This is a genomic window from Actinomadura rayongensis (assembly GCF_009831215.1).
GTDB lineage: Bacteria > Actinomycetota > Actinomycetes > Streptosporangiales > Streptosporangiaceae > Spirillospora > Spirillospora rayongensis.
The window spans coordinates 458,406-514,632 of sequence record NZ_WUTW01000002.1 but is presented as its reverse complement, the minus strand read 5'-3'; the positions used below and the strand labels follow the sequence as shown (position 1 = coordinate 514,632).

Sequence of the window (56,227 nt, the reverse complement as noted above, 5' to 3'; positions counted from 1 at the left end):
CGGCAGGAACTCGGCGATCCCGTCGGCGCCGATGGACCGGACGAGCCCGCGCAGCATGGTCGTGAACGGGGCGAAGGGCAGGCCGTCGGAGCCCAGCTCCAGGCAGCCGCCGACGAGCACGCGGCCGGCGAGCCCGGCGCGGAACTCGCGGATCAGCCGGGTCTTGCCGAGCCCGGCCTCGCCGCCGACGAGGACGGCCCCGGGCGCGTCGGCGAGGGCGCGGCGCAGCTCGGCCAGTTCGGCGCCGCGGCCGACCAGGACGGGGCTCGCCAGTGGGGTGGTCACTCCACCAGAATGCCAGCCGAATACGACAAAACGCCTCCCAATTTACCGGTGGCCTTGTGAACCGGCTGCTCAGCGGGCCAGCCGGGGGAACAGTCCGGCCGCGCCGTCCGGGCCGGGGGACCGGAATCCGGCCGCGAGGATCACCTCGTCGGTCATGAACGGGAAGTCGGTGCCGGTGAGGATGTGGGAGTCGTCCGTCACTTCGCGTAAGCATTCGAGGACGCCGGGCGACTCGGACTGGGCGGTGTCGTAGTACAGGCCGTGCAACGCCGCGTCGACCGCCTCGGGCGTGGCGTGGACGTCGCCCGCGAGCACCCACGTCCCGGCGAGCGCGAACCGCCGCGCGAGATACGGGACGGCCCCGCCCGCGTGCGCGACGATCAGCCGCACGCGCGGGCAGCGGCGCAGCGTCCCGCCGAACACCAGCCCCGCCACCGCGCGCGTCGTGTCCAGCGCGAAGTCCACCAGCGACGGCGGCACCGATGGCCCCGCGCACCGGCACGCGACGCTCGGGTTCGGGTGGACGAGCGCGACGGCCCCGCGCCGGTCCAGCTCGTCGAAGACCGGGACGAGCGACAGGTCGGCGAGCGTCCGGCCGTCGGGCAGGCTCGCGGGGAGCACGACGCCGTCCATCCCGAGGACGTCCAGCGCGAAGCCGATCTCCAGCAGCGTGCCGTCCGGGTCGTCCAGCGGCAGGCAGGCCAGCGCGCCGAACCGGCCGGGACGGTCCTCCGCCAGCCCCGCCGTGCCCTCGTTGACCGCCCGCACCAGCGGCCCGGACCGCCGCGCGAACGCCGCGTCCGGCAGCGGCGCCGACAGCACGGCAGCGGCCAGCCCGGCCCGGTCCAGCAGGCGCAGCGAGTCGTCGGGCTTCCAGTCCGGCAGCGGCACGCCGGGCGCCAGCTCGGTCACGCCGAGATCGCGCAGCGCGGCGGTCAGCGCCGGGGGATAGGCGTGGTGGTGGACGTCGATCGGGCCGGCCGGGCGCATCGCGGCTCCCTTCGGGCGTCCTCGTCGGGCTCTCACCCTAGGAACGCGGCCGGGACGCCGTCGTCGGGAGAAAGGACCGAACGTCCCCTCATTTCGGCCCGTCCCCTCATCACTTCGGGGGGAGCGAATCCGGCAGAGCGGACGAGGACAGGGCCCGTCCGGCGCTCCTACGCTGGCGCCGTGGATCTCGATCAGCTCGTCCGCGTCCCCGCCGCGCGACGTGCCGGACCGGAGCGCTGATGCGCGTCGCCCGGCTCGACCGGCTCGTCCGCGAGCAGGCCCGCGTCTCGCCCGGCGCGATCGCGATCGACGCCCCGGACGGCCACTGGACCTACGCCGAACTCGACGCCGCCGCCGACGGCGTCGCCCACGCCCTGGCCCGGCTCGGCGTGCGGCGCGGCGACCGGGTCGTGCTCTGGCTGCCCAAGAGCGCCCGCGCCATCGCCGCGATGCAGGGCGTGCTGCGGCTCGGCGCGGCGTACGTGCCGGTCGACCCGCTCGCGCCCGCCGACCGGGCCGCGCTGCTTGTCGCCGACTGCGCCCCGCGCGCCGTCGTCACCGATCCGGGCCGGGCGCCGCAGCTCACGGCGGCGGGCGTGCGGGTCCCGCTGCTGACGGGCCGCACCGGACCGGCCGGGCCCGTCCCGGACGTCCCCGGACGCCGCGAAGACGACCTCGCCTACATCCTCTACACCTCCGGCACGACCGGGACGCCCAAGGGCGTGTGCCTGTCGCACCGCAACGCGCTCGCGTTCACGACCTGGGCGGCGGCCGAGCTGCGCGCGACGCCCGGCGACCGGTTCGCCAACCACGCGCCGTTCCACTCCGACCTGTCCGTCCTCGACCTGTACGTGGCGTTCGCGGCGGGCGCGTCGGTGCACCTCGTGCCGGACGAGGCCGCGTTCGCGCCGCGCCGGCTCGTCGAGTACGTCACCGGACGCCGGATCACGGTCTGGTACTCGGTGCCGTCCGCGCTGGTGCTCATGGTGCGCGAGGGCGGGCTGGCCGACGCCGGGCCGGCGGCGCTGCGGGCCGTCCTGTTCGCGGGGGAGCCGTTCCCGCCCGGCCCGCTGCGCCGGTTGCGCGCCGCCCTGCCGGACGCCCGGCTGCTCAACCTCTACGGCCCCACCGAGACCAACGTCTGCACGTTCCACGAGGTCACCGTCGTGGACGGTCCCGTGCCCCTCGGCCGCGCGTGCTGCGGCGACCGCGTCCGCGCTCTCCGCCCGGACGGCACCGAGGCCGCCCCCGGCGAACCGGGCGAACTCGTCGTGGACGGCCCGACCGTCATGCTCGGCTACTGGGGCCGCCCGCCGCGCCGCGGCCCGTTCGCCACCGGCGACCGCGCGGTGCTCCGCGACGGCGTCTACCACTACCTCGGCCGCGACGACGCCCGCGTGAAGCTGCGCGGGAACCGGATCGAGCCCGGCGAGATCGAGGCCGTCCTCGCGTCGTGCCCCGGCGTCGCCGAGGTGGCCGTCGTGGTGACCGGCACGGGCGCCGACGCCCGGCTCGTCGCGCACGTCGTGCCCGAGGGGGAGCGCGGGCCGGGGCCGCTGGAGATCCGGCGGCACTGCGCGCCGGTGCTGCCCCCGGCCATGATCCCGGGCGACGTCCGGCACGTGCGGGCCCTGCCGAGGACGTGCACCGGCAAGACCGATCGGGGACGCCTTGCCGCGTCCTGACTCAGCCCCCGTCGCGCGGCACCGGCCACCGGGACAGCTCCGGCGGCGTCGCGCCTACCTCCACGAGCCTGCTCTCGTAGGCGTAGATGACGACGGCGACGCGGTTGCGCAAATTCAGTTTGTTCAGCAGGTTCTGCACGTGCGATTTCACGGTGCTCTCGCTCAGCGAAAGGTCCTTGGAAATCTCGGCGTTCGTTCGGCCGCGCGCGAGAAAGCGCAGGACGTCCAGTTCCCGTTCCGTCATCCCGACCGCGCCCGCCGGGCCGTGCGCCGGGCCGCCCGCGCTCGGCGCGACGGGCGCGGCGAACGAGTACCCCGCCGCGAGCATCCGGACGGCGGCGCGGAAATCCTCGGGCTCGCAGCTCGTCAGCAGCACGCCCGCCCGGTCCGGCGGGACGCACGGGACATGTCCTGGCATGTCGCTGAGCAGCAGAAATCGGCCTGACCAAGAGGGATGCTCAGTGCGCAGCCGGCCCGCGACCCGCGCGGGCTCGGCCCGGCCGTCGAGCTGCCCGAGGACGAGCACGTCCGGCGCGAGCGCGGCCACGGCCCGCGTGAGCGTCGCGTAGTCGTGCGCCTCGCCGACGAGCGCGAGGTCGGGGGACCGTTCGACGCTCTCGCGCAGGCCCGCTCGCAGCAGGCCGCGCCGGTCGCCGACGAGGATCGTGACCGTACGGTTCCTCCGCTCCTCGACGCCCCGCCGTTCGACGCGGACGGAATCCACCGGTGCTCGCATGTGATCGAACCTCGAAATACACGCTCGATGACCAGTGCCAGGCCATTGAACCCGTGTGGTCGACACCGAGTCAAGGCCGACTTGACGGATGAATTCGGGTGGCCGCCCGGTCCGGACGCCGCCGGACCCATGAGGTTGGATGGGGAGATGAGCGAGTCACCGTACGCCGACCTCGACCGGCCGCCGCTGCACGAGGCCGCGCTGCGCCGGGCGCTGCTGCGTCCCGGCGGGCTGTGGACGGACCTGCGCGTCGTCCCCGAGACCGGCTCCACGAACGCCGACCTGGTCGCCGCCGCGAAGAACGGCGCGCCGGAGGGAAGCGTGCTCGTCACCGAGGCGCAGACGGCCGGGCGCGGGCGCCTCGGCCGCGTCTGGACGGCCCCGCCGCGCTCGGGCCTGACGTTCTCGCTGCTCGTCCGCCCGGACGTGCCGGTCACCCGGCTGAGCTGGGCGCCGCTGCTGACCGGCGTGGCCGTCGCGACCGCCGTCCGCCGCGTCACCGCGGTCGGCGAGCGGGAGGACCGGTTCAGCTCCGGCGGCGGCAGCGCCGTGGACGCCCGTCTCAAGTGGCCCAACGACGTCCTCGTCGGTGACCGCAAGCTCGCCGGGATCCTGGTGGAGAAGCTCGGGGACGCGCTGATCGTCGGCATCGGGCTGAACGTGAGCCTGACGGCCGCGGAACTGCCCGTCCCGACCGCGACGTCGCTGCGCGCCGAGGGCGCCCCGCTCGCCGACCGCGCCCCGCTGCTGCGCGCGATCCTGCGCGAGTTCGAGACCCGGTACCGGGAGTGGACGCGGCACGGCGGCGATCCCGAGCCGTCCGGCCTGCGCGCCGCCTACACCGAGGTCTGCGCCACGCTCGGCCGCACCGTCCGGGTCGAGCTGCCGGGGGACCGGACGCTCACCGGACCGGCCCGCGACATCGACGACGAGGGCTGTCTCGTCGTGGCGGGCCCGGACGGCGACCAGAGCGTCAGCGCCGGAGATGTGGTCCACGTGCGACCCGCCGACAGCTGATCTGTCACGATATGTCGCGCAAGGGAACGGGCGGAGGGGGCAAACGATGTCACCGGAGTTGCCAGATCCCCGACATGTCGAAGAGATGCTGCTCGGCGGCGAGCTGCGCTACACGCGCCGGGACGCGGTGCGCCTGTCCGGCGTCACCCGCGAGTTCTCCGGCCGGGTCTGGCGCGCGTTCGGCTATCCCTCGATGCCGGACGACGCCGTCGCCTACACCGAGGGCGACGTCGCCGCGCTCGGCCGCATCCGCGCGCTGATCGACGACGGCGTGCTGGACGAGGACAGCGCGATCCGGCTCGTCCGGGCCTTCGGGCAGACGATGGCGCGGCTCGCCGAATGGCAGGTCAACCTGCTGGTGGCGATGATCGGCGACCGTCCCGACGACGCCCCGACCCCCGAGTCCGTCGACCGCATCCTGCGGATCGCCGAGGAGTACATCACCGACTTCGAGCCGCTCGTCCTGCACGCCTGGCGCCGCCAGCTCGCCGCCGCCAGCACCCGCGGCATCGCGGTCGCCGAGGCCCGGGGCGGCGAGGGCGGCCCGCTGCGCCCGCAGGTCGCGATCGGGTTCGCCGACATGGTCTCGTTCACCCAGATGAGCCGCGAGGTGGACGAGATCGAGCTCGCCCGCGTCGTGGAGTGGTTCGAGGAGACCGCGTCCGACATCATCGCCTCGTGCGGCGGCCGGCTCGTCAAGACGCTCGGCGACGAGGTGCTGTTCAGCGCCGAGACCCCGCGCGTCGGGGCGGAGATCGCGCTGACGATCGCCGCCGAGATCATGGACGAGACCGAGATCCCCGACGTCCGGGTCGGGGTGGCCTACGGTCCCGTCCTCGCGCTCATGGGCGACGTCTTCGGGACGACCGTGAACCTCGCCGCCCGGCTGACGTCGCTGGCCCGTCCGGGCACCGTCGTGGTGGACGAGGAGCTGGCGCGGCGGCTGGCCGCGTCCGACGAGCTGTCCCTGACCCGGATCGTCCGGCGGCCCGTGCGCGGGCTCGGGATCGTCCAGCCGTACGTGCTGCGCCGCTCCCCGCCCCCGGAGAAGCCCGCGGACGTCAGTTGACGCTCGTGACGTCCTTGCCCGGCGCCTCGGTGAGCCGCAGCAGGTAGTTCTGCTCGCCGAGCTGCTCGACCAGGTACAGCTCGGTCTCCAGGTAGTCGATGTGCTCCTCCTCGTCGCGGAGGATGTCCTCGAAGAGGTTGGCCGAGGTGATGTCGCCGCGCGAGCGCATCAGCTCGATGCCGGGCCGCAGCCGCGCGACGGCCTCCAGCTCGACCTCCAGGTCGGCGCGGAGCTGCTCGACGACGGTCTGCCCGATCCGCAGCGTGCCGAGCTTCTGGTAGTTCGGCAGTCCCTCCAGGAACAGGATCCGGTCGGTGATCCGCTCCGCGTGCCGCATCTCGTCGATCGACTCGTGGCGCGTGTGCGCGGCCAGCCGCGCGTACCCCCAGTTCTGCTGCATCTTCGCGTGCAGGAAGTACTGGTTGATCGCGGTGAGTTCGGCCGTGAGCTGCTCGTTCAGCAGCGCGATGATGTCCCTGTCGCCTTCCATAGCGGTTCATGCTCGCATGAGGCGACGTGTTTGGACAGGCACCGAGTGCCCGTGTCGCGCGGGTTCAGCCCGCGGCGGCGGAGACGGGCTCGCTGCCCGCCGGACGCTCGTCCCGCTGCTCGCCGAGCAGGCACGCGAGGCGCCGGGTGCACGAGCCGCAGCCGGGCTTCATGCCGCAGGCGGCCTTGACGTCGCGGACGGTCCGGCATGCGCCCCGGGCCATGTGGCTCCGGACGTCGTCCTCCGTCACGGCGTGGCAGACGCACACGTACATGGGGCGGGCGACCTCTCGGGTGGTGGACGTCGGCGCAGGTCAGAGCCTCGCCGCTAAGGTTAGGCTCCCCTAAGGTAACCGACGGATGCCCGTTCTGGCCAGTGGCCTCCCCTTCGGTGTGATGTACCCCCCACGGGAGCCGGGAGTCACCGCCGGGCCGTCCGGGACGTCCGGACTTGCCCCCGACACGCCGAAACGGGCGGTCCACGCGGCCCTTCTGGTGATGTTTCACGCAATGACGGTGCGCGGTGGCTGCCGGAAATGCCCGTTTCATGGACGCGCTCCGCCGGGCGACCGAGGGTAATAAATCCTGTCATCTGGGCATTCGGAGCAAGTTATCCGTGTTCGTGGAAGTACTACGAGTGGCAAACCGCAGGTCAAGAGCGCGGATCACGCCGGGAAACGTTCATGAATGGCCATACGATCGGTTCATGACCTCAGTACTGCTCGCCGAGGACGACACGTCCATCTCCGAGCCTCTCGCCCGTGCGCTGCGGCGCGAGGGGTACACCGTCGAAGTGAGCCCGGACGGGCCGCAGGCCCTGGAGCGGGCGCTCGGGGGCGGCGTTGATCTCATCGTCCTCGACCTCGGGCTGCCCGAGCTGGACGGGCTCGAAGTGGCGCGCCGGGTCCGTGCCGAGGGCCACGGGGTGCCGATCCTGATCTTGACCGCCCGGGCCGACGAGGTCGATACCGTCGTCGGGCTGGACGCCGGTGCCGACGACTACGTCACCAAGCCCTTCCGCCTGGCCGAGCTGCTGGCGCGCGTCCGCGCCCTGCTGCGCCGCGGGAGCACCGAGACCCCGATCGTGCAGGGCGTCCGGATCGACGCCGAGTCGCGCCGGGCCTGGATGGGCGACCAGGAACTCCAGCTCACCACCAAGGAGTTCGACCTGCTGCGCGTCCTCGTGCGCGACGCCGGCAAGGTCGTCACCCGAGAACAGATCATGCGCGAGGTGTGGGACACCAACTGGTGGGGCTCCACCAAGACCCTCGACATGCACATTTCCTGGCTGCGCCGCAAGCTCGGCGACGACGCCGGCAGCCCCCGCTACATCACGACCGTGCGGGGCGTCGGCTTCCGGTTCGAGCGCGGGGACTAGCCGCACCGTTCCCCTGGTCCCGCGGCCGGGCCCGCCGTCCCGAGCGGTGATCCCCGGCCCGGCCGCGCGGTCACGGCACAGATCCGAAGGAGCCCTCGATGAGGCGCCGACTGCTGCTGTCGACGCTCGCGGTGGCGATCGTCGCGATCCTGCTGCTCGGCATACCCCTCGCCTACGCCATGCACAGGCTCGTCTACGAGGAGGCCCGCCAGTCGCTCGGCCGGGAGGCCGCCTCGATCCTCGGCGGGGTCGCCCTGAACCTGGAGGCCCGGGAGAGATTGGACGAGCAGAAGATCGCACGCGCATATCCGGGCCGGTTCATCACCATCACGCTGCCGGACGGGCGGACGGTGACGGCGGGGCGCCGGCACAAGCGCGGCACGAACGTCCTCACCGCCGCCGGGACCGCGGGTCCGGTCCGGGTGCGGGTGGACCGTCCCGCCGCGGAGGTGCAGGACGAGGCGCTGCGCCAGCTCCTGCTGATCGGCAGCCTCGCCGCGCTCGGCGTGGCCGTCACGGTGGGCCTCGCGATGTTCCAGGCCCGCAAGCTGACGCTCCCGCTGGTCGACCTCGCCGAGACCGCCGACCGGCTCGGCAGCGGCAACGCCCGGCCGCGCCGCCGCCGCTACGGCATCCCGGAGGTGGACCGGGTCGCCGAGGTGCTGGACCGCAGCGCCGTCCGCATCGCCGACCTGCTGGCCGCGAGCCGCGAGTTCGCGTCCGACGCCAGCCACCAGCTCCGCACGCCGCTGACGGCGCTGTCGATGCGGCTGGAGGAGATGATCGACGCGGCGGACTACCCCGACGTCGTCCGGGAGGAGGGCGCGGCGGCCGTCGCGCAGGCCGAGCGCCTCGTCGCGGTGGTGGAGCAGCTGCTGGCGCGGGCGCGGCACGACCGCACCGGCGACGCCGTCGCCGCCCCGATCGACCGGATCATCGCCCAGCAGGTCGAGGAGTGGCGGCCGATCTTCCGCCGCGACGGGCGGGACCTGCGCGTCACCGGCGACGACGGGCTCGTCGGCCTGACCAGCCCGGAGGGGCTGTCGCAGATCGTCGCGACGCTGCTGGACAACTCGCTCGTCCACGGCGCGGGGACGGTCACGATCAGCACCAAGCAGGGCGCCAGCTCGGTCGTCGTGGAGATCGGGGACGAGGGGCCGGGCATCCCGCCGGAGCTGGAGGCGCGGGTCTTCGAGCGGAGCGTGAGCAGCGGGAAGGGGACCGGGCTCGGGCTCTACCTCGCGCGCTCGCTGGCCATCGTGGACGGCGGTCGGCTCGAACTGATCAACTCGCGGCCGGCGGTGTTCGGGGTGTTCCTGCGTCCGGCGGCGGACGCGCTGCTGGCCGTGGAGCGCGTCGTCAGCGGCCCGGCGTGATCGAGGTCGGACGGGAGAACTCGGCCTGGCCCTGCGGCGTCGGCCGCGAGAGCGGCCCGGGGACGGGCTGCGCGCCGGTGTCCGCGCCGTCCTCGGCGGGGAGGAACACCCAGCGCTTGTAGGACCAGTAGCGGAACAGGGTCGCGGCGGCCGTCCCGATGACGAGCGAGACGTTGTAGGCGACCGGTCCGCGCATCTCCAGCCCGAACTTGACCGCGCCCTGGAACAGCCAGGTGATCAGCAGCCCGACGCCGTTCAGCGCGAAGAAGATCACGTACTCGCGGCCGAGACCGGACTGGTCGCGGTGGCGGAACGTCCAGTAGCGGTTGGCGACGTACGCGAACGTGGCCGCGATGACGGTCGCGATGCCGGTCGACGTCAGCTCGCCGAGCCCGAAACCGAGGTGCAGCGCGTTGCCGACGCCGAACGTGATGACGGCGGAGATCGCGCCGATGCTGCCGAACTTCGCGAGCTCGTGCACGATGTGCGCGAATCGCCGGTAAAGATGGACGAGCCGACTCACGAAGCGTAACCGTCCTTCCGGCCCCCCGGCCGTGGTGAACTCCCCGGATGACAAGCTGGCGCCTTGTGGGCAAGGCACATTGAGAATAGACGCCCCGCGCGCCCGCTTCGGCGGAACGTCATAGGTCCCGTCGTGTTCCTCTCCGTCCGTCATGCCCGGTTCACTCACGGTCACGCGCCCGGGCGGACGACCTTTGGTGCTTCCCTGCGGATAACCTTGCTGTCCGTGACAGATGCAGTGCACGTCCCGGTGGTCGGGATGGCGGGCGGGGGACAGCTCGCCCGGATGACCCAGCAGGCGGCGATCGCGCTCGGCGTGCCGCTGCGCGTCCTCGCCGGGGACCCGGCGGAGTCGGCCGCGCAGGTGGTTTCGGACGTCCGGCTCGGCGACGACCGCTCCCTGCCCGACCTGCTCGCCTTCGCCAAGGGCTGCGACGTGGTCACGTTCGACCACGAGCACGTCCCCGGAGCGCACATCCAGGCCGTCGAGGCGGCGGGGGTTCCGTGCCGTCCGGGGCCGGACGCCCTGCTCAACGCGCAGGACAAGGGCGTGATGCGGGAGCGGCTGAGCGCGCTCGGCGTGCCGTGCCCGGCGTTCGCGCGCGTCCCGGCCGACGACCCCGCCGGGTTCCTCACGGCGTTCGCCCGCGAGCACGGGTCCCCGTTCGTCCTGAAGGCGGCGCGGGGCGGCTACGACGGCAAGGGCGTCTGGGTGACCGGCGACGTCGAGCTGGCCGCGCGGCTCCAGGCCGAGGGCGTCGACCTCCTGGTGGAGGAGAAGGTGCCGTTCCGGCGGGAGCTGGCCGCGCTCGTCGCGCGCTCGCCGTACGGGCAGGGCGCCGCGTACCCGGTGGTGGAGACCGTCCAGGAGGACGGCATCTGCGTCGAGGTCATCGCGCCCGCCCCGGGCCTCTCGGAGGAGCGGGCCGCGCAGGCGCAGAGCCTCGCGCTGGACGTCGCCGAACGGCTCGGCGTGACCGGCCTGCTCGCCGTCGAGCTGTTCGAGACGGCGGACGGCGTGCTGGTCAACGAGCTGGCGATGCGCCCGCACAACTCCGGGCACTGGACGATCGACGGATCCCGGACGTCGCAGTTCGAGCAGCACCTGCGGGCCGTCCTGGACCTGCCGCTCGGCTCCACCGAGCCGACCGCGCCCTACACCGTCATGGCGAACGTGCTCGGCGGCGACGACCCGGACGTCTTCCCGCGCTACTTCCACGTGATGGCGCACGACCCGGGCGTCAAGATCCACCTGTACGGCAAGGAGTCGCGGCCCGGCCGCAAGATCGGGCACGTGAACGTGTCCGGATCCGACCTTGCGGACCTGCGGGAGCGCGCGCGGCACGCCGCCGACTTCCTGCGCTGGGGTCCGGCGATGGAGGGGAAGCGATGAGCCCGGTCGTGGGCGTGGTGATGGGCAGCGACTCGGACTGGCCCGTCATGGAGGCCGCCGCCGACGCGCTGGCGGAGTTCGACGTGCCGTTCGAGGCGGACGTCGTCTCGGCGCACCGGATGCCCCAGGACATGATCGCCTACGGTGAGTCCGCCGCCTCCCGCGGCCTCCAGGTGATCATCGCCGGCGCCGGCGGCGCGGCGCACCTGCCCGGCATGCTCGCTTCCGTGACCCCGCTCCCGGTGATCGGGGTCCCGGTGCCGCTGAAGTACCTGGACGGCATGGACTCGCTGCTCTCGATCGTCCAGATGCCCGCCGGCGTCCCGGTCGCCACGGTGGCCGTAGGCGCGGCGCGCAACGCGGGCCTCCTGGCGGTCCGCATCCTCGCCGCCTCCGACCCCGCGCTCCAAACCCGCATGCGCGACTTCCAACAGGACCTCTACGCCCAGGCCAAGGCCAAGGGCGAACGCCTCCGCAACTCCCTCTGACCCCGCCCGCCTCGCCCAAGCCGGGCAGTGGGCCCTGCCCGGGCGGGGCGGTGTGCTCGGTCTGAGTCGGGCAGGGCCTTTGGTCGGGCGGGGGTCAGCGCGGGGCGCGGCGGTGGCGTTCGACGGCGGGGCAGCGGTTCATGACGACGTCGAGCCCCGCAGCCTGCGCCCGCCGCGCGGCGTCCTCGTCGACGACGTCGAGCGGTGTCCAGACGGCCCCGGCGCCCGCCGCGACGGCCTGGTCGATCACCGCGCCCGCGAACTCCGACCGCCGGTAGACCGCGACGACGTCGATCGGCCCGGGCACCTCGTCCAGCGACGCGTACGTCGTCTCACCGAGCACGTCCTTCCGGTCGGGATGCACCGGAATGATCCGCGCCCCGGCGCGCTGCATCAACCGCGCCTGCCGGTACACCTCACGCAGCGGATTGCCGTCGAGCCCCACGAAGGCCCACGTCTTCGCTTCGAGCAGCTTCCCGATGACCACGTCGTCCGCGAACTCGCTCATACCCGAACCAACCCACCGCCCGCCCCGCCTGTTCCGGTGCTACGCGGTGATCTCGGACGGGCTGAACGCCACCTTCACGGGCTCGTCCAACTCGGCGATCTCGTCCCCGGTGACCTGGTGCGTCCGCCGGTAGACGTCGCCGTCCAGTTCGTAGGCCGTGAGCATGGGGATGTCGGCGACGTCGAAAATCCAGTAGTACTGGATACCGGCGAGCGCGTAGTCCTGGAACTTGAAATGGTGAACGGTGTTCCAGCTCCCACTTCGCGCCAACTGGACTTCAACGGCCAGAAGTACATCTTCGCCCGTCACCGCCCGCATGCGGTCCTTCTTTGCGCGGCGTGCGGCGTCTCGCGCGACGAGTGCGATGTCCGGCTGGTACAGGGTGTCGTCCGTGACGGCCACCGCGTAGCCTTCGCGCAGTACGTGGTCGGCGGGCACATGCGGGCGCAAGATATCCGTAATTTCCGCAATGCATTCTTCGTGAAGGATGCCGGGAACCATTCGGATCAGCCAGCCGTGAACAAGCTCGTACTGCCTGCCCTCTTCGGGCAATTCATCGAGATCCGCGATCGTATGGGGGCCACGCTCGTCACCGTAGTCATGGGCCGTGCTCATCGTCCCCCATTTCCTTGCAATCAGTGATGATCGCCCTGCATTGGGTGGCACTACGGTTCATCGTAGAACAGCACGGCTCGTCAGGGGCGGCCGAGGGCTCGGTAGGTCCAGCCGGCGGCGCGCCAGGTCTCGGGGTCGAGGGCGTTGCGGCCGTCGACGATCTTGCGTTCGGCGACGACGCCGGCGAGGGTCGCCGGGTCCATGTCGCGGAACTCCCGCCATTCGGTGAGGAGCAGGACGGCGTGGGCGTCGCGGACGGCGTCGAGCGCGGACGAGCCGAATTCGAGTGTCGGCTGCGCGCGGCGGGCGTTCTCCATCGCCTGCGGGTCGTAGACGGTGACCTTGGCGCCCTGCGCGCGGATCGAGGCCGCCACGTCCAGGGCGGGGGAGTCGCGGACGTCGTCGGAGTTCGGTTTGAAGGCCGCGCCGAGGACGCCGACCGTCCGGCCGATGAAGGAGCCGCCGAGCAGGTGGCGGGCCAGGTCGACCATGCGGATGCGGCGGCGGATGTTGATCTCGTCCACCTCGCGCAGGAAGGTCAGGGCCTGGTCGACGCCGAGCTCGCCCGCGCGGGCCATGAACGCGCGGATGTCCTTGGGCAGGCAGCCGCCGCCGAAGCCGAGGCCGGGGCCGAGGAACTTGCCGCCGATCCGGTCGTCGTGGGAAAGGGCCTCCGACAGCTTGGTCACGTCGGCGTGCGCGGCCTCGCAGACCTCCGCCATCGCGTTGATGAAAGAGATCTTGGTGGCCAGGAACGCGTTCGCCGACACCTTGACCAGCTCGGACGTCGCGTAGTCGGTCGTGATGAACGGCGTCCCGACCGCGAGCGGGTTCGCGTACACCTCGCGCAGCGCCCGCTCGGCGCGCTCGGCGGACTCGGGGTCGGGCGGCAGGCCGACGACGATCCGGTCCGGCCGCTCGGTGTCCTGGACGGCGTAGCCCTCGCGCAGGAACTCGGGGTTCCAGGCGAGCAGGACGTCGTCCCCGGCGGGCGCGAGCTTGGCGACCCGGGCGGCGAGCCGCGCGGCCGTCCCGACCGGGACGGTCGACTTCCCGACGATGATCGCCGGGCGGCGCAGCAGCGGCGCGAGCGCGGTCACGGCGTCCTCGACGTAGGTGAGGTCGGCCGCGTACTCGCCGGCCCGCTGCGGGGTGCCGACGCACAGGAAGTGGACGTCCCCGAACTCGGCCGCCTCCTCCACCGACGTCGTGAAGCGCAGCCGCCCGTTCTCCAGGCCCCGGCGCAGCAGCGGCTCCAGCCCGGGCTCGTAGAACGGCAGGTCGCCGGCCGCGAGCCGCGCGACCTTGCCCGCGTCCACGTCGAGCCCGACCACCTCGAACCCGAGGTCGGCCATGCACGCGGCGTGGGTCGCACCCAGGTAGCCGGTCCCGATGACCGTCAGGCGAAGCGCCAAGGCGACTTCCTTTCTCTGCCGTGTCTCCCTGCGGAGACGGGCCGGTACGGCCCTACTACTCCCGGGTAGCATTCCCCGTATGAGTTCCGACTTTCCTGCTTACGCGCCGTCGGAGGAGCACGAACTGCTCCGGCGGACGGTGCGCGAGCTCGCCGACGCCAAGATCGCCCCGCACGCCGCGGAGGTCGACGAGGAGTCCCGGTTCCCGCAGGAGGCGCTGGACGCGCTGGTGCAGAACGACCTGCACGCCGTCCACGTCCCGGAGCAGTACGGCGGTGCCGGCGCCGACGCGCTGGCCACCGTGATCGTGATCGAGGAGGTGGCGCGCGCGTGCGCGTCGTCCTCGCTGATCCCGGCGGTCAACAAGCTCGGCACCGTTCCGGTGCTGCTGTCCGGATCGGACGAGCTGAAGAAAAAATATCTGACTCCGGTGGCGCGCGGCGAGGCGATGTTCTCCTACGCGCTCTCCGAGGCCGACGCGGGCTCGGACGCGGCGGGCATGAAGACCCGCGCGGTGCGCGACGGCGACCACTGGGTGCTGAACGGCGCCAAGATGTGGATCACCAACGCCGGGGTGTCGGAGTACTACACGGTCATGGCCGTGACGGACCCGGGCAAGGGCGCGCGCGGCATCTCGGCGTTCGTCGTGGAGAAGTCCGACGAGGGCGTGTCGTTCGCGCCCAAGGAGCGCAAGCTCGGCATCAAGGGGTCCCCGACGCGCCAGGTGCTCCTGGAGAACGTCCGGATCCCCGCCGACCGGATCATCGGCGCCGAGGGCACCGGGTTCAGGACCGCGCTGGCCACGCTGGACCACACGCGCATCACGATCGCCGCGCAGGCGCTCGGGATCGCGCAGGGCGCGCTGGACTACGCGCTCGGCTACGTCAAGGAGCGCCGCCAGTTCGGGAAGCCGATCGCCGACTTCCAGGGCGTCCAGTTCATGCTGGCCGACATGGCGATGCGGCTGGAGGGCGCGCGGCAGCTCACCTACCACGCGGCGATCAAGTCCGAGCGGGCGTTCCACGGCGAGACCGTCCCGGACCTGACGTTCGTGTCGTCGGCGTGCAAGGCGCTGGCCTCCGACGTCGCGATGGACGTGACGACCGACGCCGTCCAGCTCCTCGGCGGCTACGGCTACACCCGCGAGTTCCCGGTCGAGCGCATGATGCGCGACGCGAAGATCACCCAGATCTACGAGGGCACCAACCAGATCCAGCGCATGGTCATCGCGCGCCAGCTCCTCAAGTAGGTCACTTGCAGAGCTTCTTGGTGGCGGTGTCGGTCTGCAGCGTGTCCGCGGACGGCGTCGCCGCCGGGGCCGGGGCGGAGCCGAGCTTCGGCTTCTGCGCGCCGTCCCAGTCCGAGCCGACCAGCACCTGCACGCGCGACCCGAGCGCGGCGACCTTCTTGGTCTTCGCGCCGGGCAGCGCGGCGGCGAGGGTCTTGGCCGCGTCCTCCTGACCTGGGCCGTACTGGATCTGCGTGTGGGCGAGGCCGCGCCGCGCCACGCCCGGCACGACGACCGTCTTGAACCCGACGTCCCGCAGGTCGCCGGCGGCGCGCGCCGCGAGGCCCTGCGTCCCGACCGCGTTCAGCACCCGGACGGTCATCGCGGACGGCCGGACGGTCGGCAGGTCGGACGCGGGCGCGGACGGCGACGCCGACGGGCTCGCCTTCGGCTCCGGCGCGAGCGGCCGGTCCCGGCGGAGGCGGGAGAACAGGTCGTCGGCGCGGTGGTCGTCCCACAACACCGTGGACTGCGGCGTCGCCGCGTTCCACAGGATCGCGTTGTAGTTGTCGTTGGCGAGCGGCACCTTCGCGAACGTGACGCTGTCGGTGGACAGGTCCTGCATCTGGTTCGCGAGCTTCGGCAGGTTCTTGGCCAGCTTGTCGTCGACCCGCAGCGATTTCAGCGCGGCGTTGAGGAACCGCGCCGACTTCACCGGGTCGCTCAGCGTCTTGGACGACAGCGCCTGCTTCATCATCTGCGCCAGGAGCTGCTGCTGCCGGTCGATGCGGCCGAGGTCGCTGCCGCCGGTGAGCGTGTACCGGGCGCGGGAGTAGCCGAGCGCCTTCAGACCGTCCAGATGGGACTTGCCCGCGGGTAGCTTCAGGCCGCTCTTGGCGTCGTCGATGGGCTGCTCGGTGCAGACGTCCACGCCGCCGAGCGCGTCCACCATGTTCACGAAGCCGTAGAAGTTGACCTCGACGTAGTGGTCGATCGGGACGCCGGTCGCCTGCTTGATCGTCTTGACCGTCAGGTCCGGGCCGCCGAACTGGTACGCCCAGGTCAGCTTGCCGCGCCGGGCCGGGACCTGCGCGCCCTTCGCGCCCTCGGTGCCGTTCGACCGGTGGCTCGGGATCATGACGTTGGAGTCGCGCGGCAGGCTCACCACCGACACCTTGTCGTGGTCCTGGGAGATGTGGACGAGCAGCATCGTGTCCGACCGCTCGCCCGCGTCGTGCCCGAGCTTCGCGGCCCGCTGCTGCTCGCGGGTCAGGCCCTCGCGGCGGTCGACGCCCGCGACGAGGATCGTCATCGCGCCCTTCGGCCCGCCGTCGGAGCCGAGCCCGCCCACCGACACCCGGTCGATCGCACCGGTCACGTAGTTCTGGAACGCCCACGCGCCGCCCGCCGTGAGCAGCACGAACGCCGACATCACGCCCGTCGTCGTGAGGAACCGGCGCTGCCGCCGGGCCGCGACCGCCGCGCGCGGGCTGAGCGTCGGGCCCGGCCGGCGCGGGCCGCGCGGCGTCTCCACCGACACCCGGGGCGCGGGCGCGCCGTCGATCATGACGCCCTCGCCCGGGGCGTCGTCGGCGGGCGCGCCGCCCGGACGCGGCCGGAAGTAGCGCTCCAGCGGGTCGGCGCCGTCCCCCGCGTCGTGCCGGTCTGCCATGCCGCCCGCCGCCTCCTGGAATCGCCGGTCGTGGAACGCGAACGCAGACCACTTTAAGGTGGGGAAGGGCGGACCGTTCGTTACCCAGGGCCTGTGTCCCCTTCTTCCGGTAACGTTGCGCCGTCTCGACCGCACCCGGCGCTGCCGGGGCCGTGGACGCCAGTGAGCAAGAGAGGAATGGGGCGAACCACGCCCGCGAGTATGAATCCGTCTCCCCACGCGCAGAGCGCCCACCCGGACCGGGAACCGGGCGCAGGTTCGGCCGCGGGCGACCGCACCTGGCCCGCCGTTTCGGTGATCATGCCCGTTCTCAACGAGGAGCGTCACCTCACCGACGCCGTCCGGCGCATCCTCGACCAGGACTATCCGGGCGAACTGGAACTCGTGCTGGCCGTCGGGCCGTCCCGGGACCGCACGGAAGAGATCGCGTCCCGGCTGTCGGCCGAGGATCCGCGGCTCGTCGTCGTCCCGAACCCGACCGGACGCACCCCCCAGGGCCTCAACATCGCGATCAAGGCGTCCCAGTACTCGATCATCGTCCGGGTGGACGGGCACTCGCTGCTGCCCGGCGACTACGTCCGCGCGGCGGTCGAGACGATGGAGGAGACCGGGGCGGACAACGTCGGCGGGATCATGGCCGCCGAGGGCACGACCCCGTTCGAGAAGGCCGTCGCGTGCGCGATGACGTCCAAGCTCGGCGTCGGCAACGCCCGCTTCCACACCGGCGGCGAGCCCGGCGAGGTCGAGACCGTCTACCTCGGGACGTTCCGCCGCAGCGCGCTGGAGCGCGTCGGTTACTACGACGAGACGTTCGTCCGCGCGCAGGACTGGGAGATGAACCACCGCATCCGGCAGACGGGCGGGCGGATCTTCTTCACGCCCCGGATGCGCGTGACGTACCGTCCCCGGCCGAACCTGCGCGCGCTCGCCCGGCAGTACTTCCACACCGGGCGCTGGCGGCGCGTCGTCGGCCGCGAGCACCAGGGGACGCTGAACATCCGCTACCTCGCGCCGCCGTTCGCCGTCGCGGGGATCATCGTCGGGACGATCGCCGGCGCGGCCGGGTTCTGGCCCGCGTTCGTCCTGCCTGGCGGCTACGCCCTCGCGATCATCGCGGGCGCGGCCGTGGAGGGGCGGGGGCTGCCGTTCTCAGCGTGGCTGCGGCTGCCGCTCGTCCTCGCGACGATGCACCTGTCGTGGGGCGTGGGCTTCCTGACGAGCCCGCCGCGCCTCGGCCAGCCGACTCCCGCCAAACCCTGAACCTGCGGGCTGGGCCTGGCGTCTGACCTCCTGGGACGGAATCATGACGATTCGTCCGGCTAAGGAGGTCGTCCATGTCGAACGGAACGCGGCACGCCCTGGGCGTGGTCGCCGGTGTCCTGGTGACGGTGGTCAGCCTCGGCTGCGTCCTCTTCGCGCTCGACCGGGCGCAGCGGATGTACGTGTACTTCCGGCTGGAGCCCGGTGACAAGGCGCTGGTGACGCTCGCCCTCGTCGTCGCGGGGCTGCTGATCGGGCTCGCGATGGGGTCGCGGCTGTCGCCGTTCGCGTCGCTGGTGCCCGGCGTCGTGTTCGGCGCGGTCGGGCTCGTGTACGTGCTCGCGCCGACGCAGGCGCTGCGCTGGTCCGTGCACGTCAAGCCCGCACGGTACGCGCGCGAGTTCACCACGCTCGGGACGCTCGGGGTCTTCCTGCTGCTCGGCACGGCGCTGTTCGTCGCGTCGCTGGCGCCGTCGCGCTGGCAGGGACGGCGGCGTCCCGCGCACGGCGGCGCGCTGCCCGGCGGACGCCCGCTGGCGCCGCACCCGCACCAGGCCCGGCACCAGGCCCCGCCGCCCGCGCTGCCGCAGTACGGCGCGCCGCGCGCGCCCGAGGCGCCGCAGCCCTACGCGCCGCCCGCCGGGTTCGCGCCGCCGTCCGGCGCGCCCGAGGGGCAGCCGTTCACGCCGCCCGCGTCCGAGGCGCCGCCGCCCTACACGCCGCCCGGGGCGCCGCAGCCGCACACGCCGCCGTCCGCGCCCGAGGCGCCGCCCGCCGCGCCGCCCCCCGGGCGCAAGCCCGGGGACGAGGAGGAGCCCGGCGAGTGGACGCGGATGTACGGCGGCCCGAACCGCTAGCGGCCGAGCGCCGCGAGCACGCCGGGGACCTCGTTGACGACCATCGCGTCCACCCCGGCGTCGGCGTAGCGCGCTGCCTCGGCGGCCTTCGGGCACCAGACCATGACGTCGAGCCCGGCCTTGTGCGCCGTCGCGACGTTGTGCTCCAGCGACCGCAGCCGCGTGTCGGGGTGCTCGAACCCGCAGGACGCGGTGTGCAGCGCGACGGCCTGGAGCCCGAGCCCGGCGGCGGCCGACACGCCGTGCCAGAGCGGGAACCGCAGCCAGGTCAGCAGCCCGACCGGCACCTCGGGCAGCTCGTCGCGCAGGAACACGAGCAGGCCGGGGTCGAACGACGTCACCATCAGCCGCCGCCGCTTGGCCTCGCGCCGCAGCAGCGGCAGCAGGAGCGCGCCGGTGCGCCGGGACGGGGCGTCCACGGCGTCCTCCAGGACGGTCTTGACGTCCAGATCCAGCGCGATGTCGGTCGGCGTCGCCGCGAAGATCTCCTCCAGCGACGGCAGGCCCGACGCCTCGGCGGTGCCCTCCACGAGGAAGTTCCCGTCCGGCCCGGTCGGGTCGTGGCGCAGGACGAGCCGGTCGTCGGACGTGCGGGTCACGTCGATCTCGACCCACGACAGGCCGGTCTCGGCGGCGGCCAGGATCGAGGCGAGGGTGTTCTCGGCGACCGTCCCGCGTCCGGGGACCGGGACGTCGCCCGAGCCCGCGCCGCGATGGCCGATGACGGTGGGAGTCTGCTCGAAGATCACACGGTCTCCGTCTCGGTGGCGAGGTGTTCGGCGATGACGATGTCGAGGGGGTGGGTGACCTTGAGGTTGCGCTCGTCGCCCGCCACGACGCGGATCGGGACGTCCGGCAGGTAGCGGTGGACGATGCCGCAGTCGTCGGTGGCGTGCAGCGCCGGGTCGGCGAGCGCGCGGTCGTAGGCGGCGCGGATGACGCCGAGCCGGAAGCCCTGCGGCGTCTGGAACCGGACGAGCGTGTGCCGCGCCGGCATCGCGGCGACCGTCCCGTCGGCGATCTCCACGATCGTGTCGGCGGACGGGACGCCGACGGCGACGGCGTCCGCGTCGTCCAGCGCGGCGAGCACCCGGTCGATGGTGGCGGCGTCCACGAACGGACGGGCCGCGTCGTGGAACAGGACCTTCGCGTCGGCGGGCTCGTCGGCCAGCGCGGTGAGCGCCGCGACGGTCGACGCCGTCCGCGTGTCGCCGCCCTCGACCACGGCGGCGACCTTGCCGTAGGGGGCGGTCAGCGCGGCGGCGGCGCGCAGGTGCCCGGCGGCCATGACCACGACGACCGCGTCCACGCCGGGATGGGCGTCGAACGCGGCGACGGCGAGGGACAGGATGGGCCGCCCGCCGACCTCCAGGAACTGTTTCGGACGGCCCGCGCCCATCCGCTGCCCGATCCCGCCCGCCAGCACCACGGCGACCGTTCGCATCGACATCTCCCGGGGCTCTCGTGACCGAACCGCTACGCTGTGCATCCGTGTGCGACGAGACCGCCGGGCGGAGGCGCCGATGACCGTGGCCGTGATCGTCGCGACCGCGCGGGACGCCGACCCGGCCGCGCTGACCGGCCTGGTGGACGCCCTCGCCGGCAGGCTCGCCGTCCTCAACGTACCGGACCAGCGCGTCCTGGCCCGTCCGGACGTCGCGCGGGCGCTGCGCGCCGCCGGCCGGGCCGTGACCGAGTGCGCCGGTGAGACCGCCGTGCTGCGGGAGATCGCGCGGCTGGCGCGGACGGCGCATGACGGGCTCGCGGTGCTGCCCGGCGACCTCGCGACGGGTGATGAGGTGCTGGCCCGGCTGCTGGCGGCGCGGGGCGCGGGCGCGCTGACCGTCCCGCCCGCCGACGGAACGGTCCCGGTCCGCACGAACGCGGGCCTCGTGGTCGCGGCGGGCTCGGCGACGCACCGCGTGACGGCCCCGGACGGCGGCTTCCCCGGCGCGCTCTACGTCTCCGGCGACCGGGCGGGCTTCCTCGCCGTCCTCGCCGACCGCATCGCGGGGCTCGTGGACGACGGTGTGCTGCGCGTCCAGGACCCGGTGCCGCTGCTGCTCGTCGGGCTCGTCCGGGCGGGGGAGCCGGTGACCGCGTGCCCGGCGGGCGCGCTGCCCTGCCTGCGCCCGCGCACCGGGGAGGCGGCGCGCGCGGCGCTGCGGGCCGTCGCCGCCGCCGACGAGGACGCCGCCCGGCTCGCCGCCGCCGTCCGCCGCGACGACGGGTCGCTGCCCGCCCGCGCGGTCGGCGCGCTCAGCCCGCGCTTCGTCCGGTGGGCGGCCGGACGGGGCCTGACGCCGCACGCCGTCACGGGCCTGTCGGCGGTCGCGGCGGCGCTCGCCGCGCTCTGGTTCTCCGGCGGCGACCGCGCCGGACTCGTCGTCGGCGGCGCGCTGCTGCTCGTCGCGTTCACGCTGGACTGCGCGGACGGCCAGCTCGCCCGCTACACCGGCACCGCCACCCCGTTCGGCGCCTGGCTGGACGCGACGGCCGACCGGGGCAAGGAGGCCCTCGCCTACGCGGGCCTGGCGGTCGGCGCCGCCGACCCCGGCGTGTGGCGGCTCGCGGCGGCGGCCCTGGTGCTGCCCGCCGTCCGGGAACTGATCGCCGTGCGCGCCCCGCGCGGCCCCCGCGCGCGGTCGATCGTGGACCCGTTCGACGCGACCGTCCCCGAACCGGGCGGCGACTGGCTGCGGCGCCTGATCGTCCTGCCGTCCGGAGAGCGGTTCGTGCTGGTAGCGATGCTCGCAGCAGCGACCGACGCCCGCCGCGCCCTGGCGGTACTGGTCGCCTGGAACGCCGTAGCGGCGGCCTACGCCCTCGCCGCGCGCCTCGCCCGCTCGCCCGCCCGCCGCCCATCCACCGCCCGAATGGCCACCCGATGACTCCCACCACGCCCACTCCCACGCCCGCCGCTCCCGCAACGCTCGCCGTCGCGCTCGTCGCGCCCACTCCCGCGCTCGTCCCCACGGCTCTCGCCTCGCCCTCCGCGTCCGTCGCGCCCGCGTCCGTCGCGCCCGCGTCCGCGTCCGCCGCGACCTCTGCTGGGCTCGCCGTCGTGACGGGGGTCGTGCGATGACCGCCGCAGTGTCCGCTGTGCTCAGCCAGCGTGATGATGGGCCGCTCTGCCGGGCGCTGGGGCGCGCGGCGCGCGGTCAGATTCCGCCGCTGCCCGGCGCGCTCGTCGCGCTGGCCGCGACGGCGGTGCTGCTCGCCGCCGGGATCGGCGCGGAGCACGGGGTCGCGCTGTTCGCTCCCGTGGTCGTCCTGCTGCTCACCGGCCCGGCCGCCGGGCATGCCCATGATGGGCGCATCGACTGGCTTGTCCCGCCCATCGTGCGCGCGATCGAGTATGGTTACCTCGCTGTCCTGGGGTTCGCACAGGGCGTTCGGCCGCCGTTCATCTTCGTGCTGCTCGCCGTGCTCGCGTTCCACCACCACGACATCGTGTACCGCGCCCGCCAGGGGCTCCGGACGCCGGAGCGGGCCGTCCTCGCCGGACTCGGCTGGGAGGGCCGGATGCTCGCGGCGGCCTTCGCGGGCCTCTTCGGGCATCTTCCGTTCGCGTACGCTTCCCTCGCCGTCTACCTTGGCGTGGTGTTCGCCGCCGCGAGCGTCCGCACCTGGGCGCGGGCCGGTCGGGACGGCGGCATGACGATCGACCGTGAGGAAGGGAAAGCATGATCGGGATGGTGCTGGCGGCGGGAGCCGGCCGCAGACTACGGCCCTACACCGACACGCTCCCGAAGGCGCTCGTGCCGGTGGACGGCGACACCACCATCCTCGACATCGCCCTCGGCAACCTGTCCGCGGTCGGTCTCACCGAGATCGTGATCGTCGTCGGTTACTGCGCGCAGGCCGTCGAGGAGCGCAAGGCGGCGCTGGAGGAGCGGTACGGCGTGTCCATCACGCTCGTCCACAACGACAAGGCCGAGGAGTGGAACAACGCCTACTCCATGTGGCTCGCCCGGGAGCACTTCGAAAAGGGCGTCCTCATGGTGAACGGCGACACCGTCCACCCGGTCAGTGTCGAGAAGACCCTGCTCGCCAACCGCGGCCCTGACATCCTGCTCGCGGTGGACGACGTCAAGAAGCTCGCCGACGAGGAGATGAAGGTCATCCTCGACGACGCCGGCCACCTGAGCCGCATCACCAAGCTCATGGACCCGGCGGACGCCGCCGGCGAGTACATCGGCGCGACGCTCATCGAGCCCGCCGCCGCCGAGGCCCTCGCGGACGCCCTCAAGGCGACCTGGGAGGCCGACCCGGACCAGTACTACGAGGACGGCTACCAGGTGTACGTCGACCGGGGCGCGAAGATCGCCGTCGCGCCGATCGGGGACGTGGCCTGGGTCGAGGTCGACAACCACGACGACCTGGCGAAGGCCCGCACGATCGCCAAGACCTACTGACCCGCGTCCGGGGCGCCGCCGCGTCCCGGACCGGACCGCACGGACGACGTTTCCCGGCCGCGCGCCGAGAGGGAGGCCCATGCCCCTGCTGACACGGATGCTCACCGCGCCGCTGTCCATCGACGTCCGGCGCGGCGCCGTGGTCGGCCTCGGCGAGCTGCTCGCCGACCGCCGCATCGCCACCGAGGGCCGCGTCGCCATCGCGGTCGGCCCTGGGCAGGGCGAGAAGATCGCCGACGACGTCCGCGCGTCGCTGGCCGCCTGCGAGGTCTTCCAGGTGGAGAGCGGCACGGTCGACGCGGCGGTCGCGCTCGGCTCCAAGCTGCGCGCCGGGTCGTACGAGGCCGTCGTCGGGATCGGCGGCGGACGCACCATCGACGCCACCAAGTACGCCGCGACGCTGTCGGGCATCCCGATGGTGTCGGTCGCGACGAACCTGTCGCACGACGGGATCTGCTCGCCGGTCGCGTCCCTCACCCATGAGAAGGGCAAGGGGTCGTTCGGTGTCGTCATGCCGCTCGCGATGGTGGTGGACCTCGACTACGTCCACGCGGCGCCGCCCCGGCTCGTCCGGGCCGGGATCGGGGACGTGGTCAGCAACCTTTCCGCCGTGGAGGACTGGCTGCTCGCGTCCGAGAACGTGGGCGAGCAGATCGACCGGATGGCGCTGACCGTCGCGCGGACCGCCGCCGAGGCCCTGCTGCACCAGCCCGGGACGATCGACTCCGACCGGTTCCTGACCGTCCTCGCCGAGGGCCTGGTGCTGTCGGGGCTGGCGATGTCGTTCGCGGGCGACTCGCGACCCGCGTCCGGCGGCGACCACGAGATCCTGCACGCGATCGACCAGCTCTACCCCGGCACGGCCAACCACGGCGAGCTGGCGGGGATCGGCGCGGCGTTCTGCTACCACCTGCGCGCGACGCACCTCGGCGACGGCGCGGACCGTCTCGCCGACATCGTCGCCTGCCTGGACCGGCACGGCCTGCCGAAGCTGCCCGAGGACGTCGGCCTCACCGCCGAGGAGTTCACGGCGGCCGTCCGGTACGCTCCGCGCACCCGCCCCGGCCGCTATACGATCTTGGAGCATCTCGACCTCGACGAGGCTGCGACGCGCAAGGCGGTGGAAGAGTATGTCCAGGCGCATGGAGGCTGACCGCGAGGCGGCGCCGGACGCGCGGCCGTCCCGCCGGACGGCCCGGGTCGCCGACGTCCGGCGGCACGGGCAGCCGCCGGGCCTGAAGGATCGCCGCAACGAGGAGCACTGGGCCGGGCGCCTTTACATGCGGGCGCTGTCGCCGTACTTCGCGTGGGCGGCGCTGCGCGTCGGGTTCTCCCCGAACCAGCTCACCTACCTGATGATCGTGAGCGGCGTGCTCGCCGGGTTCGTCGTCTCGCTGCCCGCCACGGGCACGGCGGCGCTGTGGACGGCGCTCGGCGGCGCCGTCCTGATCCAGCTCTACCTGCTGCTCGACTGCGTGGACGGCGAGGTCGCCCGCTACCTGCGGCAGACGTCGGTCGGCGGCGTGTTCCTCGACCGCATCGGCCACTACCTGTCCGAGGTCGCGCTGCTCACCGGGCTCGGGTTCGCCGCCCAGGGCGACTGGACGACCGGCGGCTACGTCGAACTCGGGCTGCTCGCGGCGCTCGGCGCGGCGCTGATCAAGGCCGAGACCGACAACGTCGTGGTCGCGCGCGCCAAGTCCGGGCTGCCGGCCGATCCGACCGGCGGCGACCGGGCGCTGCGGCCCCGCTCGACGCGCATCGCGCTCGCCCGCCAGGCCGCGTCGATGCTGAAGTTCCACCGCATCATCGGCGCGGTCGAGCTGTCGCTGCTGATCCTCGCGGCGGCCGTCCTGGACGTCCTGCTCGGCACCGACACCCCGGCCGCGATGCGGGTCCTCGCCGTGGTCGTCGCAGTGGTCGCGGTCCTGCAGACGCTGTTGCACCTCGTCAGCATTCTCGCCTCCCGGAGATTGAACTGAAAGGCCCGTTTTGACGACCCCGCAGGACCAGATCGGCACTCCCCCGGACCGTGCGAGCGGCCTGTTGAGCGTGGTCGTGCTGACGATGGGCAACCGGCCCGCCGAGCTGGCGCGCGCGGTGCGCAGCGCCCTGGAGCAGGAGCACGTCGAGATCGAGGTCGTGCTCGTCGGGCAGGGCGTCCCGGGCGACTGGCGGCCCGGTGACGACGAGGTGTTCGAGGACAAGCGGGTCGTGCTCGTCCGGCTGCCCAAGAACGTCGGGATCCCGGCGGGCCGCAACCGGGGCGTCGAGGCGTCGTCGGGCGACATCGTGCTGTTCCTGGACGACGACGGCTGGTACCGGTCGACGCGGCTCGGCGCGCACCTGCGGGACCGGTTCGCCGCCGACCCGACGCTCGGCGTCGTGTCGTTCCGCGTCCGCGACCCCGAGGGCGGCCGGGGCGAGCGGCGGCACGTCCCTCGGCTGCGGGCGGGGGACCCCGAGCGGTCCTCGGCGGCGACGACGTTCCTCGGCGGCGCGTGCGCGGTCCGCCGGACGGCGTTCGACGCGGGCGGCGGCCTCCCGGAGGACTTCTTCTACGCCCACGAGGAGACCGACCTCGCCTGGCAGATCCTCAACGCGGGCTACCGGATCGTGTACGACGCGTCGGCGGTGATGTTCCACCCGTCCGTGCTGCCGACGCGGCACGAGATGTTCTACCGCTACAACGCGCGCAACCGGGTGTGGCTGGCGCGCCGCAACCTGCCGTGGCCGCTGGCGCTGACGTATCTGGCGATCTGGATCGCGATGACCGTGCTGCGCGAGCGGCGGCCGAGCGCGCTCAAGCCGTGGTTCGCCGGGTTCGCCGAGGGCTGGCGCAAACCCGCCGGGCCGCGCCGGCCGATCTCGTGGAAGACGGCTTGGCGGATGACCCGCACCGGCCGTCCCCCGATCATCTGAGCCGGTCCGCCCAGGCGTCCTCGGCGGTGAGGACGTCCAGCCGTTGCGTCGCGCGTGACACCGCCACGTAGAGGACGCGCAGGCCGCGCGGGGACTGCGCGGCGACGGTCTCCGGCGCGGCGATCACGGCGGCGTCGAACTCCAGACCCTTGGCCTCCAGGACGTCCAGCACCTGGACGCGTTCGGGCAGCCCGTCGGCGAGCCGGGCGCGGACCTCGTCGGTCCAGTCGGCGCCGTCGGGCAGGGGGACGATCACGCCGATCGTGCCGTCCACCTCGTCCAGCAGCCGCTCGGCCGACGCGCGGACGGCCGCCGCCAGCTCCCCGGCCGGGACGACCCGGATCCGCGGCTCGATGCCCGACGTGCGGACGGCCCGCGCCGGACGGGCCTCGGGCAGCGCCAGCGCGAGCACCCGCGCCGACACCGCCGCGATCTCCGTCGAGTTGCGGTAGTTCGTGGTCAGCTCGTACTCGTGGCGGGTGCGGCGGGGCTCCTCGCGGCGCGGCTTGCGGCCCCGGCGCGCCTTGCCCGCCCGGCCCGTCGCGCCGCCGCCGAGCGCGGCCTCCATCGCCTGCCGGGCCGCGTCCAGGTCCTCCCAGGCCGACTGCGCCGGGTCCTCCACGACCGTCCAGCTCGCCTGGCGGCCCCGGCGGCCGAGCATCCGCCACTGCATCGGGGACAGGTCCTGCGCCTCGTCCACGACGATGTGACCGTACTCGGGACGTTCCTCGACCACGCCGTCGTCCACCCGGCGGGCGCGTTCCAGCCGCTCGATCGAGCTGGTGACCTCGCGGAAGTCGGGGTCGGCGTCGTCCTCGGCGGCGACCTCCTGGCCGGTGAGGATGTTGACGCCGTCCACGACGAACGGGTCGTCCTCGTCGGCCGGACGGCGGGCGGGACGGGGCGGCGGGCCGAGCAGCGCGTCCAGCTCGTCCAGCAGCGCGACGTCCTGGTAGCTCGCGCGGCCGGGAAGGTCCGCCCACGACGCGGCGAGCGGCGCGACGATCGAACGCTCCACCTCGCGACCCGCCACACGGCGCAGCCGGTCGGCGTCGCCCAGCGCGGCGAGGACGTCCACCGGCCGCCGGATCGGCCACCACGCGACGAGGAAGTCGGTGAACGCCCGCTGCCCCCGGACGCGCGCGTCGAAGTCGGCGCGGCTCCCGGCGGCGGGCCGCGCGCCGCCCCGGTCGGACGGCGCGTCGATCTCCCCGAGGCCCTCGGCGGCGAGCAGCGCCCCCCACACCGCCGAGCCGTCCTCCTGCGCGGCCTCCTCGGCGGCGCTGCGGCCCCCGGCGTCGCAGAACACCTGCCACAGCGCGTCCAGCAGCGCGCCCGCGACCCGTCCGCGCGCGCCGTTCACCGCGCCCCGGTTGCGGCGGTGCAGGTCGGCGCGGAGCCGGTCGAGCCGGGCGCGGTCCAGCGCGACGACGATGCCCCGGTAGACGACGCGCAGCTCGCCGGGGGCGTCCGGCGCCGGGTCCGCGACCGCGCGGCGCAGCACCGGGATCATGGTCTCGGCGCCCTTCAGGCGGGCGAGCTCGGGGGTGTCGTGCACGGTCGCGGTGACGCCGGGGACGAGGTCGCCGAGGGATCGCAGCGACGCCGAGCCCTCGCCGAGCGACGGCAGCACGCGCTCGATGTAGGCGGTGAACCGGCGGTTCGGGCCGACGACGAGCACGCCCCGCGACCCGAACCGCCGGCGGTGCCGGAACAGCAGGTAGGCGACGCGGTGCAGCGCGACGGCCGTCTTCCCGGTGCCGGGGGCACCCCGGACGAGCACGGTCCCGTCGGCGGGGGCGCGGATGACCTCGTCCTGCTCGCGCTGGATCGTCGCGACGATGTCGCGCATCGCGCCCTCGCGGGTGCGGGCCAGCGACGCCAGGAACGCGCCGTCGCCGACGATCGTCAGGCCGTCGGCGGCGTCGGGGTCGAGGAGGTCGTCCTCCAGGTCGACGACGCTGTGGCCGCGCGAGTGCAGGACGCGCCGCCGGATCACGCCGCGCGGGTCCTCGGGGGTGGCGCGGTAGAAGTCCTCGGCGGCGGGGGCGCGCCAGTCGATGACGAGGGAGTCGTGCTCGCCCGTCCGGACGCCGATCCGCCCGATGTAGCGAACCTCGCGCCCGTTCTCGATCCGGACCGCGCCTTCTTCCGGGCCGAGAGGTCGGTCGGGGCCGGTTGGTTGGTCGGGGTCGGTTGGTCGGGGAGATGCGGTCGGTCGGGTGCCGGCAAGGTCGAGGCGGCCGAAGACGAGGCCGTCGTCGGCGATGTCGAGGGCCTGGGCGCGCAGCGCGGCCTGGTGGACCATCGCGTCCCGGTCCACCAGGGAGCCCTTGGTGCCGGCCAGCGACTGCCGGTAGCCCTCCCGCAGCAGGGCCTGCGCCTCGGCGCGCATCTCCTCAAGCCGCGCGTACGCCTGGTCGACGTACCGCTGCTCGGCGGCGATCTCCTGGTCCTTGACCGGCGACGGCATGGCGCGCTGCTCCTTGGCGAAAAGGCGTGAAGAGCAAGCTTATTCGGTGGCCGCCGAGCGTCAGGCGGCGCGTTCCACGGCCGCCTTGATCCGCGCGAGCGTGGCCCGCATCCCCACGCGGTTGTGCGCGGCGCGGTCCGGCGCGTTCACGCCGGTGAAGACGCGGCCGAGCAGCGAGACGAACCCGGCGCCCCGGTTGTCGCGCCGCAGGTCCTCCCAGTACTGGGCGAGCCGGACGGAGCCGTCGCCGATGTCCTCGATGCGGAAGCCCCACACCGCGACGGGGAGCCCGAAGCTCGTCACGCGGAACGCGTAGTTGCGGCCAGGCTCGGCGACGGTCACGTGGCAGTCGGTGAACCACACGCGCCAGCCGATGCGGTTGAAGCCGACGAACTTGCGTCCCTTCGCGCGGATCCAGACGGCGAACAGCTCCGGGCTCCAGCGCGGCATCCGGCGGGGGTCGGCGACGGCCGCGTAGACCGTCCGGGGCTTGGCCCGCACGACGACGCTCTCTTCGGCCACCCATTCGCGTTCCATGGCGCCTCCTCGTCAGCGGAGGTGAGCGTACTGCCGGGACCACTCGGCGTACCAGCCCGCGTACCAGGAGTCCGGGGGCGCGAGGGGCATGACGTACGTCACGGTCTCGGCGTAGTAGCGGCGCTGGAAGTCGGGCGGCATCTGGTCGAGCCGCTGGACGTTGCTGATCCGGTCGGCGAGCTTCACCTGCACGGCCCGCCACGGAGCGTCCCGCAGCCGCCGCAGGTAGGCGGCCTTCGCGGCGCGCTTGGCCTGCCGTCCGGCGCCGCCCGCCGGAGGCTTGGTGACCCAGTCGACCAGCTCGGCGACGTCCGCGCCGAAGCGGGCTTCCACGTCGGCGATCGTCGCGGACGTGTCCTCCACCACATCGTGCAGCAGCGTCGCGGCGAGCACGCCGAGGTCGGTGACGCCCGCGCCCCGCACCTGCGCCTCCAGTGCCTCCAGCAGGTGCTCGACGTAGGGGACGCCGGTCGGACGCGTCTGGTCCCCGTGCCAGGCGAGCGCGGCGCGTGCGGCGTCGTCCAGTGCGTCCGGGTCCGGGAGGTCGGCGCGGGCCTCGTCCCAGGTCCGCCAGGACGTGAAGTTCTGCATGGAATGGTCCGTACTGATCGGGGTTGTGTCGCGCCGGGCGCGCGCACAGGGCAGGGTGGAGGGGTGTTCTCGCGGCAACGGTACGGGAGGGAGGCGGCGGACGTGGCGGTGCGCCGGTCCCCTCGGCCGGTGGGACGCCGCCGCCTGATCGCCGGGCTCCTCGCCGTCGTCGCCGCCACCGCCGCGACCGCCGCCGTGGTGAACCGGTTCGTGCTCGGCGCCGAGTGGTGGCAGGTGCGGCACACCGTCAGCGACACGCCGGTCGCGGCGCAGCGCCCGGTCGGGCCGCCGCCGGGGCCGCTCGCGGTGAGCTGGGAGCGGTCCGAACGGGTCCGGCCCGGGGCCGCCGGGACGGTCGCGTACGCGGTCGCGCTCGGCCAGGCGGTCGCGGCGTCCGGCCGCGGCCTGGACGTGCGCGACGCCCGCACCGGCGCGGCCCGCTGGAGCTACCGCCGCGCCGGGTGGACGCTCGTCGCGTGGGCCGCCACCGGGACGCGGATCGTCGCGGCGTTCGAGCGCGACGGGCACCGCGCCGACCGCCAGACCGTCGGGTTCGACGCGCTCTCGGGCGGGATTCTGTGGCGGCGGACGGGCGACCGTCCGGCGTCGGCGGCGCGGGCGACGCTGCGCTGGCCCGCCGGGTCCGGGATCGTCCTGACGGCCGCCGACGACCGCGCGACGCTCTACGGCCGGTCGGCGGCCGACGGGGAGCGGCGCTGGCGGCTGCCGGTGCCCGCGGGCTGCCGACTGTTCCCCGACGCCGCGCAGGCCGCCGACGCCGAGGAGTCGACGATCGCGGTCGCGCTGGACTGCGCCGGGGGAGCGCGGCTGCTCGTCCTGGACCCGGCGACGGGCCGGGAGCGGTGGCGGCGGACGCTGGCGGCGGGGGAGGCCCCGGCGGTCGCGGTGCGTGGCGGGACCGTCCTCGCCGCCGACGGCACGGCGCTCCGCGCGTTCTCTGCGGACGGTGCCGAACTCGCCCACTGGGACGGCGACGTGTGCGGCGACGGAATGTGCCCGGCGGCTCCGTCCGGCCGGGACGCGCTCGTCGTCGCCTATCAGCCCGACCCCGGCGCCGACGGCGTCCGGAGCGCGCGGATCGCGGCGGTCGACACACGCTCCGGGCACGTCCTCTGGGACCGGGCGGCGCCCGCGTACGCGGCGCTCGCAGCGGCGGGCGGCACGGTCTACGCGCTGCGCCCCCGGCTCGCCGACGCGCTGCTGCCCGCCGGGATCGACGTGGTCGCGCCCGGCGACGGGACGGTCCGGTCGGTGCCCGCGCCGTTCGTCCTGGACCCGGCGCTGGACGGCGCACGGCCCTGGCTGGCGGCGGCGGGCGGCCTGCTGTACGCGGCCGTGCCCGAGGCCGCGCCCCGGCCGACGGGCGCGGCCCGGCTGGTGGCGCTGCGCGGCGGCCCGGACCGTCCGGGCCCGCCGGAACTGGGCGGCGTCCCGCCGCGCGACTGGCCGGACGCGTGCGCGCTGCTCACCAGGTCCGAACTGGCGGCGGCCCGGATGCCGGCCCACACGACGGAACCCAAACGGGTGGCGGTGGGCGAGGTGAAGCTGCCGCGCCCGGCCTCATGCGTCTACACACCGAACGAACCGCGCCGCAACGCCCCCGCCGGCGGCTGGGGCGAAAGCCCGCTCGTCGTGTCGGTCCGCTGGGTCGCGCCCGACGGCGGCGCCGCGTCCGGCCTCCTGGACGCCCTCCAGTCGGTCCAGGCACAGGCCCGGCGACGCGGCGACGTGGGCGCGGACGAGGCCTACGAACTGGGCGCGATGACGGGCACGGTCGCACTCCGCGTAGACCGCACGATCGTCGTGGTCCAGGCGTCCCGCCCCCAGGGCGCGGCAGTACGCCTGGCCCGCGCGGTGGCCGCCCGCCTCCGCACCCGCGACGCCCCGAAAACGTCCACCCACCCGACCACCGGCACCGCCCTGACCAACCCCCGCACAACCCCGCAGGCAGACTAAGCCGCGCCCCACCAACCCACAGCGACCGAGCACCCGATCGCGATCCAAGCGCAGGTCGAACTGCGTCCCCCTCCCTGCGCCGGCCGAGCACTCTGGCCACGACGCCGCGCACAGCCCGTGCTGCGCTTTCCCGCGTCGGGCGAGCGTGCTGATCGCGATACCGCGCGCACGTCGAGCCGCGCTCGTCTCCCTGCGCCCGTCGAGCGCCTGATCACATCGCCGCGCGCAGGCTGTGCTTGGCCTTGCGACCGGTGAGCGCGCCGGACGCGCGTCCGCGGCGGTTGACCGGGTCTCGGCCTCGCGCGGCGGCGCGCTGCTCAATCTGCGCGCAGGGTGGGTCGTGTCGGCGGTGTTCGGTGCAGGCTTGGGCGCGGGTGGGTCAGAGGGCGCCTGCCTGAGTGCCGGGGTGGGGTGTCTCCGGGATGACCGGGGCGGCGGACGTCGCCGTGCGCGCGGCCCAGCTCTCCAGGTGCGCGACGAACGACTCCGCCTGGATCGGCCAGTGGTAGCGGGCGAGCGCGGTCTCGTGGCCGCGCTTGCCGAGGTCGGCGCGCAGCTCGGCGTCGTTGTGGAGCTTGCGGACGGCGTCCGCGACGGCCTCCGGGTCGCCGTAGGGCACGACGAACCCGGCGCCGGCCTCCTCGACGAGCTTGGCGGCGGCCGGGTTCGGCGTCGTGACGACGGGCAGGCCGCGCGCCATGTACTCGATGACCTTGGTGGGCATCGAGTGCCGGTGGTTCGGGCCGTCGTGCAGGAGCGCGAGCCCGGCGGTGGCGCCCTCGGCGATCCGCAGTGCGCGGTCGTTCGGGACGAACCCGTACCAGCGCAGCACCCCGGCGCGCTGGGCGTCGCGCAGCGCGGGCCGCACGTCCGGGTCGGCCGCGCCGATCAGCTCGACCGTGACGCCCTCGGGCGCCAGCAGCCGCGCGGCGGCGATCATGTCGAGCCCGCCGCGCGCGACCGAGAGCTGCCCGACGTAGACGACGCGTCCCTCGCCCGGCGGCGCGGGCGGCACCTCGGGCACGTAGGTCGTGTTCGGGACGAGCGGGTGCCGCTCGCGGAACCGGTCCTGGTACGCCTCCTCGGCGAGCAGGAGCCTGTGCCGCCGCTCGGCGCGCAGCTCCACGCGCCGGACGGCGGGCCGCAGCAGCGGGACGAGCGGCCCGGGCACCCAGCCCTTGCCGGCGAGCGCGGCGGGCAGGTCCTCGTGGACGTCCCAGACGACCGTCCGGCGGCGCACCGAGCGCGGCAGCCCGACGAGCAGTTCCGGGTCGTGCAGCAGCACCACGTCGGCGTAGGCGGCGTGCTCGGCGAGCGCGCGGTGGGCCGCGCGCACCGCGCCGAACCGCTTGCGCCCCGTCGCGCGCGGCACGTCCACCGGGCTGATCTGCCGCCACGGCGTGACGTGGCAGGCGCGGAACGGCGCGATGTAAGTGACCTCATGGCCCGCGTCGAGCAACGCCCGAATCTGCCGGTGAAGAATTCTGGCGTCCTCGGGGTGATGCACGACCGTGCAAACACAGACCCGCAATTGCCTCACTCCGGAAAAGTTTCCGTCAGCCCGTGTAGCGGACTCTTCCCTGCGCGCGGAAAGAAAGCGCAAAGAGTGGGTGTCCGCCGGGTGGACGACGTTTGAAGACCGCACGGTCACAACATTTCCACCGTCGGCGCGGAAAGGCCCCGAGTGCGGCCCCGCGTGTCGAAAAGCTGCCGTGCCGAGGCCAGCAGTTCCGGTGTGTACTCGCGGTGGTCGGCGATGACGATCGCGAGGTCGGCCGTGGCCAGGCCCTCGTCCAGCTCGACGCGCGGCACGGACGTCCCGTCGACCTCCCAGTCGGTGACGTAGGGGTCGTGGAACACCAGGTCGGCGCCCAGCCGGGCGAGCCGGCGCGCCACCGGACGGGCCGGCGATTCGCGCTGGTCGGCGATGTCGGCCTTGTACGTCACGCCGAGCAGCAGCACCCGGGCGCCGTTGATCGCGCGTCCCTCGTCGTTGAGCAGGTGCTGAGCCCGTTCGGCGACGTAGCGCGGCATCCGGTCGTTGATCTCCTGGGCCAGCTCCACGAACCGGAACGGGTACCCGAGAGAGCGGACCTTGTACGACAGGTAGTTCGGGTCGATCGGGATGCAGTGTCCGCCAACGCCCGGTCCAGGGCGGAATGCCTGGAATCCGAACGGCTTGGTGGCGGCGCAGTCGATCGCGTCCCACAGGTCGATGCCCAGCTCGTGGCAGAAGACCGCCATCTCGTTGACCAGCGCGATGTTGACGTGCCGGTACGTGTTCTCCAGCAGCTTGGCCATCTCGGCCTCGCGTGTGCCCTTGGCCTGCACGACCGTGTCCACGAACCGGCCGTAGAAGGCCGCCGCGGCGGCGGCGCAGTCCGGCGTGAGCCCCCCGACGATCTTCGGGGTGTTCCGGACGCCGTAGACCGCGTTGCCCGGGTCGATGCGTTCCGGCGAGAAGGCCAGGTGGAAGTCGGTTCCCGCCGACAGGCCGGACTTCTCCAGGATCGGCCGGACGACCTCGTCGGTCGTCCCCGGGTACGTCGTCGACTCCAGCACGACCAGCGCGCCCGGCGACAGGTGCTCGGCGACGGTCTCCGCCGCGCCCCGCACCGCCGACAGGTCCGGCCCGCCGTCCGGCGACAGCGGCGTCGGTACGCAGATCACGATGGTGCGCGCCCCGTCGAGCACCGATTCGTCCGTCGTGGGCGTGAACCCCGCCGCGAGCATCGCCGCGATGTCGGCCTCGCTGACGTCGTCGACGTGCGACCGTCCCGCCCGCAGCCCCGCCGCGACCGCCTCGTTCCGCTCCAGGCCCCCCGTCGTCAGCCCCGCCGCGCTCGCCTCGCGCACCAGCGGCAGACCGACGTATCCGAGCCCGACGACCACGAGATCCATCGGGTCTCTCCCTTCGCGTGTTCGGGGTCGCAGACGCCCCCGATATTTCCGGTGTCCTCTTCTGGACGTTAGATCACCCGATCCGGAGGAGGCCAACCGGCCTCCTCATTTCCCTCCTTGTTCACGTTCTCGTCACGTCGCGTTAGGTGAATTCTCTAGTGCCCGATGGCATCACTTACGATGACCGGGGGAATTCCAGACGACTTCGAGGAACGGTTGATGGCTCAGAACGGCAGTGGAGCACGCGACGGTGGGACCGTCCTGCACGTCCTCGGGGCGCGGCCCAATTTCGTCAAGGCCGCCCCGGTCGTGCGGGCGCTGGACGGACGGGGGGCGGCGCAGGCCGTCGTCCACACCGGCCAGCACTACGACGAGCGCATGTCGGAGATCTTCTTCACCGAGCTGGGGCTGCCCGAGCCGGACGTCAACCTCGGCGTCGGCTCCGGCGGGCACGCGGCCCAGACGGCGGCGCTGCTGGTCGGGCTGGAGGAGCAGTTCGTCGCCCGCGCGCCGCGCCTGGTCGTCGTGTACGGCGACGTCAACTCCACCGTCGCGGCGGCGCTCGCGGCGGCCAAGCTCCACATCCCGGTCGCGCACGTCGAGGCGGGCCTGCGCAGCTTCGACATGACGATGCCGGAGGAGGTCAACCGACGGCTCACCGACCAGCTCGCCGACCTCTGCCTGGTCACGAGCCCGGAGGCGATCGGGCACCTGGCCAACGAGGGCGTGCCGGTCGACCGGATCCACCTCGTCGGCAACCCGATGATCGACACGCTGCTCGCGAACCTGGACCGGTTCGACACCGAGCGGGCCCGCGCCGAGCACAACCTGCCCGAGCGCTACGTCCTCGCGACGATGCACCGGCCCGCCAACGTGGACGACCCGGCCACCGCCGCCGAGCTGGTCGGCCACCTGCACGGCGTCGCCGACCTCGCCGACGTGGTCATCCCCGTCCACCCGCGCGGCCGGGCCGCGCTGCTGGCCGCCGGGCTGGACCGGCACCCGCGGCTGCACGTCCGCGAGCCGCTCGGCTACCTGGACTTCCTCGCCGCCGTGCGCGGCGCCGCCGCCGTCGTCACCGACTCCGGCGGTCTGCAGGAGGAGACGACGATCCTCGGCGTCCCGTGCCTGACCGTCCGGCCCAACACCGAGCGGCCGATCACGATCTCGCACGGCACCAACCGGCTCGTCGCCCCGGCCGAACTCGTCCCCGAGGCCCGCAAGGCGCTCGCCGCCGGACGCCCGGCCGACTCCGCCGCGCCGCTGCGCACCCCGCCGCTCTGGGACGGCCAGGCCGGCCCCCGCATCGCCGACGTGATCATGGAGTTCACCCGTGGCTGACCAGCCCGAACCGCCCGAGGATCCGGCCGTCGAGGCGGCCCGCGAACGGCACCGGGCGGCGCGGCTGCGCGCCGCCCTGCGCGACCGCGAGCAGCGCCTGACGGAACTGGAGCGGCGGCTCGCCGCCCTGGAGGGCTCCACGACCTACCGCTTCGGGCGGATCGTGGCGAACGCGGCGCGCGCCCCGAAGAAGCGCGGCGCCAAGCTGCCCCGCGAGCTGTTCCGGCTGTGGAAGGAACGGCACGAGCCGGTCCAGAGCAGCGGCAACGGCACGCGCAGCGGCGGCGCCCGGTTCGAGGAGCCGGCCCGCGCCGAGGATCGGCTGCTCGTCGCCGGGCCGCTGCACGGTCCGGTGCGCGGCCCGATCGTCGCGGGCGTCCTCGCGCCCGACACGGCCGCCGTGCTCGCCGAGCACGCCCGGATCGTTCCGGTCTATCCGCACGACGGACGGGTCGTCCTCGCCGACGCCGACCTGGACGTGCTCCTGGTGGACGTCGGCGCCGGCGCGCCCGGCGGCCCCTGGGCCTACCTCGGCGTGCCCGGCCAGTTCGACCGCGACCGCGCGCTGCACGACCTGCGTCGCGCGGCCCGGGGGCGCAACATCCCGATCCTGTTGTTCGGAGAGAACCCTCCGCCCGCTCTGGCCGTCCTCGACTGGGACGCCGTCCTCACGAGCCCCGAGCAGCTCGCCGCCTACGACCCCGATCGGGAGGAGACCCCGTGCGACCACGCGCCCTCGTCTACGGCGACGTCGATCTGAACCTCATCGACGGTTCCGCCGTCTGGGCACAGGGCATGGTGCAGGCGCTCGCCCGCGCCGGATGCGAGGTGACGTTCGTCCTCAAGGCGCCGATCCGCACCGGACGGCTCGTCGACCCGCTGCGCGCCCTGCCCGGCGTGACGATCCACAGCCCGCACGCCGAGGGCCGCATCCCGGCGAAGATCCCGATGCCGCCGCGCTGGGCCGCCGGGGTCCTCGCCGAGCTCGACGCCGCCGCGCCGTTCGACCTCGTCGTCGTGCGCGGCCACCGCATCGCCGCCAAGCTCGCCGCCGGGCCGCTCGCCGGACGGCTGTGGACCTACCTCACCGACATCCCGCAGTCCGCGCCGGAGATGTCGCCCGCCAAGGCCGCCGAGCTGGGCCGGATCGCCGACGCGTCCCGGCTGCTGCTGTGCCAGACCGAGGAGCTGCGCGGCTTCCTGGAGACGGCCGTCCCGGCGACGGCGGGCAAGAGCGTGCTGTTCCCGCCCGTCGCGGTACTGCCCGACCGGCTCGTCCCGGCCCAGGACGGCGCCCCCGTCGGCGACCGGCCGCTGCGGCTCGTCTACACCGGCAAGTTCGCGCCGCGCTGGAACACGCTGGAGATGACGCGGCTGCCCGCGCGGCTCGCCGAGCGCGGCGTCGAGGCCGAGGTCCACATGGTCGGCGACAAGATCCACGACGACCCGGACGACCCGTCCTACGCCGACCGCATGGAGAACGCGCTGGCGTCCGCGCCCGGCGTCGTCCGGCACGGCGGGCACCCGCGCGCCGAGGCGATGCGGATCACCGCGGGCTGCGACATCGGCCTGTCCTGGCGTCACCCGGAGCTGGACGCGGGCCTGGAGCTGTCCACCAAGCTGCTGGAGTGCGGGCTGCTCGGCGTGCCCGTCGTCGTCAACCGGACGCCGATGCACGAGCGGCTGTTCGGCGCGGACTACCCGCTGTTCGTCGCGACCGAGGACGACGTCGTCGAGGTGCTCGCCGCCGTCCGCGCCGACCCGCGGATCCACGCGCTCGCCGCGCGCCGGTGCCGCGCCGCCGCCGACGAGTACACGCTCGACGCGGCCGTCGCGCGGCTGCGCTCCTACGTCCGGCAGGTGTTCCCGGAGCCGTCGGAGGCCGTCCTCGGCGCCGCGCCCGCCGGACGCAAGCTGCGCGTCGGCGTCGCCAGCCACGACCTGAAGTTCTTCACGCGGCTGATGGACTACCTGAAGTCCCGGCCGGACATGGAGATCCAGGTCGACCACTGGTCCGCGCTGAAGGCCCACGACGCCGAGCGCGGCCACGCCCTGCTGGACTGGGCGGACGTCATCATCTGCGAGTGGTGCGGGCCGAACGCCCTCTGGTACGCCGAGCGCAAGCGGCCCGGGCAGCGGCTGGTCGTCCGGCTGCACCGGTTCGAGCTGTACGCCGACTGGCCCGGCCAGCTCGACATCGACGCCGTCGACCAGGTCATCTGCGTCAGCCCGCACTACCGGGACCTGACGCTGTCGCGCACCGGCTGGCCGGCCGAGAAGGTGACCGTCATCCCGAACTGGGTGGACGACACCCAGCTCGACCGGCCGAAGCTGCTCGGCGCCGAGCACCACCTCGGCGTCATCGGCATCGCGCCGTCCCGCAAGCGCCTCGACCTCGCGCTCGACGTGATGGAGGAGCTGCGCCGCGACGACCCGCGCTTCACGCTGTTCGTGAAGTCCAAGCTCCCGTGGGACTACTGGTGGATCTGGCGCAAGCCGGAGGAGCGCGCCCACTACGAGAAGGTGTTCCGCCGGATCCGCCGCTCGCCGCTGCTGTCGGGCGGGGTCGTGTTCGACTCCTACGGCCGGGACGTCGCGGCGTGGCTGCGGCGGATCGGGTTCGTCCTGTCCACCAGCGACGACGAGAGCTTCCACCTGGCGCCCGCCGAGGGCATGGCGTCGGGCGCGGTGCCGGTCGTGCGGAACTGGCCGGGCGCCGACACGATCTACGACGAGCGCTGGATCCATTCCGACACGGCGTCGATGGCGGCGTCGATCAGCGCGTCGGTCGCCGGCGGGACGTGGGAGGCCGACCGCGCGTTCGCCCGGGAGCAGGTCGTCGCTGCATACGGCCTGGACGAGGTCTGCCGGCAGTGGACGGAACTGCTCGCCGCGGGCCCGTCCGCCGCGGCCACGCCGACCGCGCCGCTCCCCGCCCGGGAGACGATGACGCGGGGATAACCTGGCGACCGTGACGGGGGAAAGATCATCGGGTCGGACGGGGACGATCACGCGGGGCCGGACCCCGGGAAAGCCCGACGAACCGGATACGCGGGCCGCGCCATGGTGGCGCGGCCCGTACGCCGTGCTCGCCGGGCTGATGGTGCTCTGGGCCGTCGCGGTGACACTGCAGCACCAGTGGGCGGGCGACTTCCGGCTCCACCTGGCGACGATCGACGAGCTGCAGCGGAATCCCTGGCACCCGCGCGACCCGATGGTCGGCGCGGCGGAGGGCAGCCCGTACTACTCGCCGTACATGGTGTTCCTGGCGCTCGCCGGGCACGGCGTGTCCGCGCGGACCCTGCTGGAGATCGCCGGAATAGTCAACATCGTGCTGCTCCTGGCGGGCGTCTGGCGGTTCGTCGGCCGCCGCGCCGGGACGTTCCCGGCCGTCCTGACCGTGGTGTTCTGGCTGCTGCTGTGGGGGACCGAACCGCGCGACTGGAGCGGCTTCCTCGGCCTGTACTCGCTGTCGTGGACGCTCAGCTACCCGAGCACGCTCGCGACCGCGCTGATGCTGTTCATCTGGGACGCGACGCTGACCTGGCTGGACCGTCCGGCGGGGTGGCGGCGGCCCGCGCTGATCGGCGCCCTCGGGTTCCTGGTCGTGCTGATCCACCCGTTCACCGCGATCAACACGATCATCGGGGTGGCGGCGTTCGCGCTGTGCCGTCCGCACCGGCTCCGCGCGGCGCTGACGAGCTGGCGCTCGGTGCGCTGGCTGCTCGTCGCGGCCGTCGTGGCCGGTCTGGCCGCGCTGCTGTGGCCGTGGTCCGACATCACGACGCTGCTCGGCGCGTCGGGCGACTTCTCCGAGATCCATCGTCCGCTGATCGCCGACATCATCCGCGACTGGGGGCTGCCCGGCTACGGCCTCGCCGCCGTGTGCGTGCCCGCCCTGGTGCTCGCGAGACGGCGCGTTCTCGGCCGGGAGCTTCAGGCGTTGTTCCTCGGGGCCGTGCTCGTGCTGGCCGTGGGCGTGCTGGTGCTCGGGAACTACGGGTTCGGGCGGGTGATCCCGGTGGTGCTGCTGCCCTTGCACATCGCGCTCGCCATCCGGCTGGGCACGGCGGCGCGCAGGACGGGCGTCCGGCTCGCCTACGGGGCGGTCGCGGTCCTGTTCTGCCTCGTCGGGGTGGTCGCGAACGTGGGCGGGCTCGTCCGGGTCGGGCATGTGGACGCGGCCGTCGCGAAGAAGTGGAACGTCCGCGAGTCCGCCTCCCCGTACGACGCGTTGACGCCGCTGATCCGTCCGGGCAGCGTCGTCATCAGCACGCGGTCGTGGTCGCGGCGGGTCGTGAACGCGCGCGGCGCCTTCAGCGTGCAGCCCGGCTGGCCGTACCCGTTCGTGAACGAGGACGAGCGGACGCGCGACGTCAAGACGTTCTTCCGCAAAGGCACGACCCCGCAGGAGCGGCAGCGCATCGCCGACCGCTACCACGTGGCGTGCGTGCTCGCGTGGCACCGGTCGCCGCCGCTGCGGCCGGGCGGTCTGGCGGGGTTCGACCGGCGGACGGTATCCGGAAAATACGTTCTCGCGTGCCGTTCGCTGTGACGGACTCCTGCGGGCGCCGGCCTGGGTAGGGTCGCAGGGGTGATGCCGCGCATTCTCCCCGGGTCCGACACGGTGCGGGCGGTTCTGGGACGCGCGCGGCGGTGCGCCGCCGCGTCGGGTCGTCTCGCCGTCGCGCATCTGCCGTTCGCGGTCGTGCTCGCGGTCGCCGCCGCGATCCGTGTCGTGGCCGTCCTCGGTTATCCCGGACCGCTCTGGTTCGGCGACTCCATCGACTACCTGCACGACGCCGCCGCGCTGCATCCGAACGCGGTCCGGCCGAGCGGATATTCGGTCTTCCTCCGGCTGTTGCGGCCCGTCCACGACCTGACGTTCGTCGTCGCCGTCCAGCACCTGCTGGGGTTGCTCACCGCCGTGATGTTCTACACGCTGCTGTGGCGGGCCGGACGGCGCCGGTTCTCCCTCGCGGACGGCTCCGGACGGCTCGCGTGGCGGCGCTGGCTGCCCGGCCTGATCGCCGCCGCGCTGACCCTCCCGTTCCTGCTGTCGACGTTCGAGGTCTCGCTCGAACACGGCCTGTTCGCCGAGACGTGCTTCACGTTCCTGCTGATGGGCGCGCTCGTCCTCGTCCTGTGGCGGCGGCGGACGCCGTGGTGGGCGGCCCTGCTCGCGGGCCTCCTGCTCGGCGGCGCGGCCATCACCCGCACGCTCGGGCTTCCGTTCATCGCGCTGATCGTCCTCGCGCTCGTGCTGCGCCGCGCGGGCTGGCGCCCGGTGGTCGCCGCCGTGGCCGCGTTCGCCGCGCCGGTCGTCGGCTACATGTTCTGGTTCCAGTCCGTCCACGGCTCGTTCGCGATGTCCGAGACGAACGGCATCTTCCTCTACGGCCGGGTCGCGTCGTTCGCCGACTGCTCGGTGATCAAGCCGGACCCGCAGCTGGCCGTCCTGTGCCCCCACCTCACCGACCCGCGCATCGCCCCTGCCTACCAGGTGATGTGGACGAACGCGTCCCCGTTCCGCCAATACCCCGACGGTGTGACGAACAAGGAAGGCAACGCGCTCGCGAGCGAGTTCGCCCGCCGCGCCATCCTCGCGCAGCCCGGCGACTACGCCCACGTCGTCCTCCGCGACACGATGCGCTGCTTCACCTGGGGCCGTCCGCGCTACCCGACGCCGTGGACGCAGCTCTCCTACGAGTTCCCGCGCGGCGAGAGCTGGCCGGACGCCCGGATGCTCACCGCCGAGCTGTACGCACCGAACGGCAGCGGGGAATCACGGGTCGTCCAGCCGTGGGCGGGCCGGATGCTGAACTACCAGGCGCACATGCGGATGCCGGGAACGTTCCTCGGCCTCATCTTCCTCGCCGGGCTGGTCGCCCCCCTGACCCGCCTGCGCTGGCCCGGCCGCCGCCGCAACCGCGCGGCCCTGCTGCACTGGATCCGCGTGCCGATGCTGCCCTGGGGCGTGGGCCTGGCCCTCCTGGTCATCCCCGCCGCGACGGCCGACTTCGACTACCGCTACGTCCTGCCCGCCGTCCCGTTCGCCTGCCTGGCCCTCGGCCTCGCCCTCTTCCAGGCTCCGCACCCCGCCACGGCCGAGCCCGCCGCCGCCGAGGAGCCCGAACCCGAACCGGACGAACTCGCCGAGCACGAGCCCGCCGAGCCGAGCGGACGCTGAACGCGAAGACGCCCGGTCCCCATGGGGGCCGGGCGTCTCTGCGGGACGGCGGGTCAGCTCGTGCTGGCCACCGGCGTGCTCTCGTCCAGCGGGAGCTCGGCGCGCGCGTCGGTGATGCGGCGCTCCAGCTTGCCCATCGAGCGGCCGTAGTCCTTGGTGGACAGCCAGAACTTGTAGATGATGATCAGCTCGAACGTCAGCATCCCGACCGCGGACACCGCCGTGACGGGGATGATCGCACCGGGCAGCGCCGCCGCGATCAGCGGGGCGACGATGAACACGCCCATCTGGAACTCGATGCCGCTGATCAGGTGCGGACGGATCCGGCCGCGCAGCAGCGCGTTGCGGATGCGCGCGTACCAGGGGAAACGCTTGTTGAAGCCCTGCTGGAGGGCGGCGTTCGGGTTGTCCCCGACGACCCGCTCCTCCATGTCGGCCTCGGGGTCGGGCTGGAGCGCGGCGGACTGGAAGGCGTCTTGCAGCGTGCTCGCCGGCTCCTCCTCGCCGCGCCGCCGCCGGACGGCCAGCTCCAGCTCGGCCGCCTCCTCCTGAGCCGCCCGCATCTTGCCGCGCATCTGGTTGCGGACCTTGTAGATCTCCAGCGCGTCCATGTAGCGGAGCATGTCGAGGAACACCACCCCGACGGCCGCCCACAGGTACGCGACGTTGCCCGTCCGGCCGTACTGCCCGCCCATCAGCGCGCAGGCGCACGCGAGGACGCGGACGCGGTCGAAGATGTAGTCGAGCCACGCCCCGAAGATCGACCCGGTGCCCTTGAGCCGCGCGATCTTGCCGTCCATGCAGTCGAGCGTGAACGACAGGTGGTACAGCAGGGCGCCGATCAGCAGGTACGGCCACGTCGCGACCGCGAAGCACGCCCCGGCACCGAGCCCGAGCAGCAGCGCGCCGACGGTGAGCTGGTTCGGGGTGATCCGGGTGCGGTTGGCGGTGAAGCGGACGAGCCGGGAGGCGAGCGGATCGACCAGCAGTACCGTCCACCACGCGTCACGCGCCTTATACGTTCGTTGCCGAACGTCATCGAGCGTGAATGTCGCCATATGAAGCTGTCCTTTCTTCGTGCCGAGGTGCCTCCCCGAAGGCGGAGCGCGCGAACCTCAAATCTGTTCACGCACTCCGGCATGCGGCGCCCACTGCCTGCTGCGCGGGGGTTCTCGGAACACCTGTCGATGCTAGCGGTTGTCCGGAAGCGGACTTCGGCGTTGTCGCCGACTTGTGACTAAGCGGCCATCGAGGACTGACGGCGAGGTTCCCGTCCGTCCGGTGGATGTCCGACATGGACCGTACCGGCCGTCACGGACGCGGCGATCCCGAGCCGACCGGCTCCCGGTCCTTGGCGGGAGCGGCGTGCCGCGCGGTGCGCGCGGTGGTCAGCGCGGGCCGGCGCAGCCCGGTGAACGCCCAGGTCATCTTGGGTTCCAGCGCCCAGCTCATCAGCCGGACGACCGGAGTGGAGCACAGGAACGTCCCGACGACCAGCGCCCCGGCCATCACTGCGAACGTCCCCGGGACGGTGTGCATCCACGGCTCGCCCCACCAGCCGGTGAACTGCAGCAGCCGCGTGACGAAGCCGTGCAGCAGGTAGGCGTACAGCGTCGTCGCGCCGAGCCCGGTGAACCACGTCCGCCGTTTCGGGACGAGCGAAAGAAACGCCGCGACGAGAACGACGGCCGCCGCGAACATCGCCAGCCGCATCGCGGTCCCGGTGACGTTGTCCACGCCGAAAAAGCTGTTCGGGTTCTTCCAGTAGACCCACGAATGGTTCATGCGGTCCTTGGCGACCCACGCGGCGGCGAGCCCGCCGAGCATCACGACCGCGCCGATGATCCGCGCCTGCGGCTTCTTCAGCAGCTCGAAGTGGTCGGGCTTCAGCATCAGGCCGAGGACGTAGAACGGCAGCAGCCCGATCACGCGGTGGATGTCGAACGTGGTGCCGAGGTGGCTCATGTACGACAGGAGCGAGAACACGAGCGCGACGGCCAGCGGCCAGCGGATCTGCTGCCACACAGGCGTGGACAGCCGCCAGAAGAACAGCGCGCACAGGAACCACGTCAGGAAGTACGGGTCGAGGAGGCTGATCTCCAGGTTGTGCCGTCCGACGAGCCAGTCGTACAGCGAGTAGGCCGTCTCGAACACGACGTACGGGACGCCGACGTTCGTGATGAGCTTGCGCGCCTTGCCGCCCGCGAACGTCCAGTTCCGCGAGAAGTAGCCGGTGATCACGATGAACAGCGGCATGTGGAACATGTAGATGAAGATGTAGAGCGCCTTGGCCACCGGCACATCGAGCAGGTTGGCCAGCGAGTGCCCCACCACCACGAGGAGGATCGCGAGGAACTTCGCGTTGTCGAAGAACGGGTCCCGTTCCTTGCGCCGCGGACGCGGGGCCGCGGCGCCGCCGTCTCCCGCCGCGGCCGGGCCGGGCGGCGCGTGCGCCTCCGGTTCGGCTCCGGCGGGCGCGGAGGCGTCGCCCGGCGTGTCGCCGGGCCACGGTCGCCTGGGCTGCGGGGTGGCCGTCGGCCTCGTGTCGTACGTCATGGGGTGGGGAGCCGGTCTCCTCGTCGGTGCGTCCGGCCATCGCCGCCGCGCCGCCCCGTCACCGGGCCACGCCGCGGGTCAGGCCCCCTTGCAGATGTTGTCGCTGGCCTTGATCTCGCCCTGTTGCTTGGGAATGCCCGCCTGGGCGCCCTTGAGGCCGTTCCAGTCGCGCCCGACGACGAGGTTCACCACGCCCGCCGCCGCCGACGCGTACGCCTTCGGTCCCGGCGCGTTCTGGATCTGGCCGGCGAGCGTCGCCGCCTGCTGGTCCGCTCCAGAACCGTACAGGACCTTGGTCTTCGCCGTGGGCGAAGCGTTGCCGCCGACCGTGACCTGGAAGCCCTTGGCCTTGAGGTCGGTCGCGACGCGGTTGGCCTGGCCCGGGATCCCGCTGCCGTTGAAGACCCGCACCGAGACCTGGCTCGGCAGGATCTTCGTCGGGGTGCTCTTGACGGGCGCCGGGACGGTCTTGTCGTTGCGGATCGCGGTGAAGAACGTCCCGGCGGTGGACGACAACGCGACGCGGTTCGGGTCGGACGGGTCCGGCCCGGACGGGACGGTCACGAACCGCAGTTTGCCCGACGACAGCCCGGACATGCTCTGCGCGAGCTGCATCATCTCGCCGTCGTTCAGCTCCTTGTCGACGACGAGGCTCTGGGTCGTCGCGTTGAGGAGCTTGATCAGCTTTGACGGGTTGCTGAGCGTCCCGGCGCTGAGGATCTTGTTGGCGAGCGAGCCGATGAACTTCTGCTGCCGCTTGATGCGCTGGGTGTCGGAGCCGTCGCCGAGCCCGTGCCGGTTGCGGACGTAGGCCAGCGCGGTGTCGCCGCTGATGACGTGCTTGCCCCGGGTGAGGTGGAGCTTGGAGTCGCGGTCGTTGACGTCCTGCGGCAGGCAGACCTCGACTCCGCCCACGGCCTTGGTGACGTTCTTGACGGCGGTGAAGTCGAGCTGCACGAAGTGGTCGATCTTGATGTCGGTCAGCGACTCGATCGTCTTGATCGTGCAGGCCGCGCCGCCCGTGGTGAACGACGAGTTGATCATCGCCCGGCTCGCCGGTGCGCTCATCCCGCCGCCGTGCGTCTTACAGGCGGGGATGGGCACGAGCAGGTCGCGCGGGAAGCTGATGCCGATCGCCGACTTCCCGCCCGGCGACAGGTGCATGAGGATCATCGTGTCCGAGCGCGGCGGCTCGTTCTTCATCCCGCGCCCGTACTTGGCGTTGGCGCCCGCGCGCGTGTCCGACCCGAGGACGAGGATGTTCATCGCGTTGTTGAGCTTCTTCGGCCGGTTCGGGCCGACGCTCGCGTTGATGTCCTCGTGGGCGATGTTGCCGAGGGCGTTGCGGTAGATCCCGTACGTCGTGAGCGCCCCCGCCACGGTGACCGCCGACAGGCCGACGGAGATCCAGCCGAGGATGCGCCAGCCACGCCGACGCGCCGGCTGGGGATCGGCGTCGTCGACGTACTCCATGTACATCGGGTTGCTGTTCATCGGCTCCGGGTGGGACGGGCGGGGATCGGACGATCGAGCGTAGGTCAGGCGAGCCGGCGGACGGACCCGGTTGCGTCATTGCCTCCGGGCACCCCGACGACCGCGGTCACATGTTCGAGGGTCAGCCGGCGATCGAGAAGCGTTTTGTCAAAGTTTCGTTGGATTATGACGGAAGCTCCTGAGACTAGCGGGGCAAGGAGGCTCGCCAGAAGACCGTCGAGTGTGGCGAAGGACATGGCAACGAGCAGCCGGTCCTGCGAGTCCAGCGCCCATTTCGCGGCGGTACGGGCTGCCGCGCCGACCAGTTCGCCCGCCGTGAGTGTGTCCTTTGTCACACTAAGGGCGAGTGTATCCGGTCCGGCGCCCGCCGGTGGCCTGAACCGATCTCCGTGAGCGCGCACTTCCACCGCGTAGTCGGTGACGCCGGGCGGCGCGGCCGACAGCGGCCCGCCGAGCGCGTGCAGCGACAGCCCGACGATCTCGTCGGCGTCCGCGCCGAGCGGCGCGCCGTCCAGGATGTCCGCCAGCGCCTCCTCGGCCACCGCGAGGAGGTAGGGCTCGTCCGGCGGGGCCACGTCCGCGAGCGGCCCAGTGGGATCCATGACCTGAACCGCGACTCCGGCCGACCAGCACGCCATCAGCCACACCGCCGACTGCCAGTGCTCCGGCAGGACGAGCACAGCGTGCTCCACGCCCCCAGGACCGGCGCCGAACTCGTCCACGAGCAGGTTCGCGGTCTTGGCGACCCAGTTGTCGAACGTGCGCGCCGACAGCTCGACCCGCTCGCCCGTGGCGTCGTCGTAGAAGGTCACCAGCGGGCGCGTCGGGTCGGCGGCCACCCGCCGCCGCAGCAGCTCGGCGGGAGTGCGCGCCGCCGATTCAGGCTCGTCGGTCATGGGGCGAGCGTAGAGGCAGAACGCCGCTCCGCCCATGATCCTCGGCGGTTGCGGCAGGTCATCGCCCTGACTACGATCGCGACCGCCCGTGCCCGGGGAGGGCGCGGCGCCCGTGGCGGCTCCGCCGCACGCGGCCGGGCGGACGTTCGCGGAGGTCCAGAGTGATCGCGGCGCGGCTGCTCGCACGGCTCACGGTGATCCCCGCGCTGCTCGTCGTCGCGTGGCTGACGGTCACGCTCCCGCTGCTGTTCGCCGGGGTGCTGCGGCCCGGCCCGGCGCTCGTCCTCTTCGTGCCCGTCGCGGGCGTGTTCCTCTGGCTCGGCCTGCGCCGCGCGGACGCCGACGACCCCCAGCCCGTGCCCTGGTGGTCAGTCCTGGGTGTCGTCGGGGTCGCACTCGCCTTCTTCGCGGTCCAGGCGGCGATGTGCTCTGAGCAGATCATCGTCCGGCGGGACGCGGCGTCCTACTTCCAGTTCGCGGTCTGGCTCACCGACCACGGCTCGCTGCCGATCCCGCAGATGCACTGGGCGTTCGCGGGCGGAAACCCGGCGCTGCACTACGACAGCCCCGCGTTCTACGAGGACGGGGATTCGGTCGTCCCGCAGTTCATGGCGGGCCTGCCGCTGCTGCTGACGTTCGGCGGCTGGCTCGGCGGCTGGCACGGCATGACGCTCATGGCCCCGCTGCTCGGTGCGGGCTGCGTGCTGGCGTTCGGCGGCGTCGTCGCCCGCTTCGTCGGCCCCCGCTTCGCGCCGCTCGGCGCGCTGATGCTCGCGCTCACGACCCCGATGATCTGGGGCTCGCGCTCCACCTACAGCGAACTGCCCGCGCTGGTCCTCATGCTCGGCGGGCTCGCGCTGCTGGACGACGCGTCCCGCTCCCGCCCGCGCGTCCGCGCCGGGCTGGCCGGGCTCGCGTTCGGGCTGATCGTGCTGTGCCGCATCGACGCGCTGCGCGACCTGTTCCCGCTCGTCCTGATCGCCGGCGTGCTGCTCGGGCTCGGCCGCCGCTGGACGCGGGTGGGCGCGCCGCTGGCGCTCGGGCTCGCCGTGGGCGCCGGGGCGGGCCTGGCGGAGGGGTTCGTCCTCTCCCGTCCGTACCTCAAGTACCTGCACGCCTCGCTCAACCCGCTGCTCGCCCTGACGGGCGCGCTGATCGTCCTCACCGTCCTGACGGTCGTGTTGCTGCGCGTCCCGGCGACGGGGCGGCGGCTGCGCGGGCTGGCGGACGCGGTCACCCGCGGGCCGGTCCCGACGGCCGGCGCGGTGCTGACGCTGCTCGTCATGACGGCGTTCGCGCTGCGTCCGCTCTACCAGACGGTCCGGCGCGTCCCGACGAACCTGGACGACCGGCTGAACTCGGAGTTCATCGCCCAGATCCAGCGACTCGACCACCTTCCGGTCGACGGCACCCGGCAGTATTCGGAGCTGTCCCTGTACTGGGTGACCTGGTACGTCGGCATTCCGGCGGTGCTGCTCGCGTCGTTCGGGGCGGCGCTGATCGTCCGGAAGCTGCTGCGCGGGAAGGCGCGCCGCCTGCTCCCGGCGCTCGCCGTCATCGGCTGGACGACCGTGACGACCCTGTACCGTCCCGCGATCACCCCCGACCACCCGTTCGCGGCGCGGCGGCTGCTGCCCGTCGTCGTCCCCGGCGCGATCCTGCTCGCGCTGTGGGCGGCGGCGTACGCGCTGCGCCGGATGCGCCGGACGGGCTTCGGCCCCCGCGCGGTGCGCGCCACGGCCGTCGCGGCGGGGCTGCTGCTGCTCGTCCCCGTCCCGCTGTCGTCGGCGGGGATCATGGCGCAGCGCACCGAGCAGCACGAGATCGCGGCCGTCCGGCAGATGTGCGACGGGTTCGGCGGCGCGGGCCGGTCCCTGCTGTTCGTGGACCGTGTGGCCTCCGACCGGTTCCTCCAGGTCTCCCGGGGCATGTGCGGCCTGCCCGCCGCCCGCGTGGACGACCTCGCCAAACAGAACACGGTCCAGGGCCTCATCGAGGCGATCTACAAGGCCGGACGGCGTCCGGTCATCGTCGGCGGCTCCCCGGCGAAGGTCGAACCGTACGGCCAGCCCGTGCAGATCATGCGGCTGCGCACCCGCCAGGATCAGCGCGCTCTGACCACCGCGCCGACCGGTACGTGGGGGATGTCGGCGGACGTCTGGATCGCCGTCCCGTCACCCCCGTGAGCGCGGGACCGGTATCCTCGCGCTGCGTGAGCACCGAATCCGCCACCGAGGCCGTTCCCGTGTCCGTGCCCGCTCCCGAGGCCGGGGCCGGCCCGGGAACCCTGCCGGAGGACCGGACGGATCCCGTCGCCGCCGACGCCGGCGTCCATGTCACGATCGTCCTGCCCTGCTACAACGAGCAGGACCACGTGATCGCGGAGATCGAGCGGATCTGCGCGGCGATGGACGCGAGCGGCAAGTCCTACGAACTGCTCGCGGTGGACGACCGGTCCACCGACGACACCCTCGCCAAGCTGCGCGAGGCCGCCCCCCGGTTCCCGCACATGCGCGTCATGGCGTTCCAGCACAACAGCGGGTCCGGGACCGTCCGCCGGATCGGCAGCCAGCAGGCGCGCGGCGAGATCGTCGTGTGGACCGACGCGGACATGACCTACCCGAACGAGCGGATCCCCGAGCTGGTCGACGTCCTCGACACCGACCCGTCGGTGGACCAGGTCGTCGGATGGCGCCGCACCGAGGAGGGCACCCACAAGCTGCTGCGGGTGCCCGCCAAGTGGTTCATCCGCAAGACGGCCGAGCGCCTGACCAACACCAAGATCCCGGACCTGAACTCGGGGCTGCGGGCGTTCCGAAAGTCGGTCGCGCTGCCGTACCTGCGACTGCTGCCGCCCGGGTTCTCCTGCGTCACGACGATCACGATCGCGTTCCTGTCGAACCAGCACCCGGTGCAGTACCTGCCGATCGACTACGCCAAGCGGGCCGGCAAGTCCAAGTTCCACTTCACCAAGGACGCCTACCGCTACATCTTGCAGGTCCTGCGGATGGTCATGTACTTCAACCCGCTCAAGGTCCTGATGCCGCTGGCGCTGTGGCTGCTGGTCATCGGGATCGGCAAGGGCGTGTTCGACATGGTCGTCCACTTCGGCTACTTCGCGAACAACACCATCATGATCTTCGTGACGGGGTTGATCATCGCGTCGCTGGCCCTGCTCGCGGACCTGATCGTCCGATCGCGCGGCGACGTCTAGTGCGGATCGCGATCGTCGGTCCGGCGTTCCCGTACAAGGGCGGCGGCGCGCACCACACGACCGAGCTGGCGCACCGGCTCGCGGCGGCCGGGCACGACGTCGCCGTCGAGTCGTGGCGGGCGCAGTACCCGGCGTTCCTGTACCCCGGGCAGCAGACGATCGCCGAACCCGAGGGCGAGCCGTTCCCCGCGACCCGGCGCGCGCTGGACTGGCGGCGCCCGGACGGCTGGTGGCGCACCGGCCGTTCCCTGCGCTCCGCCGACCTCGTGGTCCTCGCCGTGCTCAGTCCGGTGCAGGTGCCGTCCTACCTGGGCATCCTCTCCGGCCTCGGGCGCCGCGCGCGGACGGTCGCGCTGTGCCACAACGTCCTGCCGCACGAGCGCCGGCCCTACGACCGGCCGCTGATGCGGGCCCTGCTGCGCCGAGTGGACGGCGTGCTCGTCCACTCCGACGAGCAGGCCGCTCTGGCGCGGACGCTGACCGGCCGCCCGGTGACCGTCGCCGAGATGCCCCCGCACCTGCCCGCCGCCGCGAAGGGCGTCCGGGACGACGGGGTACGGCGGCGGCTGCTGTTCTTCGGCATCGTCCGGCCGTACAAGGGCCTGGACGTCCTGCTGCGCGCGCTCGCGTCCGGCCCCGCCGATGTGGCGCTGACGGTCGCCGGCGAGTTCTGGGGCGGCCTGGACGACACCCGCGCCCTCATCCGCGACCTCGGTCTGGACGGACGCGTCGAACTGCGTCCCCGCTACGTCCCGGCTGCACAGGTCCCCGAACTGTTCGATGCCGCAGACGCGCTGGTCCTGCCCTACCGCACGGCCACCGCGTCGCAGAACGTCTGGATGGCGCACGAACACGGCGTCCCGGTGATCGCGACCCGCGTCGGCGGTTTCCCCGGCCAGGTCCGCGACGGCGTGGACGGCCTGCTCTGCGATCCCGACGACGTCCCGTCCCTCACCGCCGCCCTCACCCGCTTCTACACTCCCGGCGAACCGGAACGCCTGCGCGCGGGCATCGAACGCCTGGACGACGGCCCGCTCTGGAACACCTACCTAGAAGCCCTCACCACCCCCTGACCCACCCACGGCGCCGCGCTCCAGCCCAGGGCACACCAACCCCAGTCGCGCCGCGACTCCAACGCTGTCCAGCAGGCGTACGCCCCGTGACGAGCCCGTGCCGCAGAACAATCCACGTCACGGCGCAATCCCACCCCGCAGGCAATCCCACGCCTGAAGGCCAACCCAGGCGGCAAGACGAGCCCATTGGGCAGGGCTAGCCCATGCCGCGGGGCCAGCCCGTGCAGCGGGGAAGCGCACGCCGAGGAGCGATCTCACGCCGCAGGGTGATCCCACGTTTGTGGCGGGCCTTGCGCTAGGCGGTGCGCCCGTATTGCGCGGTGGGCTGGTTCGTATGGGGCGAAGCCGACGGGCTGATCACCGGGCTCCACGCCGGGGACAGCAGACTTAGTCCTTGGCGGGGGGAACCAGTTCGCGTTCGGGTTCAGCGGGCTCAGAGGCGGGGCGGCGGCGGGCCGCGAGGGCGCAGGCGCCCGCGTAGATCAGGTCGGCCAGCGTCAGCACCACCCGGGACGTGATCGCCACGACGAGCGGCGCGCCCGCCGGGAGCACCGGCGCCAGCACCGCCGTCATGACCGCCTCGCGAGCGCCGAGCCCCCCGGGCGCGAGGAACACCAGCAGCCCCGCGACGAACGCCAGCGCGTACCCGCCCGTCGCGAGGAAGGCCAGGCGCGGCCCGTCGCCGCCGACCGCCAGGCACAGCAGCCACAGGTGCGCGCCGAACAGCACCCAGCCGAGCAGCGTCCAGGCGACGGCGCGGGCCATCGCGGGGAAGCCCACCGCGTGCTCCAGCGGCGGCTGCCGGACGAGCCGCAAGGCCGTGTTCAACGCCCACGTCACGATGCGCGGATGCAGCGCGGCGAGCAGGACGGGCGCGAACAGCAGCATCCACCAGTAGTCGCGGCGCGCCGCCGCCGACGTGAACGGCAGCGTGGCGGCGGCGACGGCGAGCCCGCACGCGGTGGACGTCGCGACCGCCAGCACCGACGCGCTGAAGCTCCGGGCGCGCGGCACGCGATGCTCGCGCGACAGCTCGACCTGCGTGACGACGACCCACACCATGCCGGGCACGTACTTGCCGAGCCCGGAGATCGCGGAGATGCGGAACGCGGCGGGCAGGGGCAGCCGGGATCCGAGGCCGGTGAGGAACGCCCGCCAGCCGAGCGTCCACGCGACGAGCCCGGCGAGTCCGAACGCGAGCGAGCCGGCCAATGCGTACCAGGACATCTCGCGGAACGCGCGGACGGTGTCGTCCCAGCTCGAGGCGACCCCGTACACGCAGAACGCGAGCGCGAGCAGCACGAGGAGCACGCGCAGCGCCCGCAGGACGGCGGCCTTGGATCTCACCCGCCCAAGGTTAGGGGACGGCGCCGGTAGGGTGGCGCGGGTGAAACTCTCGGATGTGGTCGCCTTCCTGGGGCATCAGGTGCATGTCTGCCGGTATCGCGAGGCCGGGACGCTGCTCGACTGGATGGGCCGTGACCTGCGCGGACGCCGCGTCCTGGACGTCGCGGGCGGCGACGGCTACTGGGCCGGTCTTACCCGCAAGCGCGGCGCGCAGGCCGTCTCGATCGACCTGGCGCGCAAGAAGATGGTCTACGGCGCCGCCCTCGCGCACGCGCCCGCGCTGATCGAGTGCGACGCGCTGCGGCTGCCGTTCGCCGACGGCTCGTTCGACGCGATCCTGTCGGTCTGCGCGATCGAGCACTTCGACGACGGCGGCACGAGCCTGGACGAGATGGCGCGCGTTCTCAAGCCCGGCGGCCAGATCTTCATGTCGGCGGACGTCCTGAGCCGCGCCGACGCCTGGCCCAAGCTCCGCGACGCCCACAAGGCCAAGTACCACGTGCAGCACACCTACACCCACGAGTCGCTCGGGAAGCTGCTGGACGAGCGCGGCCTCGACGTCGTCCGGCACTCCTACCAGTTCCGGACGGCCGCCGCCGAGCGCCTCTACCTGTCGCTGTCCACCTACGGCGGGAAGGTCGGCTTCAACGCCGCCGCCCCGCTGGCTCCGCTGGTCGCGCTCGGCGACCGGGGCGCCCCGAACGAGCGCGGCAGCATCGTCCTCCTCCAGGCCCGCAAACGCTGACGACGTTCCCGCTGATCTTCGACGGGGTACGCACAGTAGGCTCGCCCGGACGTTTCGGGAGGCCGGGCCGCGCCCGGTGCGCCGAGGAGGGAGCCCAGTGGAAGCGATCCTGTTGGTCGGGGGGCGGGGGACACGTCTGCGCCCGCTGACGATCTCCATGCCCAAGCCGCTGCTGCCGACGGCAGGGGTGGCGTTCCTGGCGCACCAGCTCGCGCGGGCGAGCGCGCTCGGCGTGACACGGATCGTTTTCGCGACGTCCTACCGGGCGGAGATGTTCGAGGCCGCGTTCGGCACCAGCGCGTACGGCGTCGAGCTGTGCTACGTCAGCGAGCGGCAGCCGCTCGGCACCGGCGGCGCGATCCGGAACGCGGCGACGGCGCTGGAGTCCGGTCCGGACGACCCGGTGCTCATCCTGAACGGCGACATCCTGTCCGGCCATGACGTGAAGTCGCAGGTCGCGTTGCACACGACGGCGGACGCGGACGTCACCCTGCACCTGACCGAGGTGGAGGATCCGCGCCGGTTCGGCGTCGTCCCGACCGACGCGTCCGGCCGGGTGACGGCGTTCCTGGAGAAGACCACGCGCCCGGCGACGAACCAGGTGAACGCGGGCTGCTACGTGTTCCGGCGCTCGACGATCGACACGATCGAGGAGGGCGAGGTCGTGTCGGTGGAGCGGGAGACGTTCCCGTCGCTGATCGCGTCCGGCGCCACCGTGATGGGGCACGTCGAGTCGGCGTACTGGCTGGACGTGGGCACGCCCGAGGCGTTCGTGCAGGGCTCGCGTGATCTCGTGCTCGGCAAGCTGTCGTCCCCGGCGATGCCCGGCGACCCCGGCCAGCGGCTCGTGCTGGACCGGGCCGTCGTCGCGCCGGGCGCGGTGGTGCGCGGCGGCACGACGGTCGGGCGCGGCGCGGTGATCGAGGCGGGCGCGACCGTGATCGGCAGCGTTCTGCTGGACGACGCGTTCGTGGCGGAGGGCGCGACCGTCCGCGACTCGGTGCTGAGCCGGGGCGCGCGGGTCGGTCCGGGCGCGACGCTGGACGGCGTGATCCTCGGCGACGCGGCGGTCGTCGGACCGGGCAACGAGCTGCGCGACGGGCTGCGCCTGTGGCCGGGGATCGAGCTTCCCGCGACGGCCGTCCGGTTCTCCACCGATGCGTAATTAGCCGGGACGCCGCGCGGGCAGCGTCACGGTCACGGTGAGGCCGCCGCCGGCGCGCGGCGTCGCGGTGGCCGTGCCGCCGTGCGACCCGGCGATGGCCCGGACGATCGACAGTCCGAGCCCGAACCCGCGGTCCCCGCCCGTCCGCCGGTCGCCGAGCCGCCGGAACGGCTGGAACAGCGTCTCGGTCTGATGGCCGTGGACGACCGGGCCGGTGTTGGAGATCTCCAGGACGGCGCGGTCCCCGTCGGTCGCGGTGCGGGCGGTGATCGTCCCGCCCGGCCGGTTGTGCCGGACGGCGTTCTCCGCGAGGTTCTGCACGAGCCGTTCCAGCAGGTAGGGGTCGCCGGTGACGGGCGCCGCACGCAGGTCGCCGGGCTGGACCTCGACGTCGCGCCGGCCGGCGTCGTCGGTGGCGTCGGCGAGAACGCTGCCGGCCAGCTCGGCGAGGTCGACGGGGGACAGCTCGGCAGGCTCGTTGCGCGCGTCGGCGAGGACGAGCAGACCGTCGATGAGCCGTTCGTGCCGGGTGTTGATCTCCAGCAGCGTCGCGCCCAGCTCGCGGGCGTCGGCGGACACGCCGGGCCGGGTGACGGCCACCTCGATCAGCGCCCGGTTGACCGCGAGCGGGGTGCGCATCTCGTGGGACGCGCCGGCGATGAAGCGGCGCTGCCCGTCGAAGGATCGGTCCAGACGTTCCAGCATGAGGTCGAACGTGTCGGCGAGCTTCTTGATCTCGTCCGGCGGGCCGTTCAGGCCGATGCGCTCGTGCAGGCCCCGGTCCGCGCCCGCCGCGATCCGCCGGGCGGTCTCGGTGATGCGATGGACGGGCCGCAGCCCACGCCCGGCGAGCAGCCAGCCGAACACCGTCCCGATCAGGCCCGTCCCGGCGAGCGCCACGCCGCCCTGCGTGAGCAGCGACGTCATCGTCTCGCGGCGGTAGCGCTCCTGCTGGGCCTCAAGGCTCGCGGCGACCTCGCTGAGGGTGACCGCACGGCCGTCCGGCATCGTCAGCCTGGTGGCGGCGGCCCGCTGGAACATCGGGTTTTTGAGCAGGGCGGCGCGCTCCCGCTCGGAGACGCCCGACTGCCGGTCCAGGCGCTGCTGGACCAGCACGTACGTCACGCCGAGCAGGAGGCCGCCCGCGAGCAGGAACGTCCCCGCGTACAGGGCGGTGAGCCTGGCCCGCATCGTCCAGTGGCGCAGCAGGGCGGTCTTGGCCCGGGTCGCGAAACGCATGCGGCCCAGCGTGGTGTCTCGCCCGTCACCTGGGCGTAAACGTCCGGGTTATGCCGTGGTTACCGCGCGGCCGATCTACTCCCGTCCACCGACACGGAGGAGATCGCGATGATGGGGAGAGCTTTGGTCGTGACGGTCGCGGCGGCGCTGTCGCTGACGGCGTGC

General features: G+C 73.2%; 52 protein-coding genes (2 of these 52 only partly in view). 29 read left to right on the top strand and 23 right to left on the bottom strand.

What is annotated here, in order from left to right:
• Together GQ466_RS32290 and GQ466_RS11725 are read right to left on the bottom strand one after the other, a co-directional pair.
• Positions 1-285: the 5' end (the start) of an AAA family ATPase gene (locus tag GQ466_RS32290; RefSeq protein WP_161102900.1), read on the bottom strand. Its footprint begins 2,586 nt before the window's first position; only the first 285 of its 2,871 coding nucleotides appear in the window; its start codon is at positions 283-285; its stop codon lies beyond the left edge, outside the window.
• 69 nt (positions 286-354) lie between these two features.
• Positions 355-1,275, bottom strand: coding sequence for an amidohydrolase family protein (locus GQ466_RS11725; protein ID WP_161102899.1), 921 nt, complete (start codon positions 1,273-1,275; stop codon positions 355-357).
• 239 nt (positions 1,276-1,514) lie between these two features.
• Here GQ466_RS11725 and GQ466_RS11720 point away from each other — a divergent pair, with 239 nt between their 5' ends.
• Positions 1,515-2,960, top strand: coding sequence for an amino acid adenylation domain-containing protein (locus GQ466_RS11720; RefSeq protein ID WP_161102898.1), 1,446 nt, complete (start codon positions 1,515-1,517; stop codon positions 2,958-2,960).
• 1 nt (position 2,961) lies between these two features.
• Here the strand turns inward: GQ466_RS11720 and GQ466_RS11715 are convergent, their stop codons facing one another.
• Entirely contained in the window at positions 2,962-3,696 is a 735-nt protein-coding gene (locus GQ466_RS11715) for a LuxR C-terminal-related transcriptional regulator (RefSeq protein ID WP_161102897.1), read from the bottom strand.
• 147 nt (positions 3,697-3,843) lie between these two features.
• On the opposite strand from GQ466_RS11715, the gene GQ466_RS11710 reads away from it, so the two are divergent.
• Complete coding sequence (locus GQ466_RS11710; RefSeq protein WP_161102896.1) at positions 3,844-4,713, top strand: biotin--[acetyl-CoA-carboxylase] ligase; 870 nt, start codon at positions 3,844-3,846, stop codon at positions 4,711-4,713.
• Between the two features lie 46 nt (positions 4,714-4,759).
• Positions 4,760-5,782 carry an adenylate/guanylate cyclase domain-containing protein gene (locus GQ466_RS11705; protein ID WP_161102895.1) on the top strand — a complete coding sequence of 341 codons (1,023 nt, stop codon included), beginning with the start codon at positions 4,760-4,762 and terminating at the stop codon, positions 5,780-5,782.
• On the opposite strand, the gene bfr is transcribed toward GQ466_RS11705, so the two are convergent.
• Together bfr and GQ466_RS11695 are read right to left on the bottom strand one after the other, a co-directional pair.
• On the bottom strand, positions 5,775-6,272 hold the full coding sequence (gene bfr / locus GQ466_RS11700; protein WP_161102894.1) for a bacterioferritin: 498 nt from the start codon (positions 6,270-6,272) through the stop codon (positions 5,775-5,777). The genes GQ466_RS11705 and bfr overlap by 8 nt on opposite strands.
• A gap of 64 nt (positions 6,273-6,336) precedes the next feature.
• Positions 6,337-6,546, bottom strand: coding sequence for a (2Fe-2S)-binding protein (locus GQ466_RS11695; RefSeq protein WP_161102893.1), 210 nt, complete (start codon positions 6,544-6,546; stop codon positions 6,337-6,339).
• Positions 6,547-6,977: 431 nt separating this feature from the next.
• Here GQ466_RS11695 and GQ466_RS11690 point away from each other — a divergent pair, with 431 nt between their 5' ends.
• Entirely contained in the window at positions 6,978-7,649 is a 672-nt protein-coding gene (locus GQ466_RS11690; RefSeq protein WP_019629095.1) for a response regulator transcription factor, read from the top strand.
• Between the two features lie 98 nt (positions 7,650-7,747).
• The gene (locus GQ466_RS11685; RefSeq protein WP_161102892.1) at positions 7,748-9,025 is read left to right on the top strand and encodes an ATP-binding protein; all 1,278 of its coding nucleotides are present in this window, start codon (positions 7,748-7,750) and stop codon (positions 9,023-9,025) included.
• Here the strand turns inward: GQ466_RS11685 and GQ466_RS11680 are convergent.
• Complete coding sequence (locus GQ466_RS11680; RefSeq protein WP_337193427.1) at positions 9,009-9,506, bottom strand: GtrA family protein; 498 nt, start codon at positions 9,504-9,506, stop codon at positions 9,009-9,011. The two genes, GQ466_RS11685 and GQ466_RS11680, sit on opposite strands and share 17 nt — an antisense overlap.
• A 267-nt stretch (positions 9,507-9,773) precedes the next feature.
• Between GQ466_RS11680 and GQ466_RS11675 the strand changes: the two genes are divergently transcribed.
• Both GQ466_RS11675 and purE read left to right on the top strand, forming a co-directional pair.
• Entirely contained in the window at positions 9,774-10,940 is a 1,167-nt protein-coding gene (locus GQ466_RS11675) for a 5-(carboxyamino)imidazole ribonucleotide synthase (protein WP_378186361.1), read from the top strand.
• The gene (purE, locus tag GQ466_RS11670; RefSeq protein ID WP_161102890.1) at positions 10,937-11,428 is read left to right on the top strand and encodes a 5-(carboxyamino)imidazole ribonucleotide mutase; all 492 of its coding nucleotides are present in this window, start codon (positions 10,937-10,939) and stop codon (positions 11,426-11,428) included. The genes GQ466_RS11675 and purE overlap by 4 nt, the downstream gene beginning before the upstream one ends.
• A gap of 94 nt (positions 11,429-11,522) precedes the next feature.
• Here purE and GQ466_RS11665 read toward each other — a convergent pair whose 3' ends face one another.
• From GQ466_RS11665 to GQ466_RS11655, 3 genes are all read right to left on the bottom strand, one after another.
• Positions 11,523-11,936, bottom strand: coding sequence for a CoA-binding protein (locus GQ466_RS11665; protein WP_161102889.1), 414 nt, complete (start codon positions 11,934-11,936; stop codon positions 11,523-11,525).
• 39 nt (positions 11,937-11,975) lie between these two features.
• Positions 11,976-12,551 (bottom strand): Uma2 family endonuclease, encoded by a 576-nt coding sequence (locus tag GQ466_RS11660; protein WP_161102888.1) that lies wholly within the window; start codon positions 12,549-12,551, stop codon positions 11,976-11,978.
• Between the two features lie 80 nt (positions 12,552-12,631).
• A complete protein-coding gene (locus tag GQ466_RS11655) occupies positions 12,632-13,966 on the bottom strand; it encodes a UDP-glucose dehydrogenase family protein (RefSeq protein WP_161102887.1) in 1,335 nt (444 codons plus the stop codon).
• Between the two features lie 79 nt (positions 13,967-14,045).
• On the opposite strand from GQ466_RS11655, the gene GQ466_RS11650 reads away from it, so the two are divergent.
• Positions 14,046-15,215: an acyl-CoA dehydrogenase gene (locus GQ466_RS11650; protein ID WP_161102886.1), complete on the top strand. Its 1,170-nt coding sequence runs from the start codon at positions 14,046-14,048 to the stop codon at positions 15,213-15,215.
• Position 15,216: 1 nt separating this feature from the next.
• Here the strand turns inward: GQ466_RS11650 and GQ466_RS11645 are convergent, their stop codons facing one another.
• Entirely contained in the window at positions 15,217-16,866 is a 1,650-nt protein-coding gene (locus GQ466_RS11645; protein WP_161102885.1) for an LCP family protein, read from the bottom strand.
• 300 nt (positions 16,867-17,166) lie between these two features.
• On the opposite strand from GQ466_RS11645, the gene GQ466_RS11640 reads away from it, so the two are divergent.
• Entirely contained in the window at positions 17,167-18,126 is a 960-nt protein-coding gene (locus GQ466_RS11640) for a glycosyltransferase family 2 protein (protein WP_237417853.1), read from the top strand.
• A gap of 74 nt (positions 18,127-18,200) precedes the next feature.
• Positions 18,201-18,983: a hypothetical protein gene (locus GQ466_RS11635; RefSeq protein WP_161102883.1), complete on the top strand. Its 783-nt coding sequence runs from the start codon at positions 18,201-18,203 to the stop codon at positions 18,981-18,983.
• On the opposite strand, the gene GQ466_RS11630 is transcribed toward GQ466_RS11635, so the two are convergent.
• Together GQ466_RS11630 and ispD are read right to left on the bottom strand one after the other, a co-directional pair.
• Positions 18,980-19,732, bottom strand: coding sequence for a glycerophosphodiester phosphodiesterase family protein (locus GQ466_RS11630; RefSeq protein WP_161102882.1), 753 nt, complete (start codon positions 19,730-19,732; stop codon positions 18,980-18,982). The genes GQ466_RS11635 and GQ466_RS11630 overlap by 4 nt on opposite strands.
• The gene (ispD, locus tag GQ466_RS11625) at positions 19,729-20,427 is read right to left on the bottom strand and encodes a 2-C-methyl-D-erythritol 4-phosphate cytidylyltransferase (protein WP_161102881.1); all 699 of its coding nucleotides are present in this window, start codon (positions 20,425-20,427) and stop codon (positions 19,729-19,731) included. Before ispD ends, GQ466_RS11630 begins: the two co-directional genes overlap by 4 nt.
• Before the next feature lie 79 nt (positions 20,428-20,506).
• Between ispD and GQ466_RS11620 the strand changes: the two genes are divergently transcribed.
• The 7 genes from GQ466_RS11620 to GQ466_RS11590 all read left to right on the top strand — a co-directional run bounded on the left by GQ466_RS11620 (position 20,507) and on the right by GQ466_RS11590 (position 26,323).
• Positions 20,507-21,874, top strand: a complete 1,368-nt coding sequence (locus GQ466_RS11620) for a CDP-alcohol phosphatidyltransferase family protein (protein ID WP_161102880.1) — start codon at positions 20,507-20,509, stop codon at positions 21,872-21,874.
• Positions 21,871-22,068, top strand: coding sequence for a hypothetical protein (locus GQ466_RS11615; RefSeq protein ID WP_161102879.1), 198 nt, complete (start codon positions 21,871-21,873; stop codon positions 22,066-22,068). Before GQ466_RS11620 ends, GQ466_RS11615 begins: the two co-directional genes overlap by 4 nt.
• Positions 22,065-22,673 carry a DUF5941 domain-containing protein gene (locus GQ466_RS11610; protein ID WP_161102878.1) on the top strand — a complete coding sequence of 203 codons (609 nt, stop codon included), beginning with the start codon at positions 22,065-22,067 and terminating at the stop codon, positions 22,671-22,673. Before GQ466_RS11615 ends, GQ466_RS11610 begins: the two co-directional genes overlap by 4 nt.
• Positions 22,670-23,401 carry a phosphocholine cytidylyltransferase family protein gene (locus GQ466_RS11605; protein ID WP_161102877.1) on the top strand — a complete coding sequence of 244 codons (732 nt, stop codon included), beginning with the start codon at positions 22,670-22,672 and terminating at the stop codon, positions 23,399-23,401. The genes GQ466_RS11610 and GQ466_RS11605 overlap by 4 nt, the downstream gene beginning before the upstream one ends.
• 79 nt (positions 23,402-23,480) lie before the next feature.
• A complete protein-coding gene (locus GQ466_RS11600; protein WP_161102876.1) occupies positions 23,481-24,554 on the top strand; it encodes an iron-containing alcohol dehydrogenase family protein in 1,074 nt (357 codons plus the stop codon).
• On the top strand, positions 24,544-25,383 hold the full coding sequence (locus tag GQ466_RS11595) for a CDP-alcohol phosphatidyltransferase family protein (RefSeq protein WP_161102875.1): 840 nt from the start codon (positions 24,544-24,546) through the stop codon (positions 25,381-25,383). The genes GQ466_RS11600 and GQ466_RS11595 overlap by 11 nt, the downstream gene beginning before the upstream one ends.
• 85 nt (positions 25,384-25,468) lie before the next feature.
• Complete coding sequence (locus tag GQ466_RS11590) at positions 25,469-26,323, top strand: glycosyltransferase family 2 protein (RefSeq protein ID WP_161103842.1); 855 nt, start codon at positions 25,469-25,471, stop codon at positions 26,321-26,323.
• Here the strand turns inward: GQ466_RS11590 and GQ466_RS11585 are convergent.
• The 3 genes from GQ466_RS11585 to GQ466_RS11575 are packed head-to-tail and all read right to left on the bottom strand — an operon-like array spanning position 26,316 to position 29,924.
• A complete protein-coding gene (locus GQ466_RS11585; RefSeq protein ID WP_161102874.1) occupies positions 26,316-28,796 on the bottom strand; it encodes a HelD family protein in 2,481 nt (826 codons plus the stop codon). The genes GQ466_RS11590 and GQ466_RS11585 overlap by 8 nt on opposite strands.
• 60 nt (positions 28,797-28,856) lie before the next feature.
• Positions 28,857-29,333: an SRPBCC family protein gene (locus tag GQ466_RS11580; protein ID WP_161102873.1), complete on the bottom strand. Its 477-nt coding sequence runs from the start codon at positions 29,331-29,333 to the stop codon at positions 28,857-28,859.
• A 12-nt stretch (positions 29,334-29,345) separates the two neighbouring features.
• Entirely contained in the window at positions 29,346-29,924 is a 579-nt protein-coding gene (locus GQ466_RS11575) for an HD domain-containing protein (protein ID WP_161102872.1), read from the bottom strand.
• A gap of 129 nt (positions 29,925-30,053) precedes the next feature.
• Between GQ466_RS11575 and GQ466_RS11570 the strand changes: the two genes are divergently transcribed.
• On the top strand, positions 30,054-31,901 hold the full coding sequence (locus tag GQ466_RS11570; RefSeq protein ID WP_161102871.1) for an outer membrane protein assembly factor BamB family protein: 1,848 nt from the start codon (positions 30,054-30,056) through the stop codon (positions 31,899-31,901).
• A 379-nt stretch (positions 31,902-32,280) separates the two neighbouring features.
• On the opposite strand, the gene GQ466_RS11565 is transcribed toward GQ466_RS11570, so the two are convergent.
• Both GQ466_RS11565 and GQ466_RS11560 read right to left on the bottom strand, forming a co-directional pair.
• Positions 32,281-33,432 (bottom strand): glycosyltransferase, encoded by a 1,152-nt coding sequence (locus GQ466_RS11565; RefSeq protein ID WP_161103841.1) that lies wholly within the window; start codon positions 33,430-33,432, stop codon positions 32,281-32,283.
• Positions 33,433-33,548: 116 nt separating this feature from the next.
• Positions 33,549-34,802 (bottom strand): nucleotide sugar dehydrogenase, encoded by a 1,254-nt coding sequence (locus GQ466_RS11560; RefSeq protein WP_161102870.1) that lies wholly within the window; start codon positions 34,800-34,802, stop codon positions 33,549-33,551.
• A 219-nt stretch (positions 34,803-35,021) separates the two neighbouring features.
• Between GQ466_RS11560 and wecB the strand changes: the two genes are divergently transcribed.
• From wecB to GQ466_RS11535, 5 genes are read left to right on the top strand one after another with little or no spacing between them, the layout of a single operon-like run.
• Entirely contained in the window at positions 35,022-36,143 is a 1,122-nt protein-coding gene (wecB, locus tag GQ466_RS11555) for a non-hydrolyzing UDP-N-acetylglucosamine 2-epimerase (RefSeq protein WP_161102869.1), read from the top strand.
• A complete protein-coding gene (locus GQ466_RS11550) occupies positions 36,136-36,903 on the top strand; it encodes a hypothetical protein (RefSeq protein ID WP_161102868.1) in 768 nt (255 codons plus the stop codon). Before wecB ends, GQ466_RS11550 begins: the two co-directional genes overlap by 8 nt.
• Complete coding sequence (locus tag GQ466_RS11545; protein ID WP_337193425.1) at positions 36,864-39,104, top strand: glycosyltransferase; 2,241 nt, start codon at positions 36,864-36,866, stop codon at positions 39,102-39,104. Before GQ466_RS11550 ends, GQ466_RS11545 begins: the two co-directional genes overlap by 40 nt.
• Before the next feature lie 10 nt (positions 39,105-39,114).
• The gene (locus GQ466_RS11540) at positions 39,115-40,698 is read left to right on the top strand and encodes a hypothetical protein (protein WP_161102867.1); all 1,584 of its coding nucleotides are present in this window, start codon (positions 39,115-39,117) and stop codon (positions 40,696-40,698) included.
• 42 nt (positions 40,699-40,740) lie between these two features.
• Positions 40,741-42,333 carry a glycosyltransferase 87 family protein gene (locus tag GQ466_RS11535; RefSeq protein ID WP_237417950.1) on the top strand — a complete coding sequence of 531 codons (1,593 nt, stop codon included), beginning with the start codon at positions 40,741-40,743 and terminating at the stop codon, positions 42,331-42,333.
• Positions 42,334-42,386: 53 nt separating this feature from the next.
• Here the strand turns inward: GQ466_RS11535 and GQ466_RS11530 are convergent, their stop codons facing one another.
• The 4 genes from GQ466_RS11530 to GQ466_RS11515 form a co-directional block, all read right to left on the bottom strand.
• The gene (locus GQ466_RS11530) at positions 42,387-43,391 is read right to left on the bottom strand and encodes a CDP-alcohol phosphatidyltransferase family protein (RefSeq protein WP_161102866.1); all 1,005 of its coding nucleotides are present in this window, start codon (positions 43,389-43,391) and stop codon (positions 42,387-42,389) included.
• Between the two features lie 253 nt (positions 43,392-43,644).
• The gene (locus GQ466_RS11525) at positions 43,645-44,889 is read right to left on the bottom strand and encodes an acyltransferase family protein (protein WP_161102865.1); all 1,245 of its coding nucleotides are present in this window, start codon (positions 44,887-44,889) and stop codon (positions 43,645-43,647) included.
• A 78-nt stretch (positions 44,890-44,967) separates the two neighbouring features.
• The gene (locus tag GQ466_RS11520; RefSeq protein ID WP_237417851.1) at positions 44,968-46,383 is read right to left on the bottom strand and encodes an LCP family protein; all 1,416 of its coding nucleotides are present in this window, start codon (positions 46,381-46,383) and stop codon (positions 44,968-44,970) included.
• Positions 46,384-46,427: 44 nt separating this feature from the next.
• Positions 46,428-47,279, bottom strand: a complete 852-nt coding sequence (locus GQ466_RS11515; protein WP_161102864.1) for a TIGR03089 family protein — start codon at positions 47,277-47,279, stop codon at positions 46,428-46,430.
• A gap of 161 nt (positions 47,280-47,440) precedes the next feature.
• On the opposite strand from GQ466_RS11515, the gene GQ466_RS11510 reads away from it, so the two are divergent.
• The 3 genes from GQ466_RS11510 to GQ466_RS11500 all read left to right on the top strand — a co-directional run bounded on the left by GQ466_RS11510 (position 47,441) and on the right by GQ466_RS11500 (position 51,566).
• Positions 47,441-49,465 carry a hypothetical protein gene (locus GQ466_RS11510; RefSeq protein WP_161102863.1) on the top strand — a complete coding sequence of 675 codons (2,025 nt, stop codon included), beginning with the start codon at positions 47,441-47,443 and terminating at the stop codon, positions 49,463-49,465.
• A gap of 101 nt (positions 49,466-49,566) precedes the next feature.
• Positions 49,567-50,493 (top strand): glycosyltransferase family 2 protein, encoded by a 927-nt coding sequence (locus GQ466_RS11505; RefSeq protein WP_202420551.1) that lies wholly within the window; start codon positions 49,567-49,569, stop codon positions 50,491-50,493.
• A complete protein-coding gene (locus GQ466_RS11500) occupies positions 50,493-51,566 on the top strand; it encodes a glycosyltransferase (RefSeq protein ID WP_161102861.1) in 1,074 nt (357 codons plus the stop codon). Before GQ466_RS11505 ends, GQ466_RS11500 begins: the two co-directional genes overlap by 1 nt.
• 387 nt (positions 51,567-51,953) lie before the next feature.
• Here the strand turns inward: GQ466_RS11500 and GQ466_RS11495 are convergent, their stop codons facing one another.
• Positions 51,954-52,913, bottom strand: a complete 960-nt coding sequence (locus tag GQ466_RS11495; protein ID WP_161102860.1) for a lysylphosphatidylglycerol synthase domain-containing protein — start codon at positions 52,911-52,913, stop codon at positions 51,954-51,956.
• A 40-nt stretch (positions 52,914-52,953) separates the two neighbouring features.
• Here GQ466_RS11495 and GQ466_RS11490 point away from each other — a divergent pair, with 40 nt between their 5' ends.
• Together GQ466_RS11490 and manB are read left to right on the top strand one after the other, a co-directional pair.
• Positions 52,954-53,658: a class I SAM-dependent methyltransferase gene (locus GQ466_RS11490; RefSeq protein WP_337193424.1), complete on the top strand. Its 705-nt coding sequence runs from the start codon at positions 52,954-52,956 to the stop codon at positions 53,656-53,658.
• A gap of 97 nt (positions 53,659-53,755) precedes the next feature.
• Entirely contained in the window at positions 53,756-54,823 is a 1,068-nt protein-coding gene (manB, locus tag GQ466_RS11485) for a mannose-1-phosphate guanylyltransferase (protein ID WP_161102858.1), read from the top strand.
• Here manB and GQ466_RS11480 read toward each other — a convergent pair whose 3' ends face one another.
• A complete protein-coding gene (locus GQ466_RS11480) occupies positions 54,824-56,062 on the bottom strand; it encodes a sensor histidine kinase (RefSeq protein ID WP_202420388.1) in 1,239 nt (412 codons plus the stop codon).
• A gap of 108 nt (positions 56,063-56,170) precedes the next feature.
• On the opposite strand from GQ466_RS11480, the gene GQ466_RS11475 reads away from it, so the two are divergent.
• A protein-coding gene (locus GQ466_RS11475) for a hypothetical protein (RefSeq protein ID WP_161102857.1) crosses the window boundary here: on the top strand, positions 56,171-56,227 show its 5' portion. Its footprint extends 414 nt past the window's final position; only the first 57 of its 471 coding nucleotides appear in the window; it begins with the start codon at positions 56,171-56,173; the stop codon falls past the right edge of the window.

What these genes read in the sequence shown, in the direction of transcription:
- GQ466_RS11725 (WP_161102899.1), bottom strand. Translation starts at nt 1,275, where the DNA reads ATGCGCCCGGCCGGCCCGATCGACGTCCACCACCACGCCTATCCCCCG.
- GQ466_RS11720 (WP_161102898.1), top strand. Translation starts at nt 1,515, where the DNA reads ATGCGCGTCGCCCGGCTCGACCGGCTCGTCCGCGAGCAGGCCCGCGTC.
- GQ466_RS11715 (WP_161102897.1), bottom strand. Translation starts at nt 3,696, where the DNA reads ATGCGAGCACCGGTGGATTCCGTCCGCGTCGAACGGCGGGGCGTCGAG.
- GQ466_RS11710 (WP_161102896.1), top strand. Translation starts at nt 3,844, where the DNA reads ATGAGCGAGTCACCGTACGCCGACCTCGACCGGCCGCCGCTGCACGAG.
- GQ466_RS11705 (WP_161102895.1), top strand. Translation starts at nt 4,760, where the DNA reads ATGTCACCGGAGTTGCCAGATCCCCGACATGTCGAAGAGATGCTGCTC.
- bfr (WP_161102894.1), bottom strand. Translation starts at nt 6,272, where the DNA reads ATGGAAGGCGACAGGGACATCATCGCGCTGCTGAACGAGCAGCTCACG.
- GQ466_RS11695 (WP_161102893.1), bottom strand. Translation starts at nt 6,546, where the DNA reads ATGTACGTGTGCGTCTGCCACGCCGTGACGGAGGACGACGTCCGGAGC.
- GQ466_RS11690 (WP_019629095.1), top strand. Translation starts at nt 6,978, where the DNA reads ATGACCTCAGTACTGCTCGCCGAGGACGACACGTCCATCTCCGAGCCT.
- GQ466_RS11685 (WP_161102892.1), top strand. Translation starts at nt 7,748, where the DNA reads ATGAGGCGCCGACTGCTGCTGTCGACGCTCGCGGTGGCGATCGTCGCG.
- purE (WP_161102890.1), top strand. Translation starts at nt 10,937, where the DNA reads ATGAGCCCGGTCGTGGGCGTGGTGATGGGCAGCGACTCGGACTGGCCC.
- GQ466_RS11665 (WP_161102889.1), bottom strand. Translation starts at nt 11,936, where the DNA reads ATGAGCGAGTTCGCGGACGACGTGGTCATCGGGAAGCTGCTCGAAGCG.
- GQ466_RS11660 (WP_161102888.1), bottom strand. Translation starts at nt 12,551, where the DNA reads ATGAGCACGGCCCATGACTACGGTGACGAGCGTGGCCCCCATACGATC.
- GQ466_RS11650 (WP_161102886.1), top strand. Translation starts at nt 14,046, where the DNA reads ATGAGTTCCGACTTTCCTGCTTACGCGCCGTCGGAGGAGCACGAACTG.
- GQ466_RS11645 (WP_161102885.1), bottom strand. Translation starts at nt 16,866, where the DNA reads ATGGCAGACCGGCACGACGCGGGGGACGGCGCCGACCCGCTGGAGCGC.
- GQ466_RS11640 (WP_237417853.1), top strand. Translation starts at nt 17,167, where the DNA reads ATGCCCGTTCTCAACGAGGAGCGTCACCTCACCGACGCCGTCCGGCGC.
- GQ466_RS11635 (WP_161102883.1), top strand. Translation starts at nt 18,201, where the DNA reads ATGTCGAACGGAACGCGGCACGCCCTGGGCGTGGTCGCCGGTGTCCTG.
- ispD (WP_161102881.1), bottom strand. Translation starts at nt 20,427, where the DNA reads ATGCGAACGGTCGCCGTGGTGCTGGCGGGCGGGATCGGGCAGCGGATG.
- GQ466_RS11620 (WP_161102880.1), top strand. Translation starts at nt 20,507, where the DNA reads ATGACCGTGGCCGTGATCGTCGCGACCGCGCGGGACGCCGACCCGGCC.
- GQ466_RS11615 (WP_161102879.1), top strand. Translation starts at nt 21,871, where the DNA reads ATGACTCCCACCACGCCCACTCCCACGCCCGCCGCTCCCGCAACGCTC.
- GQ466_RS11610 (WP_161102878.1), top strand. Translation starts at nt 22,065, where the DNA reads ATGACCGCCGCAGTGTCCGCTGTGCTCAGCCAGCGTGATGATGGGCCG.
- GQ466_RS11605 (WP_161102877.1), top strand. Translation starts at nt 22,670, where the DNA reads ATGATCGGGATGGTGCTGGCGGCGGGAGCCGGCCGCAGACTACGGCCC.
- GQ466_RS11600 (WP_161102876.1), top strand. Translation starts at nt 23,481, where the DNA reads ATGCCCCTGCTGACACGGATGCTCACCGCGCCGCTGTCCATCGACGTC.
- GQ466_RS11595 (WP_161102875.1), top strand. Translation starts at nt 24,544, where the DNA reads ATGGAGGCTGACCGCGAGGCGGCGCCGGACGCGCGGCCGTCCCGCCGG.
- GQ466_RS11590 (WP_161103842.1), top strand. Translation starts at nt 25,469, where the DNA reads ATGGGCAACCGGCCCGCCGAGCTGGCGCGCGCGGTGCGCAGCGCCCTG.
- GQ466_RS11585 (WP_161102874.1), bottom strand. Translation starts at nt 28,796, where the DNA reads ATGCCGTCGCCGGTCAAGGACCAGGAGATCGCCGCCGAGCAGCGGTAC.
- GQ466_RS11580 (WP_161102873.1), bottom strand. Translation starts at nt 29,333, where the DNA reads ATGGAACGCGAATGGGTGGCCGAAGAGAGCGTCGTCGTGCGGGCCAAG.
- GQ466_RS11575 (WP_161102872.1), bottom strand. Translation starts at nt 29,924, where the DNA reads ATGCAGAACTTCACGTCCTGGCGGACCTGGGACGAGGCCCGCGCCGAC.
- GQ466_RS11560 (WP_161102870.1), bottom strand. Translation starts at nt 34,802, where the DNA reads ATGGATCTCGTGGTCGTCGGGCTCGGATACGTCGGTCTGCCGCTGGTG.
- wecB (WP_161102869.1), top strand. Translation starts at nt 35,022, where the DNA reads ATGGCTCAGAACGGCAGTGGAGCACGCGACGGTGGGACCGTCCTGCAC.
- GQ466_RS11535 (WP_237417950.1), top strand. Translation starts at nt 40,741, where the DNA reads ATGCCGCGCATTCTCCCCGGGTCCGACACGGTGCGGGCGGTTCTGGGA.
- GQ466_RS11530 (WP_161102866.1), bottom strand. Translation starts at nt 43,391, where the DNA reads ATGGCGACATTCACGCTCGATGACGTTCGGCAACGAACGTATAAGGCG.
- GQ466_RS11525 (WP_161102865.1), bottom strand. Translation starts at nt 44,889, where the DNA reads ATGACGTACGACACGAGGCCGACGGCCACCCCGCAGCCCAGGCGACCG.
- GQ466_RS11520 (WP_237417851.1), bottom strand. Translation starts at nt 46,383, where the DNA reads ATGAACAGCAACCCGATGTACATGGAGTACGTCGACGACGCCGATCCC.
- GQ466_RS11515 (WP_161102864.1), bottom strand. Translation starts at nt 47,279, where the DNA reads ATGACCGACGAGCCTGAATCGGCGGCGCGCACTCCCGCCGAGCTGCTG.
- GQ466_RS11480 (WP_202420388.1), bottom strand. Translation starts at nt 56,062, where the DNA reads ATGCGTTTCGCGACCCGGGCCAAGACCGCCCTGCTGCGCCACTGGACG.